The sequence below is a fragment of the Agrobacterium fabrum str. C58 genome (assembly GCF_000092025.1).
GTDB lineage: Bacteria > Pseudomonadota > Alphaproteobacteria > Rhizobiales > Rhizobiaceae > Agrobacterium > Agrobacterium fabrum.
This window is the reverse complement of sequence record NC_003063.2, coordinates 1,102,672-1,159,230: the sequence shown is the minus strand read 5'-3', so window position 1 is coordinate 1,159,230 and position 56,559 is coordinate 1,102,672. Positions and strand designations below refer to the sequence as shown.

The 56,559-nt window shown below is 60.3% G+C and carries 54 protein-coding genes, 1 tRNA gene and 3 pseudogenes (1 of these 58 only partly in view); 37 read left to right on the top strand and 21 right to left on the bottom strand.

Annotated elements, in window-relative coordinates; all coding sequences use genetic code 11:
* Positions 1-110 precede the first annotated feature (110 nt).
* A complete protein-coding gene (locus ATU_RS18895) occupies positions 111-998 on the top strand; it encodes an ABC transporter permease (RefSeq protein WP_006313746.1) in 888 nt (295 codons plus the stop codon).
* On the top strand, positions 991-2,052 hold the full coding sequence (locus tag ATU_RS18890) for a quaternary amine ABC transporter ATP-binding protein (protein ID WP_006313745.1): 1,062 nt from the start codon (positions 991-993) through the stop codon (positions 2,050-2,052). Before ATU_RS18895 ends, ATU_RS18890 begins: the two co-directional genes overlap by 8 nt.
* On the opposite strand, the gene ATU_RS18885 is transcribed toward ATU_RS18890, so the two are convergent.
* Positions 2,044-3,288 carry a TIGR03862 family flavoprotein gene (locus ATU_RS18885; RefSeq protein WP_035255720.1) on the bottom strand — a complete coding sequence of 415 codons (1,245 nt, stop codon included), beginning with the start codon at positions 3,286-3,288 and terminating at the stop codon, positions 2,044-2,046. The genes ATU_RS18890 and ATU_RS18885 overlap by 9 nt on opposite strands.
* Before the next feature lie 52 nt (positions 3,289-3,340).
* On the opposite strand from ATU_RS18885, the gene ATU_RS18880 reads away from it, so the two are divergent.
* Genes ATU_RS18880 through ATU_RS18870 form a run of 3 tightly spaced genes read left to right on the top strand, consistent with a single transcriptional unit; the run spans position 3,341 to position 5,282 of the window.
* Complete coding sequence (locus ATU_RS18880; protein ID WP_006313743.1) at positions 3,341-3,928, top strand: IMPACT family protein; 588 nt, start codon at positions 3,341-3,343, stop codon at positions 3,926-3,928.
* 50 nt (positions 3,929-3,978) lie between these two features.
* Positions 3,979-4,647, top strand: a complete 669-nt coding sequence (locus ATU_RS18875; protein ID WP_010973520.1) for a pseudouridine synthase — start codon at positions 3,979-3,981, stop codon at positions 4,645-4,647.
* An 8-nt stretch (positions 4,648-4,655) separates the two neighbouring features.
* Entirely contained in the window at positions 4,656-5,282 is a 627-nt protein-coding gene (locus ATU_RS18870; RefSeq protein WP_006313741.1) for a class I SAM-dependent methyltransferase, read from the top strand.
* Here ATU_RS18870 and ATU_RS18865 read toward each other — a convergent pair whose 3' ends face one another.
* On the bottom strand, positions 5,283-5,468 hold the full coding sequence (locus tag ATU_RS18865; RefSeq protein ID WP_006313740.1) for a hypothetical protein: 186 nt from the start codon (positions 5,466-5,468) through the stop codon (positions 5,283-5,285).
* 184 nt (positions 5,469-5,652) lie between these two features.
* Between ATU_RS18865 and ATU_RS18860 the strand changes: the two genes are divergently transcribed.
* Together ATU_RS18860 and ATU_RS18855 are read left to right on the top strand one after the other, a co-directional pair.
* Positions 5,653-6,882, top strand: a complete 1,230-nt coding sequence (locus ATU_RS18860; protein WP_010973517.1) for a PQQ-dependent sugar dehydrogenase — start codon at positions 5,653-5,655, stop codon at positions 6,880-6,882.
* Positions 6,883-6,969: 87 nt separating this feature from the next.
* A complete protein-coding gene (locus tag ATU_RS18855; RefSeq protein WP_010973516.1) occupies positions 6,970-7,986 on the top strand; it encodes a DNA topoisomerase IB in 1,017 nt (338 codons plus the stop codon).
* 107 nt (positions 7,987-8,093) lie between these two features.
* Here the strand turns inward: ATU_RS18855 and ATU_RS18850 are convergent, their stop codons facing one another.
* Both ATU_RS18850 and ATU_RS18845 read right to left on the bottom strand, forming a co-directional pair.
* Complete coding sequence (locus tag ATU_RS18850) at positions 8,094-8,816, bottom strand: response regulator transcription factor (protein WP_010973515.1); 723 nt, start codon at positions 8,814-8,816, stop codon at positions 8,094-8,096.
* 1 nt (position 8,817) lies between these two features.
* Positions 8,818-10,053, bottom strand: coding sequence for a GAF domain-containing sensor histidine kinase (locus ATU_RS18845; protein WP_010973514.1), 1,236 nt, complete (start codon positions 10,051-10,053; stop codon positions 8,818-8,820).
* Between the two features lie 308 nt (positions 10,054-10,361).
* On the opposite strand from ATU_RS18845, the gene ATU_RS18840 reads away from it, so the two are divergent.
* The 6 genes from ATU_RS18840 (at position 10,362) to recX (ending at position 16,442) form a co-directional block, all read left to right on the top strand.
* Complete coding sequence (locus tag ATU_RS18840) at positions 10,362-11,378, top strand: ABC transporter substrate-binding protein (RefSeq protein WP_006313735.1); 1,017 nt, start codon at positions 10,362-10,364, stop codon at positions 11,376-11,378.
* 102 nt (positions 11,379-11,480) lie between these two features.
* Positions 11,481-12,944 carry an ATP-binding cassette domain-containing protein gene (locus tag ATU_RS18835; RefSeq protein ID WP_010973512.1) on the top strand — a complete coding sequence of 488 codons (1,464 nt, stop codon included), beginning with the start codon at positions 11,481-11,483 and terminating at the stop codon, positions 12,942-12,944.
* The gene (locus ATU_RS18830; RefSeq protein ID WP_006313733.1) at positions 12,941-13,882 is read left to right on the top strand and encodes an ABC transporter permease; all 942 of its coding nucleotides are present in this window, start codon (positions 12,941-12,943) and stop codon (positions 13,880-13,882) included. Before ATU_RS18835 ends, ATU_RS18830 begins: the two co-directional genes overlap by 4 nt.
* Entirely contained in the window at positions 13,879-14,826 is a 948-nt protein-coding gene (locus ATU_RS18825) for an ABC transporter permease (protein ID WP_006313732.1), read from the top strand. The genes ATU_RS18830 and ATU_RS18825 overlap by 4 nt, the downstream gene beginning before the upstream one ends.
* A 34-nt stretch (positions 14,827-14,860) precedes the next feature.
* The gene (locus ATU_RS18820; protein ID WP_010973511.1) at positions 14,861-15,781 is read left to right on the top strand and encodes an SMP-30/gluconolactonase/LRE family protein; all 921 of its coding nucleotides are present in this window, start codon (positions 14,861-14,863) and stop codon (positions 15,779-15,781) included.
* A 70-nt stretch (positions 15,782-15,851) separates the two neighbouring features.
* Positions 15,852-16,442: a recombination regulator RecX gene (gene recX / locus ATU_RS18815; RefSeq protein ID WP_035255714.1), complete on the top strand. Its 591-nt coding sequence runs from the start codon at positions 15,852-15,854 to the stop codon at positions 16,440-16,442.
* A gap of 2 nt (positions 16,443-16,444) precedes the next feature.
* On the opposite strand, the gene ATU_RS18810 is transcribed toward recX, so the two are convergent.
* The 6 genes from ATU_RS18810 to ATU_RS18785 all read right to left on the bottom strand — a co-directional run bounded on the left by ATU_RS18810 (position 16,445) and on the right by ATU_RS18785 (position 23,585).
* On the bottom strand, positions 16,445-16,843 hold the full coding sequence (locus ATU_RS18810) for a c-type cytochrome (protein ID WP_006313729.1): 399 nt from the start codon (positions 16,841-16,843) through the stop codon (positions 16,445-16,447).
* A 98-nt stretch (positions 16,844-16,941) separates the two neighbouring features.
* Entirely contained in the window at positions 16,942-17,469 is a 528-nt protein-coding gene (locus ATU_RS18805) for a DUF992 domain-containing protein (RefSeq protein ID WP_010973508.1), read from the bottom strand.
* A gap of 247 nt (positions 17,470-17,716) precedes the next feature.
* Positions 17,717-18,460, bottom strand: coding sequence for an ATP-binding cassette domain-containing protein (locus ATU_RS18800; RefSeq protein WP_425354032.1), 744 nt, complete (start codon positions 18,458-18,460; stop codon positions 17,717-17,719).
* A 100-nt stretch (positions 18,461-18,560) separates the two neighbouring features.
* Positions 18,561-20,525 (bottom strand): Fe(3+)-hydroxamate ABC transporter permease FhuB, encoded by a 1,965-nt coding sequence (fhuB, locus tag ATU_RS18795; RefSeq protein ID WP_006313727.1) that lies wholly within the window; start codon positions 20,523-20,525, stop codon positions 18,561-18,563.
* On the bottom strand, positions 20,522-21,424 hold the full coding sequence (locus ATU_RS18790) for an iron-siderophore ABC transporter substrate-binding protein (RefSeq protein ID WP_035215754.1): 903 nt from the start codon (positions 21,422-21,424) through the stop codon (positions 20,522-20,524). Before ATU_RS18790 ends, fhuB begins: the two co-directional genes overlap by 4 nt.
* Before the next feature lie 28 nt (positions 21,425-21,452).
* A complete protein-coding gene (locus tag ATU_RS18785; protein ID WP_010973505.1) occupies positions 21,453-23,585 on the bottom strand; it encodes a TonB-dependent siderophore receptor in 2,133 nt (710 codons plus the stop codon).
* Between the two features lie 187 nt (positions 23,586-23,772).
* Here ATU_RS18785 and ATU_RS18780 point away from each other — a divergent pair, with 187 nt between their 5' ends.
* From ATU_RS18780 to ATU_RS18760, 5 genes and pseudogenes are all read left to right on the top strand, one after another.
* Entirely contained in the window at positions 23,773-24,684 is a 912-nt protein-coding gene (locus tag ATU_RS18780; protein ID WP_006313724.1) for a LysR family transcriptional regulator, read from the top strand.
* Between the two features lie 111 nt (positions 24,685-24,795).
* Positions 24,796-25,068: pseudogene (locus tag ATU_RS27000) on the top strand (spike base protein, RCAP_Rcc01079 family); the annotation flags it as partial.
* 304 nt (positions 25,069-25,372) lie between these two features.
* Positions 25,373-27,040, top strand: a complete 1,668-nt coding sequence (locus ATU_RS18770) for a phosphoethanolamine transferase (protein WP_035255709.1) — start codon at positions 25,373-25,375, stop codon at positions 27,038-27,040.
* 66 nt (positions 27,041-27,106) lie between these two features.
* A complete protein-coding gene (locus ATU_RS18765; protein WP_006313721.1) occupies positions 27,107-27,760 on the top strand; it encodes a response regulator transcription factor in 654 nt (217 codons plus the stop codon).
* A 21-nt stretch (positions 27,761-27,781) separates the two neighbouring features.
* Positions 27,782-29,119 carry a sensor histidine kinase gene (locus ATU_RS18760; protein ID WP_010973503.1) on the top strand — a complete coding sequence of 446 codons (1,338 nt, stop codon included), beginning with the start codon at positions 27,782-27,784 and terminating at the stop codon, positions 29,117-29,119.
* A gap of 54 nt (positions 29,120-29,173) precedes the next feature.
* Here ATU_RS18760 and ATU_RS18755 read toward each other — a convergent pair whose 3' ends face one another.
* On the bottom strand, positions 29,174-30,478 hold the full coding sequence (locus tag ATU_RS18755) for an MFS transporter (RefSeq protein WP_035255704.1): 1,305 nt from the start codon (positions 30,476-30,478) through the stop codon (positions 29,174-29,176).
* Between the two features lie 294 nt (positions 30,479-30,772).
* On the opposite strand from ATU_RS18755, the gene ATU_RS18750 reads away from it, so the two are divergent.
* From ATU_RS18750 to ATU_RS18725, 5 genes are all read left to right on the top strand, one after another.
* Entirely contained in the window at positions 30,773-31,888 is a 1,116-nt protein-coding gene (locus tag ATU_RS18750) for an RHE_PE00001 family protein (protein WP_010973501.1), read from the top strand.
* A 245-nt stretch (positions 31,889-32,133) separates the two neighbouring features.
* On the top strand, positions 32,134-32,364 hold the full coding sequence (locus ATU_RS18745; protein ID WP_010973500.1) for a helix-turn-helix domain-containing protein: 231 nt from the start codon (positions 32,134-32,136) through the stop codon (positions 32,362-32,364).
* A 226-nt stretch (positions 32,365-32,590) separates the two neighbouring features.
* Positions 32,591-33,835, top strand: a complete 1,245-nt coding sequence (locus ATU_RS18740) for an adenylate/guanylate cyclase domain-containing protein (protein ID WP_010973499.1) — start codon at positions 32,591-32,593, stop codon at positions 33,833-33,835.
* A gap of 226 nt (positions 33,836-34,061) precedes the next feature.
* A complete protein-coding gene (gene iolG, locus ATU_RS18730; RefSeq protein WP_010973498.1) occupies positions 34,062-35,054 on the top strand; it encodes an inositol 2-dehydrogenase in 993 nt (330 codons plus the stop codon).
* 358 nt (positions 35,055-35,412) lie between these two features.
* The gene (locus tag ATU_RS18725) at positions 35,413-36,297 is read left to right on the top strand and encodes a DMT family transporter (RefSeq protein ID WP_010973497.1); all 885 of its coding nucleotides are present in this window, start codon (positions 35,413-35,415) and stop codon (positions 36,295-36,297) included.
* On the opposite strand, the pseudogene ATU_RS18720 reads toward ATU_RS18725, so the two are convergent.
* Positions 36,294-36,821 (bottom strand): annotated as a pseudogene (locus ATU_RS18720) (Rossmann-fold NAD(P)-binding domain-containing protein); the annotation flags it as partial. The gene ATU_RS18725 and the pseudogene ATU_RS18720 overlap by 4 nt on opposite strands.
* A 36-nt stretch (positions 36,822-36,857) precedes the next feature.
* Here ATU_RS18720 and ATU_RS18715 point away from each other — a divergent pair.
* On the top strand, positions 36,858-38,396 hold the full coding sequence (locus ATU_RS18715; protein ID WP_010972061.1) for an IS3-like element ISAtu3 family transposase: 1,539 nt from the start codon (positions 36,858-36,860) through the stop codon (positions 38,394-38,396).
* Between the two features lie 26 nt (positions 38,397-38,422).
* Here the strand turns inward: ATU_RS18715 and ATU_RS18710 are convergent.
* Positions 38,423-38,983 (bottom strand): annotated as a pseudogene (locus ATU_RS18710) (ornithine cyclodeaminase); the annotation flags it as partial.
* A gap of 13 nt (positions 38,984-38,996) precedes the next feature.
* On the bottom strand, positions 38,997-39,917 hold the full coding sequence (gene rocF / locus ATU_RS18705) for an arginase (RefSeq protein ID WP_006313710.1): 921 nt from the start codon (positions 39,915-39,917) through the stop codon (positions 38,997-38,999).
* A gap of 129 nt (positions 39,918-40,046) precedes the next feature.
* On the opposite strand from rocF, the gene ATU_RS18700 reads away from it, so the two are divergent.
* Both ATU_RS18700 and ATU_RS18695 read left to right on the top strand, forming a co-directional pair.
* Entirely contained in the window at positions 40,047-40,484 is a 438-nt protein-coding gene (locus ATU_RS18700; protein ID WP_006313709.1) for an Lrp/AsnC family transcriptional regulator, read from the top strand.
* Positions 40,485-40,606: 122 nt separating this feature from the next.
* Positions 40,607-40,680 (top strand) — tRNA-Gln (locus ATU_RS18695).
* Positions 40,681-40,740: 60 nt separating this feature from the next.
* Here ATU_RS18695 and ATU_RS18690 read toward each other — a convergent pair.
* Positions 40,741-41,583 (bottom strand): LysR family transcriptional regulator, encoded by an 843-nt coding sequence (locus ATU_RS18690; protein WP_006313708.1) that lies wholly within the window; start codon positions 41,581-41,583, stop codon positions 40,741-40,743.
* A 91-nt stretch (positions 41,584-41,674) separates the two neighbouring features.
* Here ATU_RS18690 and ATU_RS18685 point away from each other — a divergent pair, with 91 nt between their 5' ends.
* Both ATU_RS18685 and ATU_RS18680 read left to right on the top strand, forming a co-directional pair.
* Positions 41,675-42,076 carry a tautomerase family protein gene (locus ATU_RS18685; RefSeq protein WP_010973496.1) on the top strand — a complete coding sequence of 134 codons (402 nt, stop codon included), beginning with the start codon at positions 41,675-41,677 and terminating at the stop codon, positions 42,074-42,076.
* A 43-nt stretch (positions 42,077-42,119) separates the two neighbouring features.
* The gene (locus ATU_RS18680; protein WP_006313706.1) at positions 42,120-43,013 is read left to right on the top strand and encodes a DMT family transporter; all 894 of its coding nucleotides are present in this window, start codon (positions 42,120-42,122) and stop codon (positions 43,011-43,013) included.
* A 36-nt stretch (positions 43,014-43,049) separates the two neighbouring features.
* On the opposite strand, the gene ATU_RS18675 is transcribed toward ATU_RS18680, so the two are convergent.
* The 5 genes from ATU_RS18675 to bioB are packed head-to-tail and all read right to left on the bottom strand — an operon-like array spanning position 43,050 to position 48,159.
* Positions 43,050-44,036, bottom strand: coding sequence for a beta-ketoacyl-ACP synthase III (locus ATU_RS18675; protein WP_010973495.1), 987 nt, complete (start codon positions 44,034-44,036; stop codon positions 43,050-43,052).
* A 37-nt stretch (positions 44,037-44,073) separates the two neighbouring features.
* Positions 44,074-45,366: an adenosylmethionine--8-amino-7-oxononanoate transaminase gene (locus ATU_RS18670; RefSeq protein ID WP_010973494.1), complete on the bottom strand. Its 1,293-nt coding sequence runs from the start codon at positions 45,364-45,366 to the stop codon at positions 44,074-44,076.
* Positions 45,363-46,001 carry a dethiobiotin synthase gene (bioD, locus tag ATU_RS18665; protein WP_010973493.1) on the bottom strand — a complete coding sequence of 213 codons (639 nt, stop codon included), beginning with the start codon at positions 45,999-46,001 and terminating at the stop codon, positions 45,363-45,365. Before bioD ends, ATU_RS18670 begins: the two co-directional genes overlap by 4 nt.
* On the bottom strand, positions 45,998-47,143 hold the full coding sequence (locus ATU_RS18660) for an 8-amino-7-oxononanoate synthase (protein ID WP_010973492.1): 1,146 nt from the start codon (positions 47,141-47,143) through the stop codon (positions 45,998-46,000). The genes bioD and ATU_RS18660 overlap by 4 nt, the downstream gene beginning before the upstream one ends.
* Positions 47,140-48,159, bottom strand: a complete 1,020-nt coding sequence (gene bioB / locus ATU_RS18655) for a biotin synthase BioB (RefSeq protein WP_010973491.1) — start codon at positions 48,157-48,159, stop codon at positions 47,140-47,142. Before bioB ends, ATU_RS18660 begins: the two co-directional genes overlap by 4 nt.
* 232 nt (positions 48,160-48,391) lie before the next feature.
* Here bioB and ATU_RS18650 point away from each other — a divergent pair, with 232 nt between their 5' ends.
* The 9 genes from ATU_RS18650 (at position 48,392) to ATU_RS18610 (ending at position 55,332) form a co-directional block, all read left to right on the top strand.
* Positions 48,392-48,838, top strand: a complete 447-nt coding sequence (locus ATU_RS18650) for an acetyltransferase (RefSeq protein WP_010973490.1) — start codon at positions 48,392-48,394, stop codon at positions 48,836-48,838.
* A gap of 99 nt (positions 48,839-48,937) precedes the next feature.
* Positions 48,938-49,837: an AraC family transcriptional regulator gene (locus ATU_RS18645; RefSeq protein WP_035258670.1), complete on the top strand. Its 900-nt coding sequence runs from the start codon at positions 48,938-48,940 to the stop codon at positions 49,835-49,837.
* 82 nt (positions 49,838-49,919) lie between these two features.
* Entirely contained in the window at positions 49,920-50,840 is a 921-nt protein-coding gene (locus ATU_RS18640) for a hypothetical protein (RefSeq protein WP_006313698.1), read from the top strand.
* A gap of 96 nt (positions 50,841-50,936) precedes the next feature.
* A complete protein-coding gene (locus tag ATU_RS18635; RefSeq protein WP_010973488.1) occupies positions 50,937-51,347 on the top strand; it encodes a hypothetical protein in 411 nt (136 codons plus the stop codon).
* A gap of 87 nt (positions 51,348-51,434) precedes the next feature.
* On the top strand, positions 51,435-51,665 hold the full coding sequence (locus tag ATU_RS18630; RefSeq protein ID WP_035258667.1) for a hypothetical protein: 231 nt from the start codon (positions 51,435-51,437) through the stop codon (positions 51,663-51,665).
* Positions 51,662-53,140 carry a TolC family protein gene (locus ATU_RS18625; RefSeq protein WP_010973487.1) on the top strand — a complete coding sequence of 493 codons (1,479 nt, stop codon included), beginning with the start codon at positions 51,662-51,664 and terminating at the stop codon, positions 53,138-53,140. The genes ATU_RS18630 and ATU_RS18625 overlap by 4 nt, the downstream gene beginning before the upstream one ends.
* Positions 53,141-53,154: 14 nt before the next feature.
* Complete coding sequence (locus ATU_RS18620) at positions 53,155-54,504, top strand: multicopper oxidase family protein (protein WP_010973486.1); 1,350 nt, start codon at positions 53,155-53,157, stop codon at positions 54,502-54,504.
* A 43-nt stretch (positions 54,505-54,547) separates the two neighbouring features.
* Positions 54,548-55,024 (top strand): cupredoxin domain-containing protein, encoded by a 477-nt coding sequence (locus ATU_RS18615; RefSeq protein WP_006313693.1) that lies wholly within the window; start codon positions 54,548-54,550, stop codon positions 55,022-55,024.
* Between the two features lie 23 nt (positions 55,025-55,047).
* Positions 55,048-55,332, top strand: coding sequence for a copper-binding protein (locus ATU_RS18610; protein ID WP_035258665.1), 285 nt, complete (start codon positions 55,048-55,050; stop codon positions 55,330-55,332).
* A 39-nt stretch (positions 55,333-55,371) separates the two neighbouring features.
* Here the strand turns inward: ATU_RS18610 and ATU_RS18605 are convergent, their stop codons facing one another.
* Positions 55,372-56,559: the 3' portion of an MFS transporter gene (locus tag ATU_RS18605; protein WP_010973485.1), read on the bottom strand. It continues 333 nt past the right edge of the window; the window shows 1,188 of its 1,521 coding nt (coding positions 334-1,521); the start codon falls outside the window, past its right edge — the gene reads right to left on this strand; its stop codon occupies positions 55,372-55,374.

Genomic DNA, 56,559 nt, shown 5'->3' with positions numbered 1-56,559 from the left:
ACAGAGTGTTCCGCCCTGTATCCTCAAGGACGCGCGGCGCTCTGGCGATTTTACTCCCGGAGTGCGGAGGATATAGATCCCCGCCTCCGGTTCTTCATGGAGAACAGGATATGGAATGGCTTTTCAAATTTCCGACCATGAATGACGATGCTCTGCGTGCGCTGAAAAAAGTCATCGACGAGGGATTCCGGGGCTTCACCCGAACCTATGGCGGCGCGATTGAGGGGCTGTTCACCCCCCTGCAGAGCTTTCTCATCTGGGCGGAAAGGCTTTTGATCGGCGCACCCTGGCCGGTCGTTATTCTTATTGTCGGCGCGCTCGCCTGGTTTGCCAGCCGCAGCGCTACCATCGTTTCACTGTGTTGCGGCATTCTCTTCGCCATCGGCTGGTTCGGCATGTGGGAAGACACGATGAAGACGGTCTCGATGATCTTCGTCTGCGCGGTCATGTCCATCGTCATCGGATTGCCGATCGGCATCGCCATGGCGCGATCGAACCGCCTGCAGAACGTGGTTAATCCCGTCCTCGACGTGATGCAGACGATGCCGAGCTTCGTTTATCTCATTCCCGTCGTCATGCTTTTGGGCATCGGCCGCGTGCCTGGCGTCATCGCCGTCATCATCTACGCCATTCCGCCCATGATCCGGCTGACCAATCTCGGTATCCGCATGGTCGACCACGACGTGCTGGAGGCGGCCGACGCTTTCGGATCCTCGAAGCGCCAGAAACTGTTCAAGGTGCAGCTGCCGCTCGCACTCCCCACCATCATGGCCGGTATCAACCAGACCATCATGATGGCGCTCGCCATGGTCGTCATCGCCTCCATGATCGGCGTGCAGGGTCTTGGCCAGCCGGTGCTGAAGGCCATCGCCAACCAGTATTTCACGCTGGGCGTGTTCAACGGGCTTGCCATCGTCGGCATCGCCATCATCTTCGACCGCATCAGCCAGGCCTATGGCCTTCGTCTGCAAAAACACCGGGAAGTGGCGCATGGCTAGTCAATCGATCGAAATTCGCAGCCTCTACAAGATTTTCGGCTCCAAGGCGGCAAATCATGTCGAAGCCGTGAAGGCCGGCATGTCCAAGGCTGAGCTCAACACCACGCATGGCCATGTGCTTGGCCTGCGTGACATCAACATCACCATGCCGGGCGGGCAGATCACCGTGATCATGGGCCTTTCCGGCTCGGGCAAATCGACGCTGATCCGCCACGTCAATCGGCTGATCGACCCGACCGCCGGCGAAATCCTCTATGGCGGCACCGATGTCTGTCGCCTCAACGAAGCGGATCTTCTGGAATTCCGCCGCCACAAGACGGCGATGGTATTCCAGAAATTCGGCCTGCTGCCGCATCGAAACGTGCTGCAGAATGTCGTCTACGGCCTTGAAGTGCAGGGTATCGACAAACGCGAACGCGAGGAGCGGGCCGAAGTCTGGATCAGGCGCGTGGGGCTCGAGGGTTTTTCCAACCATTATCCCAACCAGCTTTCCGGCGGCATGCAGCAGCGTGTCGGCCTCGCCCGCGCGCTCACCAACAATGCCGAAATCCTGTTGATGGACGAGGCCTATTCCGCACTCGATCCACTGATCCGTGTCGACATGCAGACGGTGCTGCTGGAATTGCAGAAGGAGTTGAAGAAGACCGTGGTCTTCATCACCCACGATCTCGACGAGGCGCTGCGGCTTGGCGACAAGATCGCCATCCTGCGTGACGGCGAGATCATCCAGCAGGGCACGGCCGCCGAGATCGTGATGTCACCAGCCGACAGCTATATCGAGGCCTTCGTGGAAGAGGTCAATCGCGGCAGGGTCATTCGCCTCGGCGCCATCGTGCAGCCGGAATTTTCCGGCCAGTCCCGCCTTCAGCTCGACGCGGATATGACGGTCGAGGAAGGCCTGCGGGCGCTCGTGCGGGAAAATGTCAGCAGCGCCACGGTCGCAGGAGAAAATGGCAAGGTGCTCGGCACTGTCACCACCGACGCCATCATGCACTGCCTCGTCAGGACCGCGCGTGGCGAGGAAGGCGGCATGGCGGAACGGCTGTCAGGCTGAACTTTCAAGCCACCCGGCCAAACCCTTCGCCGCCGCCTTGCCGGTGGCGAAACAGGCGGTCAGGAGATAACCGCCGGTTGGTGCCTCCCAGTCCAGCATTTCCCCGGCAACGAATATGCCGGGGATGCTTTCCAGCATGTAGTTCTCGTCAACACCGCTCCACGCGACGCCGCCCGCTGCCGAAATCGCCTCGGCAATCGGCCGCGGCCGCAGGAGCGGTATCTCCAGGTGTTTCAGTCTCGCTGCGACGAAACCATCCGGCATGGCCGCAATATCAGGGAAGATTTCCCGCAGCAGCCCGACCTTGACGGCGGAGAGACCGGCGGCCTTACGCATGCGGTTTGCGAAACTCTCCTTCCGGCCGAGCTTTTCCAGATCGCGGCAGAGCCGTTCCACCGTGCGTCCGGGCGCAAGATCAACCGCGAGCGCCGCGCCGCCTGCCTGTTCCAGCCGGTCGCGCAGTGCGGCGGAATGGGCATAGATGACGCTGCCCTCGATGCCATGTTTCGTAATCACGAACTCGCCCTGAAATGCACCGGCCGGAGAAATCGTCACCGTGGATTTGACGGCCTCGCCAGCAAAACGCTCGCGGAAAATATCGCTCCAATCGACGTCGAAACCGCAATTGGCGGGGCGGAACGGGGAAACTTCCACACCCTTCTGCGCCAGCACCGGCACCCAGGCGGCATCGGAGCCGAGCCGTGGCCAGCTCGCGCCACCGAGCGCCAGCAACGCGGCATCAGCCTTGATGGTGACCTCGCCGCCAGGCGTTGCAAACACCAGCCGGTCGCCGGAAAAACCCGTCCAGCGATGTCGCGTCTGGATGGTGACGCCCTGCGCTTCCAGTCGCGCAAGCCAGGCGCGCAACAGCGGCGACGCCTTCATCACCCTCGGAAACACCCGGCCGGAGGTGCCGACGAAGGTTTCCTGCCCCAGCCGCTCAGCCCAGTCGCGCAGCATCTCAGGCGTGAAATTATCAAGGGCGGCGCGCAGTCTCGGTTCCGCCTCGCCAAAACGGTGGCGGAAACTGTCGTAATCTTCGGCATGAGTGATGTTGAGACCGGATTTTCCGGCCATCAGTAATTTGCGCGCCACGGTCGGCATAGCCTCGAACACCGTCACGGCATGGCCCGCGGCCGAGAGCATCTCGGCTGCCATCAGCCCCGCCGGCCCGCCGCCGATAATCGCGACCTGCCTCGCCTCGCTCAAAACCCTCTCCTTAGCCATCTTTGCCATTGAGAGCCTTATACCGATTTCCGGGTGCGAATATATGCGATATTGAACGCGGATGTTCACGCTCGACCGCCCCGTTACCTTTTCGCAGGATATCAAAAAAAGCCGCTTCATCGCCTTTGCCGCACCGGTAACCGGCGAGGAGGATGCGAAGAACTTTCTGGCAGTGCATTCGGACCCCGATGCCAACCATAATTGCTGGGCCTGGCGAACGGGTCAGACATATCGTTTCAGCGACGATGGCGAGCCTTCCGGCACGGCGGGAAAACCGATCCTTCAGGCGATAGACGGTCAGGCGCTGGATAATGTCGCGGTTCTCGTCATCCGCTGGTTCGGCGGCATCCTGCTCGGCAGCGGCGGGCTGATGCGCGCCTATGGCGGCACGGCGGCGGCCTGCCTCCGGCTCGGCGAGACTTCACCCGTCATCGCCTATGTCAGCGCGACCTTGAGCTGCCCCTTTTCCGATCTGGCGCTGGTGAAATCGCGGCTCTCTGCCACGCCGAACCTGCGGCTGGAGAGGGAGGAATTCACCGGCACCGGCGCGGATATGCTGCTCTCCGTTCCGGCCGAAGAAGCCGAACGGCTGACCCGGCTTCTGAGCGACCTGACCAGCGGGCGCGTCAATCTGCATATTCCGGACTAGCGCATTTTCCAGCGACTGTCCGAATGCGCAATTCGTGCTAAGGAAGCGATATGTCACTTAAGCTTTCCAACCCCATCTACAATCCGCCGCTCGACCCCTGGCTCACCATCGTGCACCGCGATGACGACCTGCTGGTTCTGGACAAGCCGAGCGGGCTTCTGTCCGTGCCGGGGCGCGATCCGGCGCTTTCCGACAGCCTGATGACGCGGGTGCAGAAGCAGTTTCCGAAAGCGCTGATGATCAACCGGCTGGACAAGGACACGTCAGGCATCGTGCTGATGTCGCTCAACCGCAAGGCGCATGCGGCAATCGCAGCCCAGTTCGAGAAGCGTGAAACGCGCAAATCCTATGTGGCCATCGTCTGGGGCACGGTGGCGGGCGAAGAAGGCGAAGTGGACCTGCCGCTGGCGATCGACCCCGACAACAAGCCCCGCCACCGGGTGGACCATGAAAATGGCAAGCCGGCGCAAAGCCTTTGGCGCGTCCTGGAGCGATTGCCGCTTCCCGCGACGAGGCTGGCGCTTACGCCCCTTACCGGCCGCACCCACCAATTGCGTGTGCATATGAAGGCGCTAGGCCACCCCATTCTCGGCGATGAATTTTATGCCGAAGGTGAAGCACTTACCGCCGCGCCGCGCCTGATGCTGCATGCGCAAGAGGTTGGCTTCCGCCATCCGGATGGCCGTGACGTCACCTATACCGTGCCCTGCCCGTTCTGAGGTCGCAGATGAAGGAACAAAACGAAAGTTTCGTGGTGGATTTTGTTGGCGGTGCGGTTGGCCACCGTTTCCGCTCCGGCGAAGGGCGCGGACAGGCCCTGCCGAAAGCCGCCGGTTTCACTAAAGGCCGCACGCCGAAAATCGTCGATGCAACGGCCGGGCTGGGGCGGGATGCCTTCCTGCTCGCATCGTTGGGAGCCGAGGTCACCCTTATCGAACGTTCGCCTGGCATGCATGCTCATCTCGCTGATGGTATCAGCCGCGCCCTGGAAGCGGGCGGCGCCTATGCCGAGGCGGCGTCGCGCATGACGCTGCTGCAGGGTGATTCCCGTCAATTGCTGAAAGAGCTTTCACCCGAGGTGGTGGTCATCGACCCCATGCATCCGCCCCGCCACAATACGGCGCTGGTGAAAAAAGAAATGCGGGTGCTGAGGGAACTAGTGGGCTCCGATCCGGATCAGGTGGAGCTGATGGAGGTGGCGCTTGCCCATGCAACAAAGCGGGTGGTGCTGAAATGGCCGCTGCGCGCCGATCCGATGCCGGGCATTCGCAAGCCCTCACACCAGATCATCGGCAAGAATACGCGCTATGATGTCTTCATGATCTTCGGGAACTCTCTCGACCAGCAGGAATGATCAGCGAAAGTTTGGCCTGCGCTGTGCATTCATCAAAAGCTCGTGCCGCGAAGCGAACTCGCCGAACAGCTTTCTGAGCCTGACTTCCTCGGCCTTGTCCAGCCGGTAACGGCGGCAGAATTCCGCGACGTTGAGGATCGGCTTCGGTCTGTTTCCGTCTATCGTCTTGTTGTCGATGATCTGCATGGCACCCTCCGTATAACAGAGGCCAAACGTCGCCCACGCCTCGCGGTTCCCTATGAATTCGCATGGATGAGAAAAGAGCGTGGCGTCTACACACGCAATGATCAAGTTTTCTTGAAACTCTCGAAGGAAACGAAATTCTACCCAAATGGTTTCCTGCGTGACCTTAACGATGGAAGGGAGACCCATGTTCCACAACAACCGATTTCTGAGTTCGACGATCCTGTGCGCGCTGCTCGCCGTGCCGCTTGCCGGCGCCGCCCACGCCCAGACCGCTCCGGCTGCCGAAACCAAACGGCCGAATGCGCCGGATCAGAAACCGGCTTTTGAGGGCCAGACCCGGGCGCCGCAGGCTGCCACCCAGCCAAACGTTGAAAAAACCGTTGTCGCCGAAGGCCTGCCGCATCTGTGGTCCATGGAATTCCTGCCCGATGGCCGGATGATCGTCGCTGCCAAAGAGGGCGCCATGCATATCGTCGCCGACGGCAAAGCCGGCCCTGCGATTGACGGCGTGCCCGATGTCGCCTCCGATGGGCAGGGCGGTCTTCTCGACATCGCGCTGGCGCCGGATTTCGAGACATCGCGCAAGATATTCTTCTCTTTCTCCGAACCGCGTGATGGCGGCAACGGCACCTCCGTGGCCTCCGCCAAGCTGACCGAAGAGGGCGGCGCGGCGAAACTTGAAGATGTTGCAGTGATTTTCCGCCAGATGCCGACCTATGACGGCGACAAACATTTCGGCTCCCGCCTCGTTTTCGGCCCGAACAACGAGCTTTACGTCACCGTCGGTGAACGTTCGGACGCAAAGCCGCGTGTGCAGGCGCAGGATCTATCGAGCGGTCTCGGCAAGGTTTTCCGCATCGATACCGAAGGCAAGGCGCTTGAGGGCAACCCCTTTGCCGGTCAGCAGAATGCGCTTCCCGAAATCTGGAGTTACGGTCACCGCAACATGCAGGCGGCGGCGCTGGACGATCAGGGCAGGCTCTGGACCGTGGAACATGGCCCCAAGGGCGGCGATGAGCTGAACCTGCCGAAAGCGGGACTGAATTATGGTTGGCCGGTCATCACCTATGGCGTCGAATATAGCGGCCGATCCGTCGGTGACGGTGTCACGGCCAAGGAGGGCATGGAGCAACCGGTCTATTATTGGGACCCGGTCATCGGCCCCTCCGGCATGGCCTATTATGACGGCGACCAGATTCCCGAATGGAAGGGTTCCTTCATTGTCGGTGGCCTGGTGAGTCAGGGTCTCGTTATCCTGCACATCGACGGCGACAAGGTCGCGACCGAAAGCCGCCTGCCGCTTGAAGCGCGTATCCGCGACGTCAAGATCGGGCCGGATGGCGCGGTCTACGCCGTGACGGAAGAGCGTGGTGGTGGAAACTCGCAGATTCTGCGGATCGCCAAGGCCGGTTGAGAAAACTCGTGATCGGAACGACAGGCTGCCGGAACGAAGGCGGCCTGTTTTTCGTTTGCCGCAGCGCGAAACCTGCCGGGAAAAACAATGCCACAACCGCCGACCCGCCTTCTTGCCAAAATCGGGCTTGCCTATGTCAATGACCAGGAGCCGGGGATTGCCCGTGAAAAGCGCGGGCGCGGTTTCTGTTACCGGCTACCGGGCGGCGATCTGCTCTCCGATAGCGTCGAACTGAAGCGTATCAAATCGCTCGGCGTGCCGCCCGCCTATAGAGACGTATGGATTTGCATCGACCCGGCGGGCCATCTACAGGCCACCGGCTTTGATGCGCGCGGGCGAAAACAATATCGCTATCATCCCGACTGGCATGCGCTCAGAGGTGAGACGAAATTCTTCCAGCTCAAGAGCTTCGGTAAGGCGCTGCCGGCCATACGTCGCCGCGCGATGGCGGATATTGGGAAGCAGGACCATGGGCAGGAGATGACGCTTGCGGCACTCACTCTCCTTCTTGACGCCGCCTATCTGCGCGTCGGCAATCGCTCCTATCTCGAAACCAACGGCACCTATGGCGCGACGACCCTGCTCAAACGCCATGTGTCCTTCGGTGAAACCATCGAACTGCGTTTTGCCGCCAAGGGCGGGCAGAAAGTGAAACGGCAGTTGCGCCACCCGCGCCTTCAGAAAATCCTCGAGGAAATCGCCGACCTGCCCGGCAAGGAACTCTTTGTCTGGCAGGACAGCGAGAACCGGGTGCATTCCGTCGATTCCAGCGATCTCAACGCCTACCTCTCAGGCATTGGCGGTCAGGGCATTTCGGCCAAGACCTTCCGCACCTGGGGCGGAACGCTGGCGGCCTTCTGCAACGCGATGGAACACGTCGCGGCGGGTGAAAAACCGAGCATAAAGGGCATGTGCCAAGCCGCGGCAGCCGAGCTTTCCAACACGCCCGCCATCTGCCGCAAGAGCTATGTGCACCCGGCCGTTCTCGACATTGCGACAGAAGAAAAAGCCCGGAAAAAACTCGGTCGCATCCTGAAGGTCGGTGCAAAACCCGTCTCCGGCCTCAGGGCCGATGAAAGACGGCTGCTGGCCTTCCTGCCTTAGAGCATTTCCAGTAAAAGTGCGTCGCGGTTTTACGCCCGGATAATGCGATAAAACAAAAAGATAGAGCACATCCGCCGCTTCCGTTTAGAGCGGATGTGCTCTAGCGGTCAGCGGCTCCCCGCCCATTCCGCCAGCTCTCGCTCGGCCCTTTCCAGCGCGCTGTAATTCAGCAGCTTGCGCAGGAAAGCCACTGTCACGGCGCGGGTTCGGAGATTATACCGGCCTTCCGCATCGTCATCACCCGGCGCCTGATGCACGTTCAGCTTTTCATAGAGGCTTTGCAGCCGGTTCTGCACGCTGCGCAGCGACAGGTTGCGGCGGCGGGCAATCGCCTTGTCGGTGAGGCCCAGCGCGACATCGACGAGAATTTCATATTCGGAATCGGTAAAACCATGCGCCTTGCCGAGGCTTTTTTCCTGAAGGCCGCGCACTTCCCGGTCGATCACGCATTGCGCCTCGATGAAGATGCTGCGCAGCGCCAGCCGCAGGCGGTCATCAGAGGCCGATTTCAGCACATAGCCATAGGCCGCACCTTCCGGCACGATACGGGACACACCGCGCACATAGGCCTCATCCGAATAGTTCGACCAGAACAGGATGCGGGTATCCGGCCGCTCCTTCCAGATCGTGCGCGCCGCCTCGATGCCGTTGCGCTCGTTCATCTGCAAATCCATGACGATATGGGCTGCCCGGTTTTCCCGCGCGAGCTTTTCCCCCGTCCTACCGTTGGCCGCCTCCAGTACCTTGTCGCATTCCGGCAGGGCAGCTCTGACGGCCTCATTCAGATAGGCGCGGTGCAGCGCATCGTCCTCGACGATCAGCACGTCCATGTCACACATCCTCCCGATGATCGAAAGCGTCTTCCGGCAGGATCACGGTGATGCATGTACCCGCCCCGTTGCGATTGCCGCCGATATCGAATCTCGCCGAGATCAGCCGCGCCCGTGTCTTCATGTTGCCGATGCCGAGACCGCCGGAAGCAGCGCCATCACCGCCGCCATTGCCGTCATCGCTGACTGTCACCCTGAGCCCGCCATCGACGGCGGTGAGGTTCACGGCAATGGTTTCCGGCTGGGCATGACGAATGGCGTTATTGACCGCCTCCTGTACGATGCGGAACAGCGAGATGGCCACCGTCTTGTCGAGCCTTTCCACCAGCCCGCCCGTCTCATCCGTTACAGACCACTCTATATACGAGCCGCTGTCGCGCACGGAGCGGTCCACATAGGTCTCGATGGCCTCAACGACGCCGAACAATTGCAGGATCGAGGGTTTTGCCTCCTCGATGATTTCGCGCAGGTCCTGCATGCAATGCTGCAGGCTGCGCACCACCGGTTCCAGCATCTCGCCGGAAACATCGGCGGAATGGCTCATGCGCTCGATACGCCGCGCAAGCCGTGCCAGATCGGCCAGCGTCTGATCATGCAGGTCCATGCCGATGCGCTGCCGCTCGGCCTCCAGCGCCTCCGTCAATTGCAGCGCGCCGAGGCGCAGACCTTCTTCGCGGGCATTGGCGCGCGCCTCCTCGATGGCTGAGCGCTTGGCCTGTTCGGCGGCGCGGATGGCATAGAAATAGGGCGCCAGCATATCGGCGACCGCGCGGGCATTCGCCACATCCTCCATCGTATAGGCATTCGACTGGTGCGAGGAGCAACTGAGCGCGCCGATAATGTCGCCATGCACCTTCATCGGCACATGCAGGCGGCTATGCAGATTAAGCTCGATGATGGGGCTCGAAAAAGCGCCTTCGAAATGAAAGCGCGGATCGGAACAGGCATCACCGCTCAGCAGGTGTTCCACGGCGCCTGACAGCAACGAGCGGATCGGGCTTCCGGTCAGAAGGGCCGGCGGCTGCCGGCTCCAGGCGCTGACGAGCCCGCTCTCATAGGCAATGTGATATTTGTCATCCAACTGCTTGATGCAGACATCCATATGATCATGCGGGATGATATGGCTGATCTCGGTGGCGACAGCCTGAATGATGGCATTAAATTCCAGCTGCCCGGCGAGCAGCCGCGCAATACCCATATAGTGGTGGAAAAGAGCGCTTTTCGGCGTATCCAGCATGTGCGGACGCCCTCCCAAGCGCCTGCCTAATAGACATCAGGCGGCGCAGTTTTAAACACATCAGAACGCCGCATCATTCATTCTGCGCCCGGCAATGCCGTTTCGTCCTGCGGGTTCCCGCATGCTTTCTGCGGAAACCCGCAGGAAGATTGCCGTGATCCGCCTATACAAGCCAAACCTTCTTGGTCATTCTCGTTTGTACTGGGGAACGGAGCTCCAGTGCAACGGGATTTCGTCTGCCGCCGAGGAGATTTGCGGCAGGTGAGGGTTCCGGACCCCGAAAGGGCAAGCCACCAGGGAGGAAATCAATGGCTTTCAGAAAGATGCTTCTGGCATCGGCCGCTGTCGCATGCGCAGCTCTGCCGATCACCGCTCACGCCGATACGTCGGCCAAAAAAATCGCGCTCTCAAACAATTACGCAGGCAATTCCTGGCGTCAGGCGATGCTGACCAGCTGGGACAAGATCACCAAGCAGGCCGTGGCCGACAAACAGGTGGCCGCCGCCGACGCCTTCACGACCGCCGAAAACCAGGCGACCGAACAGGCAGCCCAGATCCAGAACCTCATCCTGCAGGGTTATGACGCCATCGTCATCAACGCCGCTTCGCCGACCGCGCTTAACGGCGCGGTGAAGGAAGCCTGTGATGCCGGCATCACCGTCGTGTCTTTCGATGGTATTGTCACCGAGCCTTGCGCCTGGCGCATCGCCGTCGATTTCAAGGCGATGGGCGAAAGCCAGATCGATTATCTTGCCAAGGCCATGCCGAAGGGCGGCAACCTGCTCGAAATCCGCGGTCTCGCCGGCGTTTCCGTGGATGACGAAATCCATGCCGGCATCGCCGCCGGTGTCGCCAAGAACCCGCAGTTCAAGATTGTCGGTTCGGTCAATGGCGACTGGGCGCAGGATGTTGCCCAGCGCGCCGTTGCCGGCATTCTGCCGAGCCTTCCGGAAGTCGCGGCTGTCGTGACACAGGGCGGTGACGGTTACGGTGCGGCACAAGCCTTCGCCGCCGCCAAGCGCCCGACCCCCACCATCGTCATGGGCAATCGCGAAGACGAGCTGCAATGGTGGAAACAGCAGAAGGACGCGAGCGGCTACGAGACCATGTCGGTCTCCATCGCCCCCGGTGTCTCGACGCTCGCTTTCTGGGTGGCGCAGCAGATCCTCGACGGCAAGGACGTGAAAAAGGACCTGACCGTTCCTTTCCTGCGCATCGACCAGGGCAATCTTGAGGATAACCTCAAGAACACCCAGAAGGGCGGCGTCGCGAATGTGGAATATTCGCAGGAAGACGCCCAGAAGGCCATCGCCTCGGCCAAATAAGGCCGGGCACCGTCCCGATGTGACCGATTGCGGCGCTCCTAAAAACGGGCGCCGCAACAGCCACCGATATTATCCTTTTTCAGATCACTGGCGTAATTGCTCATGAATGACATCATCGAGGCGGAAGAAGTCGTCGCCGCGCGCGGCGTGAAGGTCGTGTTCGGCGCGGTCAAGGCGCTGGATGGGGCCGATCTCGTTATCCGTGCCGGGGAATGCCTCGGGCTCGTCGGCCATAATGGCGCGGGCAAATCCACCATCGTCAACGTCATCAATGGCGGGCTGACGCCGCATGAAGGCTCCATTTCCTACGGCAGTGACCGGAACCGCCAAGGCATCGCGGCCGCGCGTGCCAGCGGCGTGCGCTGCGTGTTTCAGGAACTGTCGCTCTGCCCGAACCTGACGATCAGCGAAAATGTCCGCATCATGCATGCCGCTATCAGCGGGCGGAACTGGCGCGGGCGGGCACTCGTCATGATCCGCCAGACGCTCGATGAGATTTTTCCCGGCCATGGCATCGATTGTGAATTGACGATTGCCGAACTTTCCATCGCCGAACGGCAGATGGTGGAAATCGCCATCAATTTCTGCAGCACGCCTGACGCCCCGAGGCTGGTGATCCTCGATGAGCCCACCTCGTCGCTCGATGCTGGCCTTGCCGAACAATTGATGGATTATGTCCGCCGTTTTGTCCGCACGGGCGGTTCGGTGCTGCTGATCTCGCATATTCTTGGCGAAATTCTTTCGACCGCCACCCGCATCGTGGTCATGAAGGATGGCCGCGTGGTGGCCAACCGGCCAGCGGGCGAATTCACCACGCGCACGCTGGTGGAGGCCATGGGCAGCGTCGTCAAGCAACAGGACAGGCAGAAAAGCGAAAACCGCAAGGCGGGCGAAAAGGTGCTGTCCATGCCGGCGCGCCGGGGCGAAGGCCTTGCCTTCGAGGCCTTTCGCGGTGAGATCATCGGCCTTGCCGGTCTTGGCGGCCATGGCCAGACCGAAGCGCTTCTCGAGCTTTACCTTGCCCGCAACAGCAGCTGGCTGCCGGCGCGCAAGACCGATATCGCCTTTGTCGCGGGTGACCGCAGCCTGAACGGCACCTTCCCGCTGTGGAGCATCCTCAAGAACCTCTCCATCACCTCGCTCAGGGATATTTCATCCGCAGGCATGGTGGACAGGACGAAGGAAACCGAACGCGGCGATCAGTGGAAAAAGCGCATCGAAATCCGCACGCCTGATATGGGCAATAAGATCCTGTCCCTTTCCGGCGGCAACCAGCAGAAGGTGCTTTTCGCCCGCGCGCTCGCCACCACCGCCAGCACCGTTTTGATGGATGACCCGATGCGCGGCGTTGATATCGGCACCAAACAGGAGGTCTATGACATCTTGAGAACCGAAGCCTCCCATGGCCGCACCTTCATCTGGTATTCCACCGAAATGGATGAAATCCGTCTCTGCGACCGCGTTTATGTCTTCCGCGATGGCGCCATTCAGGCGGAACTCGTCGGCGATGAGATTACCGAGCAGAATGTGCTGGCTGCCTCCTTTGCCGGAGAGGACCACGCATGAAACTCTCGGCAAACGCCCTCCGCCTGATCATTCCCGCCGCCTCGCTCGCTTTCCTGCTCGCCGCCGTTTTCTATATGCAGCCGCGTGCCATGAGCTATACCGGCATGAACCTGCTGTTCAATCTGGCGGTGCCGATCGCACTCGCCACCATTGCGCAGATGCTGATCATGTCTGTCAACGATCTCGACCTGTCGATGGGCACCTTCGTCAGCTTCTGCGCCTGCGTCACCGCCACCTTTCTGCAGACCTCGCCGCTGACAGGCATTGCGATTTTCGCCGGGGCGATTGCGGTTTACGCGGTACTGGGCGCAGTGATCCACATCCGCAACCTGCCTTCCATCGTCGTCACCCTTGGCATGAGTTTCGTCTGGGGCGGCCTTGCCGTGCTGATCCTGCCCTCGCCCGGCGGTCAGGCACCCGCCTTCATCCGCACGCTGATGACGGCGAAACCGCCCTTCGTGCCGATCGCCATCGTCGCCAGCATCCTGATTGCTGTCGTCGCCCATTACATCGTCATGCGCTCCTCCTTCGGTGTGCTGATGCGCGGGGTTGGCGGCAATTTCCGCTCGGTCGAGCGCTCCGGCTGGTCGGTCGTCGGCATTCGCGCCGCAACCTTTGCGCTCGCCGGTTTCTTCGCGGTGCTTTCGGGCATCGCCCTTGTCGGGCTGACCACTGCGGCCGATGCCAATATCGCCCTGCGTTACACGCTGCTGTCGATTGCCGGCGTCATCCTCGGCGGTGGTGAATTCGTTGGCGGCAGGGTGTCGCCCATCGGTGCCGTCATCGGCGCACTGACGCTGACGCTCGCCGGCTCGTTCCTCTCCTTCATGCGCATTTCGCCGGACTGGCAGATCGGCGCTCAGGGGGCGATCCTCATCATCGTGCTGGCGCTGCGCATCCTGCTCAACCGTCTCGAAAAGCGGGAGAAAAATCAATGAACGGGCTTTCGTCTTTCACCAGAAAACCATGGATCTGGTCCTTTGCCGCAACGGCTGCGGTGTGGATCATCACCGTGCTCTTCACCGGCGGCGCAAGCTCCTTCGGGCTGTCGCATGCGGCGCTCACCTTTGCGGCCTTCTCAGTCATCGTCGGCATCGGCCAGATGTTCGTGATCACGCTCGGGCCGGGTAATATCGATCTCTGCGTTCCCGCAACGATGACTTTGTCGGGCACGCTCGCCCTGAAATTTATGGATGTGTCCGACAGCCTCATCCTGCCCGGACTGCTGATCGCCATCCTGATCGGCATTGCCATCGGCATCGGCAACTATGCGCTGATCAAGCTCCTGCGCATTCCCCCGATCATAGCGACGCTGTCGATGAGCTTCATCGTACAATCCATCGCCATCTGGTCGAACCGCGGCCTGCGCATCAAGCCGCCGGAAACATTGGCGACATTCGCGATATCAAGCTCATTCGGCATTCCGAATGTGGCGCTTGTTGCGCTGCTGCTGTCGGTCATCGCCTGGCTGCTGCTCGACCGCACATTTTACGGACGCTGGATTGCCGCCATCGGCCAGAGTACCTTCGCTGCCCGCATGACCGGCATTCCCGTGGATGGCACCCGTTTCGTCACCTATGTGCTCTGCGCCGTGCTGGCGGCGATTGCCGGTTATCTCCTCGCCAGCTTCTCGGGAGGTGCGGCGCTCAACATGGGATCGGAATATCTGCTGATGTCCATCGCCGTCGTGGTTATCGGCGGCACCGCGGTGTCAGGCGGGGATTCCAACGTTCCTGGTATCTGGGGCGCCTCGCTTTTCATGTTCCTGGTGGTATCGATGCTGAACACCTATGGTTTCGGCGCCGGCATCCGCCTCATCCTCACCGGCCTCATCATCATTTCAGTCATTCTTCTGGCAAGCGGCCGCAAGGCCACGCGCTGAACCCAAACGACAAGCTCTCAAGCGGATCACGCTCATGACCACAGACAAGACCTCCCCTTACGAAATCCACGATGACCGCTTCCGCCATCTGATCGTCGGCAATGCGGAACTGGAAGAGCTTTATTCCGGCTGCCGCTGGGCCGAAGGCCCGGTGTGGTTTGCCGATCTAAACTGCCTGCTGTTCAGCGATATTCCCAATGAACGCATGTTGCGCTGGGTGCCGGATGGCGGGATTTCGGTATTCCGTCAGCCCTCTAACTTCACCAACGGCAATACCCGCGACCGGCAGGGGCGGCTTGTCTCCTGCGAACATGGCGGCCGGCGCGTCACCCGCACCGAGGTTGACGGCTCGATCACCGTTCTTGCCGACAGCTATGGCGGCAAAAGATTGAACTCACCCAATGATGTCGTCGTCAAATCCGACGGCAGCGTCTGGTTCACCGACCCGACCTACGGCATTCTCTCCGATTACGAGGGCTACAAGGCCGAACCGGAGCAGAAGACGCGCAATGTCTACAGGCTCGACCCCGCAACCGGAAAGATCGACATCGCCATCGACGATTTCGTGCAGCCGAACGGCCTTGCATTCTCGCCCGATGAGACGAAGCTTTATGTCGCCGACAGCTCCTATAGCCACGATATATCCCGCCCGCGCCATATCCGCGTCTTCGACGTGGTGGACGGTGTGAGGCTCGCCAACGGCCGGGAATTCTGCAATCTCGACAATGGCCTGCCGGATGGCTTCCGCCTGGATACCGCCGGTAATCTCTGGACCAGCGCCGGCGATGGCGTTCATTGCTTTGCGCCTGACGGTAGGCTGATCGGCAAGATCAAGGTGCCGCAGACGGTGGCGAACCTCACCTTCGGCGGCCCGAAGAAGAACCGCCTGTTCATCACCGCAACGAAATCGCTCTATTCGGTTTATGTCGCCGCAACAGGCGCGCAGACGCCCTGAGACGCCGAAACCGAAGAATTCAGGCCGGGAGGGAACTGGCAAGACGGCTCAAGCGCGTTATAAATGCGCCATGAGTGACGATTCCAGCCCTTTCCTGACTGACGATATGGAATTCGACGGCGAAGCGCAGGCCGTTGAGCCCACCAGCCGTATGCTTTCCTGGGCGCGCAATTCCGCTCTCTACCGGCTGCAACAGCGCATGATGACGGAAAAGCAGCTGCGCGACGCCATCATGCGCAAGGCCCGGGAAAAATTCGAGGATATCGGCCCGGCGCAGGTGAAGGCACTTGGCGAATTTGCCGTGACTTTCGCTTATGGCATCAAGGCGCTTGACGATACGGCCTATGCGGAGATTACCGTCAGAAGCGGCCAGCGCAGCGGCAAGTCAAAACGTGGGCTGGCGCAGAAACTCCAGATCAAGGGCGTCGCCCGGGAAACGGCAACGGCCGCGTTGCAGGAGACCAATGATCTGGTTGCCGCCGTCATCTTCGCGCGCAAACGCGCTTTCGGGCCTTATCGCCGTGTCGAACCGGACGAAAAACGCAAGGCCAAGGAATTTTCCGCTTTCGCCCGCAACGGCTTCAGTTTCGAGATCGGCGCGAAGGTGATGGCGATGACGACGGAAGAGGCGGAAGACATCCTCTCCGACGCTCCCCTCTGACATTATTGCGGCAGAGGATGTGTTTTTAGATAGGCGATCAGATCAACAATATCGGTTTCGCTCCACAGCCCGAAAAAACGCATCGCGTTTCCGGGGATCGCCTTCTTCGGGCTGGCAATGAATTTCTGCAGCTCGTCTTCCGTCCAGACCCGTCCAGCCGCACCGGCATCCTTCAGCGCCTGCGAATAATGGCCGTAATCGGCCACTGCCGCCATCGGCCTGCCGACCACGCCCATCAGATGTGGTCCCATGCGGGTACGCGGCGCATCGACGCTATGGCAGGTGGAACAGCGGCTGAAAACCTTCTCGCCATGCGCCGCATCGCCCTCGGCAAAGGCGCTTGCCGCAAGCAGGAGGAAAAACGCGGTCGCAGCCGCAGTTTGTTTGGATACGGAAATCATGGCCCGGATAATACAACGCCCTCTCCGTCTGACAACGAAGAGGGCGTGTTTTGACATGCGACAGAATGCCCGGTGAACAACACCGGGCAATTCGCCAATCAATTCATGGCGGTCAGCGTCACGGACGTGCCGGTGGCAGCAAGGTTGAGGCCAACCTGACCGGTTACGCTGACGGTCTGCAGCTGGATGGAACCCGACGTGCCGCCAACGAGAACGTTGGTGCCGACGCCGAGACCAACGGTGACTTCGGCCGTTGCGCCCTGATAGAGGCCGCCCAGCGAACCGCGGTGGTAACCGGCGGTCGGGGCGAAAACGGCCCAGACCAGACGGCCCTGTGTGGTGAAACCGAGGTCAACGCCCATCTTGCGGATGGCGCCGGTGTAATGGTCGGTGCGACGTGCGCCCATGGTGGACTGGAAGGTGCAATCCAGTTCCTTGGCCGAGCCGATCACGTAACCGACGCCACCGCCGATATCGCAGGTGAGGTAACCGATCTTGACACCGTTGCGATCGTCCTGCTCCTGCGGAGCCGGCTCATATCTTGCAAGGTCGGCGGCGAGTGCGGAAACGGTTCCGCCAAAGCCCATCGTCAATGCGGCAAAAGTTACGGCAACAGCCTTTTTCATCTGATTTTCTCCTGTTTTATTCCTACCCGCAGCAGCCCTTCTTGCCCTCTCCGGATATTGAATTCCGCACTGTTAACGTTTGTTCCGAAAAATCGATCCAAAACAACTTAATTGGAGGCGATGAAAGCGAAACGGTTAACAATGTCTAATGGCGGTAGGCTGGCATTAAGACATTGTTAGGGCGGCAAATACGCGCGGAATCACCATCAACAACAAGCGTTTGCGGCCGTTGTTTTGCTGCAACATCTCAAAGCGGCAAGGCGACGGGAAAGCCGGTGGCGGTGTGTGTCATGACATCCATGCGCACGCCATAGATGCGCTCCAGCGTCTTCGGGTTCATGATCTCCCGCGGCGTTCCGCGGGCGATCAGTTGGCCGGAATGCAGCGCGACGATCTCGTCGCAAAAGCGAGCCGCCATATTGACATCGTGCAGCACCACGATGACGCCGAGACCCTTTTCGCGCGACAGTCTCTGCACCAGTGACAGCACCTCGAGTTGATGCGCCATGTCGAGCGCGGAGATGGGTTCGTCGAGAAGCAGGCTTTCGGCATTCTGGGCCACCAGCATGGCAAGCCACACGCGCTGACGCTCGCCGCCGGAAAGCGTGTCCACCAGCCGGTCGCGGAAGGCGACGGTATCGGTGAGTTCGATCGCCTCGTCCACCTTCTCCTGGTCCGCCTTGCTGAATTGCCCGAGCGCGCCATGCCAGGGATAACGGCCGAGTGCCACCAGTTCGCTCGCCAACATGCCGGAGGCGGCCGGCGTATATTGCGGCAGATAGGCGAGCTTGCGCGCGAATTCGCGGTTGCCCCAGACATTTAACGGCTTACCCTCGAACGAAACCCGGCCCGCCGTCGGCTCCTGCATGCGCGCCAGGATTTTGAGCAGCGTCGATTTTCCCGAACCATTATGGCCGATCAGGCCGATGGTCTTGCCGGTCGCAAAACGTGCCGTCAGCGGCTGCAGCAACGTCCGGCCCGGCACTTCCATGGTGACGCCATCAAGAGAAAAAAGCGACGTATCGTCGTAAGTGACCACAGGCGCTGCCTGACCCATGATTTTCATCTCCGTAAATCGACTGAAAAAATCATCATCGCCTGCCTGACAGCCAGATCAGGTAAGGCGCGCCGGCCAGAGCCGCAAAAAGCCCGAGCGGCAGCTCATAGGGAAAGGTGACCGTTCGCGCACCGAGATCGGAAAGCGCCATCAGCACCGCACCGAACAGGAAAGAGGCGAGCAGGTGGTCACGCGGCGTAGTGAAACCGGCCCGCAGCGCAATATGCGGCGCCATCAAGCCGACGAAACTCAAGGGGCCAACGAGCAGCGAAGCGGCGCCGGTGGCAATGCCCGCCACCGCAATGACGGCGATACGTGCGGCGCTGAGCGGCAGACCGAGGGAAAGCGGCACGTCCCGCCCGAGCGGCAGGATCGTCAACCAGCGGGTCACCGAGAGGGCAGCGACCAGTAGCACGACGGAAAGGATGGAGAGAAAGATCGCCGAAGCCGGTGTCGCCGTCGAACCCGAGCCGCTGAGCCAGGCGAGAATCTGCCATGCCCGCTGATCGCCGATGGCAAGCAGCGCCGAGAGCACCGCCGAGCAAAGCGAACTGACGGCAATACCCGCCAACAGGATTTTTTCCGGAGCCAGATGCCGGCGCACGGCGAAGAACAGCACCAGGATCATGACGGCCGCCGAGCCGATGCCGGCGCCGCAAAACAGTTCGAACAGACCCGCCGCCGGAAAAATCGTGATGGCGGCGGCAAAACCAAGGCCGGCACCACCGCTGACGCCGATCACTTCCGGGCTTGCCATCGGGTTGCCGGTCAGCCGCTGCAAAAGCGCACCCGCCATGGCGAGAAGACCGCCGGCGGCTATGGCGGCCACCAGCCGCGGCCAACGGAACGGCAGAAGAGTTTGCAGGTCACTGGCCTTGAGCATTGTCCAGCCATCAGGCCCCTTGCCGATGACGAGTGCGGCAAATACCAGCACCGCCATGATGACGAGCACCGGCAGCAGGGCCGAAGGGCCGCGTCTTGGGGCGAGATCGACGCCTTCGCCACGATGAACGTCGGTCGGCCGGATTTTCGGCAGCAGCCACAAAAGCAGCGGCCCGCCGATCAGTGCCGTCACGGCACCCGTCGGGAAAACTTCCGCCGTCGTACTCGCCAGAAGCTGCACGAGGCCATCGCAGAACCAGAGGAGCAGACCGCCCAGCAAGGGCGAAACCAGCAATACGGAGGATGACCGCCGCACACCGAGCGCCCGGGTAAGTGCCGGTGCGGCAAGACCGATGAAGCTGACAAGGCCGACCGCGGATGCAACAAAAGCAGCCAGCATGACCGCGACGGCGGCGACCGCCAGCCTGATCGAAAACAGCGACACGCCAAGCGAACGTGCGCCGGAATCGCCAAGGCCGAGAACCGTGAGCGGTCTTATCAGTAGGCCGGTCAGGGCAAGCCCCGCGAGAAGCTGGAAAGCGAGCATAACGGCATTCGACCAGTCCTGCTGGCTGAGCGAACCGCCATTCCAGACGACGAGGGACATCAGATATTCGCCCTGCGCCAGCGTCAGCGCCGCGGAAACGGAGGCTGCGGTGATGCCGACCAGCAGCCCTGACACCACCATGGTCACCGGCTCGAAGGAGCGTCGCCAGCCGAGAAGGAAGACGACGCCGGCCGCAGCAGCTGCGCCAGCGAGCGCCACCAATGCGCGGTTGCCATCCAGCACCGAAGGAAAAAACAGGGTGGCGATGACGATGGCGAGCTGCGCGCCCGCCGAGATGCCGAGCGTCGACGGGTCGGCAATCGGATTGCGCAGCAATTGCTGGAAAAGCGCACCTGACAGGCCGAGCATCGCCCCCGCAAGAATGGCGACCGCCACACGCGGCAGCAGGCTGAAGGCGAAGATGATCTGGTCCATCGACATGGATGCGGCATCGAATGGCAGGCCCGGCCATGCGCCGAGGGGCAACCGTTGCAGGCCGGCATGCAGGGAAAGGCCGCAGGCAAAAAGGAACAGAAGCCCGAAGAAAAACTGGAGAGGCCGTGCCGTCACAGGGCTTCTCCCTGTGCCGTCAAGGCCTCGGTCAGAAGCCGCGCAAACCGCATGCCGGCGGTGATACCGCCATAAGGGCCGACATTGCCGAGCGTCACCACCCGGCCTTGCCGCACCGCCGGAAGCGCGCGCCAGATGGCGCTGTTGCGTAGGCCTTCCCGGGCTTCCACCGGAATATCGGAAACGATGACGATACGTGCCTCGGGCGAGGCGGCGAGATTTTCGAGCGGCACCGGCGCCGCGAAGGTGAATTGCGACCGGTCCACCCAGGCATTGGCAAGCCCCAGCCTGCTAAGGATATCGCCGAACATACTGTCCGCACCAAAGGCACGAAAATGCCGGGCATCGCCGATATTGATGACATACGTCGGGCGTGCGGAAAAACCGGCAAGGCGGGTCCGCATGGCTTGCATGGCAGCGTCCGTTTCGATGAGAACCTTACGCGCCTCGTCAGTGCGCCCGAGCTTTTCACCAAGTGCGGTGACCGCCGCCAGCGCCTTCTCGAACGGTGGCTCGCCCTTCACGTAAAAGGGCAGCGAAAACACCGGAGCGATCGCTTCCAGCCTGCCGGTGTAGCGCGTGTAAAAAGGCGAAATCAGGATGAGATCGGGCCGGGTGAGTTGCAGAAGCTCGAAATTCGGCGCGCCGCGCAGACCGAGATCGGCGACACTTTCCGGGATATCAGGCTCCACTGCACCGGCGCGGAACTGGATGAGTTCGGTCGCCGCCACCGGCATGACGCCGAGTGCCACTGATGTTTCGAGCATCGCCCAGTCAATGGCGGCTATGCGCGGGGTCTGTTTTGCCCGTGCCGTACCGGCAAAGGCCGAAGCAGCAAGCATGCCCAAAAACTCCCGCCGCCCCCAGAGGGGGGACATCCATCGATCCTTGCGCGTCATGCCCCTGCTGCTTCACTCTGATATGGCTTTACCAACGATAGGTCAGCTTGCCCATAACCGTTCTTCCGTCACCGTAATAGCATCCGAAAGTGGAGCAACTAGAAATATATTCTTTATCAGTCAAGTTTTGCACCTGAAGAGAGGCGCGGTAGCCGTTTTTCTCGTAATGCACACCGAGATCGAGCAAAGCGAGGCCCTTCATTTCGAAGGTATTGGCGGCGTCGCCGTAACGCTTTCCGACATAACGGACACCACCTCCGATGCCGAAACCCTCAAGCGCGGTATCTTCGGCAAAGGTGTAATCCAGCCAGAGGCTTGCGGCGTGCCGGGGCGTGCTATCAAGCTCCTTGCCATCATTCACACGGCCGGAAACCTCGCTGTCCATATAAGTGTAGGCCGCGCGCAGGTCGAGCCCGTCGGTGAGGCTTGCTACCCCTTCCAGTTCGAGGCCTTTCACGCGCGCCTCGTCCATCTGCTGTGTTACGCCGCCCACCGTCGTGGTGACATTCTTCTGCTTCAGATCGTAGATCGCGGCGGAGAAGAAACCGTCGAAACCCTCAGGCTGGTATTTGATGCCCGCCTCCCACTGTTCCCCGGTGGTGGGCTTCGGTGCATCGCCGACAGCCGGCTGCGGCACCGGCTCGAAGGAGGTGGCGTAGCTGACATAGGGCGCGAAGCCGCCATCGAAGAGATAGCTGACGCCGACACGGCCCGTCAGCTTGTGGTCATCCTTGTCGAGCGTGCGGTAGGTCGTGCCGTTGAAGGTGGTGCCGCTGGTGCTTGCCCAATCCTGCCGCAGGCCGGCGGTGATGCGCCAGTTCTCGATCGCCATCTCGTCCTGTGCATAAAAACCGATCTGGGAAATATCCGTCTTCACATCGGCATAAAGTGTGCGCGAGGTCAGGCTGATCGGCCCGCCATAGACAGGGTTGACGGGGTTGAGCGGCGTCGCCGCCCAGAACTCTGTTTTAACGTTATTGTCGAAATAACGGTAATCCAGCCCGACAAGCAGGGTGTGGTCGATTGGCCCCGTGGAAAAATCCGCCTGCAGGCTGTTGTCGATGTTGAAGGTGTTCAGTAACTCGTCCTGGAACGTCGCGTTGCGACGGATGAGATTGCCGATCATGCCGCCGCTGGTCGAAGACATGCCGAGCGCCCGGTAGGACCAGTCGAAATTGGAATAACGTGCATTCTGCCGGAAGGTGAAGGTCTCGTCGAAACGGTGCTCGAATTCATAACCGATATTGGTGAATTTGCGGTTTGACGTGTCGAAGGAGGGATCGCCGACATAAAAGCTGCGATCCAGCATGTTGCCCGGCCGCGAATAAGTCAACGCCGGCGGCAGGCCGGAGGGCGAACTGGGATTATCGTGCTGATAGGAGGCAAGAACCGTCAGCTTCGTGTCCTCATCCGGCTGCCATGTCAGCGCTGGGGCGATGAAATAGCGGTCGTTCTGCAGATTGTCTGTCTGGGTGTGAGCCTTGCGGGCAAGGCCGGTCAGACGATAGGCGAAACTGTCGGTGCCCGCCACCGGTCCGCCGATATCGAACATCGACTGGTAATAATCGAAGCTGCCAATCTGTGCGCCCACTTCGCCGAAACGCTCGAAGGTCGGTCGCTTGCTGACGAGATTGATGAGACCGCCGGGATTGCCCTGACCATAAAGCACCGAAGCCGGCCCGCGAATGACTTCCACCCGTTCCAGACCGTAGACCTCGTAAGGAGGCGCACCGGCCGTGCGCATCAGCCGCAGGCCGTTGAGAAATTGCAGCTGGTTCCCCTGAAAGCCGCGGATGCGGGGCGCATCGAAACGCGGATCTGCGCCCGAAGGCTGCGCGACGACGCCGGGCACATAGTTCAGCGCCTCGCTAAGATTACGGACAGTCTGCGCATCCATCTGGTCTTTGGTGATGACGGAGACCGATTGCGGCGTCTCGACCAGCGAGCGACCTGTTTTGGTGGCGCTGGCGCTGGTTTTCGCGACATAACCTTTCACCGGTGCCTTGGGATCCTGGTTTTTGGCGCCCTCGACGGTGATAGTTTGCAATAACGTCGTTCCGGCTTCCTGAGCAAGCGCAGCAGCGGGGGCGAGGAAAGCCACATAGGCAATGGCGGCACAACCACCAGCCAGAATGGAAATGTGTTTGGATTTTCCCTGCACGCCAATACCCTTCGTCACCCGCACCGCCTTGAAGCGGTTTTTTCTGGAGAATTTAAGTCATCTTATTACGCAAGGTGCAAATCGTGATCCAATAAGTGACACCTGTTTTTTTCATAACTATTGATTATGAAAAATCACGTCGATAATAGCTTGGAATTATTCAAATCTAGTGCGGAAGGCCGCGAAGATGGGCAGGAAACCGGCAGGTCGTGCGGATACATTCGAGCTACGGCACCTGCGCTATTTCACCACGCTGGTGGACGAGCGCAATTTCGAGCGTGCCGCAGCTCGCCTTGGCATTGCCCAACCCGGCTTGAGCCAGCAGATCATGGCGCTCGAAGATATCGTCGGTATGCCTCTGCTCGACCGGACGCGCCGGTCGGTGAAGCTAACGACATCGGGCCAGCTGCTCTATGAAGACGCCCGTAAAATCCTTGCCAATGCCGAGGCGGCACTTGCCTCACTCAGACGTGTTGGCCGTGGCGAGACTGGGCGTATCTCCATCGGTTATGTCGCCTCTGCGGCCTATTCCGGCCTGCTGATCCAGTCCATCGCCAGTTTCCGCGCCTCCCATCCGGATGTGGAGCTGCAGCTCATCGAGATGGAAATGCGGCTGCAACTCGCAAAGATAGCTGATGGCAATCTGGATTTCGCCTTCATCCGCCCGCCCGCGCCGATCCCGGAAGGCGTTGCGACCCATGTGGTTCTGCGCGAACCCTTGATGGCCGCCCTGCCGGAAAACCATCCCTTGGCCTATGCGCTGCAACTCGATCTCAAGAACCTTGCCGCGGAAACCTTCATCACGCCGCGACAACCGCCGGATGTCGGCTTTCACTACAATACGATAGAGGCCTGCAACGAGGCCGGTTTTCAGCCGGTGATCAGCCCGGAAGGCCGGGACTACACCACCATTACCAGCATGGTGGCGATCGGCCTCGGCGTCGCGCTGGTGCCACGCTCTCTCGACTGTCTGCGATTGCCCGGCGTGCGCTACGTGCCGCTTGCGGCAAGCGCCACCACCTCGGACCTCGCCATAGCGCACCGGAAAACGGAAGCCTCGCCCGCCGTCAGGGCCTTCATTCTCCACGCGCGCAGCTAACGCGGTCCTTGTCAGGAATATCCAAGCCCGCCCGCCTATCCTGTGGACGAAAAATCCGCCCATCTTTTTTTGCAACGTAGCGATGACAACAGGCCGATACGGCGCAACCGCATGAGATTGCGGGAAAAATGCCGCACTCATCGGCAAGCCGGAAACGAGACTGAAATTCGGCCGGACTGTTTCTCGTCACCGCTTGTCCCCGCTGCCCCGACGCGGCGCATAATAACGGCAGATTTCGACGTACGGGAGACAAAAATGGCTGAGACTTACGAACACCACGCGGCGGGCCTCGAATCCCCGGCACTCCACGCTTTCGATGTCCTTCCCGACGATGTGATCCCGCTGCCTTCCCCCACGCGTGCCGTCGGCAATGCCGGCCATCTTTGCCTCACCCTGCTTTCAGGGCCGACGGTGACCTTCCAGAACCTGCAGGAGGGCCACGCGCGTATTGTCGACGCGCACCACCGCCACGGGAATCGCCGGACTCAACTGAGCGCCGTCTGTCGCCAACCGCCGCCTAGCGGAAACACAACCTTATCGGGAAATTCGATGTTATATGACACTTTCGTGACAGGCGTTCAGGTTGATGTCAGCAAAGACGCGCATCGGCCACTAATCGGGCCGTGCGGCAGTTTGGACCGGGGCGCTTGCGCCCTCTGGTCGCTGCCATCGGCCAATCGGAAATCTGGTGGATCTGATAGTGGCTCTTTTGACCTCGAAAGCGACGGGAACAACAACATTTCGTCCGGAAATCGGCAGCGTGGCGCTCAGCCTGCTGACGGCGGCTTATCTGCTGCTGTTTACGAACCGCACCTTCTGGTCGAAGGTCCATACCTATCTCTCCGCCTATCCGGTTGCCATCGCAGCCCTTTATTTTGCCATGGCCGCCTTTTTCGGCGCTCTCATCATCATTTTTTCCGCCAAATATCTCATCAAGCCGTTCTTGATCCTTCTGGTCTTTGCGGCGGCGGCGGCCTCCTGGTTCATGGATCGCTACGGCATCGTCATAGACAGCGACATGATCCGCAACGCCATGGAAACGACCCAGGCGGAAGCAGGCAATCTGATTACGCCTGGTTTTCTCTGGCATATGGCGATTTACGGGCTGGTGCCGTCCATCCTCATCGTTGCGGTGCGCATCCGGCATCGGCCGATCCTCGACAAGCTGCTGTGGAACACCATCAGCATCCTGGTCTGCCTCGCCATTGCGGGCATCATCAGCTTTGCGAATTCCAAGACCCTCACGACCGCCATTCGCCAGCACAAGGATATCGTCAAGAGCGTCAACCCGTTGTCGCCGATGATCTCCACCATCCATTATTTCACGCAGGCGGGCCAGGAAGCGGAGATACAGGTGAGCCCGGTCGGCACGGATGCAAAGCTGATGCCCGCGCTCGGCGGCGTTCGCAAACCGCGCATCACTGTCATCGTTGCGGGCGAGACCGCGCGCGCCGCGAATTTTTCCCTCAACGGTTATGGGCGCGACACCAATCCGGAACTCGCCAAACGCGACGTGATCTATTTTCCCAACACCACCAGCTGCGGCACGGCGACGGCGATTTCCATTCCCTGCATGTTCTCGAAATTCACGCGCTCGCAATATAGCCACAGCAAGGCGCTCGCCAATGAAAACCTCATGGATGTCCTCGTCCATGCCGGCGTCGGCGCCACATGGCTGGACAACAATACCGGCAGCAAGAACGTCGCGGACCGCATCCCCTATTTCGACCTGCCCTCCACCAATGACAGCCGCTTCTGCACCGGCGGCGAATGCCGCGATGATATCTTCTTCGACAAGCTCGATGCCTGGCTGGACAACGTCAAGAAGGACAGCGTGATCGTGCTGCACCAGATGGGCAGCCACGGACCGACCTATTATCTGCGCTACACCGATGAATTCCGTAAATTCACCCCCGATTGCCGCACGGCCGAACTTGGCAATTGCAGCGACGCGGAGATCGTCAATTCCTACGATAATACGCTTCTTTACACCGACCATTTCCTCTCGACCGTGATCGACAAGCTCAAGGCACGCTCCGACAAGCTGGCGACGGGCATGATCTATGCCTCCGACCACGGTGAATCGCTGGGTGAGAACGGCGTTTACCTGCATGGCGCGCCCTATCTACTCGCGCCGGACCAGCAGACGCATGTGCCGTTTCTCGTCTGGTTCGACGACGATTTCGCAACGTCCATGGGGCTGGACAAAGCCTGCCTGGCAAAGAGCGCTGCGGAGGGCGGGCGCTCGCACGACAATTATTTCCACAGCATCCTCGGCATGATGAGCGTCTCGACTTCGGTCTACGATCCCTCGCTTGATGTCTTCAGTGGCTGCACCAGACGGCAGACCAGCTGAGCAGACAATGCTTGACGCTTATCCGGACAAAGAGATACGCAAGACGACGCGTTAGAGGGAGCTGTCTTGCGGGTTCTGCTTGTTGAAGACGATTATGTGCTTGGAGAGGCGTTGCGAGACCATGTCGCGGCGGCTGGCCATGCTGTTGACTGGTTCAAGACGCTGGGCGATGCCATGGCGGCGACGCTGACCATGGGTTATGGCCTGATCCTGCTCGACATGCGGCTGCCTGACGGCGAGGGCATCACCCTTCTGCAATCCCTGCGCAAGCGCGACGACGCGACACCGGTAATCATCCTGACGGCGCATGACCAGGTCTCCGACCGGATTGCCGGGCTGAATGCCGGGGCCGACGACTATGTGGTCAAGCCCTTCGATCTCAACGAGCTTTCGGCGCGTATGCTGGCGGTTTCGCGCCGTTACGAGGGCCGCTCTGCACCCGTCATCCGCCTGCCCGGCATCGAGATCAACCAGGTGGCGCGCAACATTACCGTCGATGGAACGGCACAGACACTGAGCGCCCGCGAATGGGCGGTGCTGGAAAAGCTGGTCGAACATCCCGGCGCGGTCGTTTCGAAAGCGCAATTGCACGACACGCTCTATGAATTCGGCGCGGAAATAGAGAGCAACACGGTCGAGGTCTATATCAGCCGGCTGCGCAAGAAAATCGGCCATGACCGCGTCGAAACTGTGCGCGGCGTCGGCTACACCATCAAGTAGACGAACCGCAGGCAGGCGAAGATGGCCAGACCGACCAGCATGACCCGCAAACTCGTGACGGCGCTGACGAGCGTTGTCGCCATATCCTGGCTTCTCGCCTGCGGGCTGGGCGTCATGGCGATGCAGGACGAATTTGCGGAGATTTTCGATGCCGGCCTTGAGGAAACTTCGGAAAGGCTGCTACCGCTTCTTCTGGACGACCTGCGTGAAAACAATACCGCGCCGGCCGCACAAAAACTCAACCAGTCGGCGGAAGGGGCGGAATATCTGACCTATCAGGTTCGCGACCGTGAGGGCCAGGTCGTGCTGCACTCGCATGATAGTTCGACGGAGCCTTTCGAAGTCGGGCTTGATCCCGGTTTTTCCGAGACGTCGTCGCAGCGCATCTTCACGGTCGCTTCGCCCGACGGCAATTATTTCCTGCAGGTGGCCGATGCCTTCGCCAATCGTCGCGAGGCGATCATAGAGGCGGGCAGCGCCTTGATGTTGCCCGTTCTCATTCTCATTCCGGCCAGCATCATCGCCGTCATCGTCGTCGTGCGCAGAGCCCTCCAACCCGTGCAGACATTGCGTGACGAAATCGGGAAAAAAGACGGCGGCAATCTTGCGCCGCTTGCGACACAGCCGTTCCCCGCCGAACTGCACCCCATCGCCCGTTCGGTCAACCTGCTGCTCGGACGGCTGCGATCGACGATCGAGGCCGAACGGGAGTTTACCGCCAACAGCGCCCATGAATTGCGCACGCCGATTGCCGGCGCACTAGCGCAGGCGCAGAGGCTGCGCGTGGATATTCCGCCGGAGCTGGCGCCACGCGTCGAGAATATTGAAAAATCCCTGCAGCATCTCGCTCATCTCGCCGAAAAACTGCTTCAGATGTCGCGGGCGGAAGCGAAGATCGGGGTCACCGACAAAACAAGCGATCTCATCCCCGTGCTTGAACTCGTCGTTGACGACATGAGCAGAACTGCGATCGGCACGTCCCGCATCCGCTTTACCAATCGCTGTGAAGGCGGCCTGCCCTGCCAGATCGGCGCGGATGCCTTCGGCATCATCATCCGCAATCTTCTTGAAAACGCGCTGATCCACAGCCCCGCGGAAAGCCCGGTGCAGGCCATCGCTGAAACGGACGGCACGATCCGCATCGTCAATTCCGGGCCGGCTGTCGACCCGGCATTGTTGCCCAAGCTGACCACACGTTTCACCCGAGGGCCGACCACGGCTGATGGAACCGGGCTTGGCCTCGCCATCGTCAAAAGCCTGGTGGAACAGGCAGGCGGGGAGCTGGTGCTTTCCTCTCCGGTTTCCGGCCTGCAGGATGGCTTCGAGGCCCGCGTGATCCTTCCGGTCCAAACGGCCTGAAAACAAAAGCCCCGCCGGGAGACGGGGCTTTCCTGGAGCCGATATGGCTGAGGCTCAATCCTCGTGGATATGGCTATGATCGCGCGTATCGCGCATCTTCACATAGACCACCAGCGACAGCGCGATCATGATCGTCACATACCAGAAGAACCAGTTTTCATGGCCGATCTGCTTGAACTTCAGGGCCACGAATTCCGCCGTTCCGCCAAAGATCGTGTTCGCCAGCGCATAGGGCAGAGCCACGCCGAGCGCGCGGATATGGGCGGGGAACATTTCCGCTTTCACCACCGCATTGATGGAGGTGTAACCCGTGACGATCAAAAGCCCGACCAGCACCAGAACGAACGCCATGATCGGATCCGTCGTCGTCGCCAGCGTGCTGAAGATGAGATAGGTGAATAGCGTTCCGAGAATGCCGAAGCCCACCATCAGCGGTTTGCGGCCCACCCTGTCCGACAGCGCGCCGGCAAGCGGCTGGCACAGCATGAAGACGAACAGCGCAGCCGTGGTGATTTCCGTGGCACTTTCCTTGCTGAAGCCCGAGGTGTTGACGAGGAATTTCTGCAGATAGGTCGTATAGGCGTAAAAGGCGAGCGTGCCGCCTGAGGTCAGCGCCATGACCATCAGCGCTTCTCGCGGATAATGTTTGAACAGTGCCCAGCCGCTGGATTTCGGCTTGTCAGCCTCGCCGGCCTTGGCGTTTTCGAAGGATTGCGTTTCGGCAAGGCCGCGACGGATATAAAATACCGCAATTGCCAGCATGCCGCCGATGAAGAAGGGAATGCGCCAGCCCCAGGAGCCGAGCTGTTCCGGCGTCAGAACCCGCTGCAGCACCAGAAGCACTGCCAACGCCAGAAGCTGGCCGGAAATCAGCGTCACATACTGGAAACTGGAGAAGAAGCCACGGCGGCTCTTGCCGGCCATTTCGCTGAGATAGGTGGCGCTGGCACCATATTCACCGCCGACGCTGATGCCCTGCAGGAGGCGCGCGAAAACCAGGATCGCAGGTGCTGCAATGCCGATCGTTTCATGGCCGGGCGTGACTGCGATCAGAAGCGAACCGAGACACATCAGGGTAACCGAGAGTGTGAGGCCCGCCTTGCGGCCCTTGCGGTCGGCATAGGTGCCCATGAACCAGGCCCCGATGGGCCGCATCAGAAATCCGACGGCGAAGACGGCGGCCGCACTCAGCAATTCGGCGGTCTGGTTGCCGGAGGGAAAGAAGACCGGAGCAAAATAAAGGGTGAAGGCCGAATAGACATACCAGTCGTACCATTCGACGAGGTTGCCCGCCGAGCCGCCGATAATCGATTTCAAACGGGTTTTCTGATCCGGCGCCGTGGCGGGACCATTTGCCATAATATTCACAGGTAAACTCCAATTCATCTTCGTCTGGAGATGGAAGGGCGAACGGAAGGTGTGATGATTTGTCGCTCTTGGACGGGGATATATACCCGCCATGCTGCGATGCGCAAGTTTATGCGGCATTGCAGCAAGAGGGCAGGAAAAGCGATGTTGGCGCCTGTCTTTCTGATCCCCGGTCCTCCACACGGGATCCGCACAACAAGACGAAGACCATGATAGCGGGAAAAATAAAGCCACGCCATTCCGATCCGTCTTGTAAGCCGCCCACGCTCAAACTAAAAAATATCAATGATTTACGACATATCTGACGTCCAGATCGAAAAGCTCCTCATCGCCGCCGCCCGTGCGGGCGAAGCGCTTGCGCGGCTGGATGAGCGGATCAGCCGCTCGCCGATGAAGCAGGGCTTCATCGAAAGACAGGATTTCACCGATGCCATTTCCTCGATGTGGGTGGATGGTGAACTCGTTCATATGGAAGATCTGGTCTTGCATGATGCCCATATGGATGTGCGGGCACCCAGCCATGAAATGACGGCGGCACACCGGATTCTGCGATCGAGACGGCTGATCTTTTCCAATGCGGCCGGCTGGGCCTTCACCGCGCCCGGCCTCGCGAGGTTAAGGGGCAAGATCGCACCTGCCGGTGCGGAGACCGTCGCACCACCACGGGAAACCTTGGATCGATCACCTGAGGAGGATAACGACGCCGTGAAAGACACAGCGCTGGATGGCGCCTTTTCCGAGCTGGATGCGCTGTTGGCGCGAAGCTCCGCGACCCTTGACGCAATCACCACCGGCAACGCGCTTCCGACGATACGCAGGGAGGAAAGCCATGACATCATCAACGAACCGGATTGGGACGAGGATGAACGGCTGAAAGAATGGTGGGATGTGCATGCGCGCACGCAGGAATTGCCGGCAATCCTCCGCACCGCCGTCCTGCTCGATGCCTGGAACATCATTGAGGTGCTGCAGCGCAGCCCCTGGCTCGGGCGGCTTCTGGCCGCCGCCTTCCTGCGTGAAGGCACAGTCACGCCAGATCATCTGCCGGCACTGAGCATCGGTCTTCGCGCCGTGCCGCGCGAACGCCGGCACGCAAGAAACCAGACACAGCGCCTTTCTGCCCTGCTCGACTGTTTTTACGAGGCGGCACAGGCCAGCCTGAAGGAACATGACCGGCTGAGCCACGCAAGGGAGCGCATGATGCGTAAACTGACTGGCCGGCGCTCCTCCTCGCGGCTGCCCGAACTGGTGGAGCTTGTCGTCTCGCGGCCGGTCGTGTCGGCGGCGATGATCGTCAAGGAACTCGGTACCACACCGCAGGGGGCAATCGGCCTCGCCAAGCAGCTGGAGTTGCGGGAAGTCACAGGTCGCGGTCGTTTTCGCGCCTGGGGCATGCTTTAACCGTCACCGCACTCTGCAAAGGCCCGGAAAACGGCAGTATCTTAGGCCTTTTTTCTTGAAAACCGCCGCAGCAATGCCGCGATCACGAATCTTAACAAAATTTAACTATTGCGTAGGTGGGCGAAGCGTCTATGTTCCCCGCTGCGTTGCAGCACGATTTCTTCTCCGGCAACGCGGTCGCATTCGGCCCGGCAACTTTTCTGTGCCGCCCGCATTTAAGTGTCCACCATGAGGGAGATGCAATAATGACAATTTCAATTACACAACCTGATTCCGATCACGAAACCGATGCTCCTTTTGCAAAAAAAGTCCTGATGGCGCGCACGCTTGCCGGCTATACGGTAGAACAGCTTGCCGTCACCTGCGGCCTGACCACCAGCGAAATCCGTGCGCTGGAAGACGGCACGGACAGCGATCCGCTGCGCATCCGCCGCGTTGCCGCAGCCCTGCATATTCCTGTCGAAACCGTTATCTGATCGTCCACCGCGAACGGTCACTGAAACTTTGAAGCGCCGCCGGGGACGATGTTCACGGGAACATCGGGGCGGCGCGCTTGGCCTTGGGCCACAAATCTCTTCCGGAACATTTTCCGCAGCGCTCTCTTAACATTTTCGTTATCCGGCACCACATGGGGTTCACGAGCGACCATGGTCGGCATGACTGCGCCCGTTCGAGAGCGGCAACAACCTCCGGAATCCTGCCATGACACTAAGCTTTGACACCGAAGAACGGGTTTCTTCCGCAGTGAATGAATTGTGGCCTGTGGAGAGGACCGAAATCCTGGACTGGCTCGTCACTGGCACCAAGGACGAACGCTTTATCGACGAGATATTCGTGGAGCTTTGCGACAGGCTGCGGGCGAGCGGAGTTTCCGTCGCAAGGGGCGTGCTTGCTTTCCGCATTCGCCATCCGCAATGGCTCGGCGCGCGCATTCTGTGGAAAGCCGGCCTGCCCGCCGCCGAAATCGCCACCTACGGCTATGGATCGGAAAATACGCCCGAATATCTCAATAGCCCGATCAGCGACATTCACCAGGGCGCCACCGAAGTCCGCCACCGGCTGACCGGCGAGGAAATCGACGAGCCGGGCTATTCCATCTATGAAGAGTTGCGGGCCGAAGGGCTGACGGATTATTGCGCCTGGCCGATCGAACACACCTTCGGCAAGCGCCATGTCGCCACCTTTTCCAGCGACAGGCCGGGCGGCTTTACGGAAGCGGAAGTCCTCGCCCTGAAAAACCTTTTGCCCGCCCTGGCGCTGGTGAGTGAGATTCGCCTGAAAAACCGCATGACGCGCACCCTTCTCGAGACCTATGTGGGTCCGCATGCGGGTGAAAAAATCCTCAATGGCGCAACGACGCGCGGCAGCGGCATCACGGTGGGCGCGGCGATCCTGATCTGCGACCTGCGCAATTTCACCCATATTTCCGACCTCTGGCCGCGCGACGATGTCATCGAGCTTCTGAATGGCTATTTCGACGCCATGTGCGATCCCATCGAGGAAGCCGGTGGTGAAATCCTGAAATTCATGGGCGATGGGTTGCTGGCGATTTTCCCGCTCAGCGATCCCAAGGCCTGCGAAAACCTGCTGAAGGCCATCGCCAGCGCGCAGAAGGGTCTCGTTGCGCTCAATGAAATCAACTGCCGGAAGGGCCATGATCCCCTGGGTTACGGTATCGGCGTGCATGTCGGTGATGTCATGTATGGCAATATCGGCTCGAAAACCCGCCTCGATTTCACCGTCATCGGCCCCGCCGTGAATATCGCCTCACGGCTGGAAACGCTGACCAAGGAGACCGGACGCAACGTGCTTTTCTCCGAAGAATTCGTCCGCATGGCCGGGAACCGCGACGCGCTCGAAAATCTCGGCCCCTGGCTTCTGCGCGGCCTCGAAACCCCCGTTGAAGTCTATGCGCTTCCGCCAGAGACAGACACGATCGCCCTCTGAACCGGTCGCCAGACCCCTTCGTCACGCAATCCCCCGCAGGGCCTGTTGGCAAGGCGGGGGATTTCGCGTTCTCGACCTGCTCCCCCCTCGCCCCCTGTCAAAACGCTTGACACATCTGCGATGTCGATCTAGCAAAATAGAACATATATTCCATATCGAAACATTGCTTGCATTCATATTCTGTCTCTCCAGGAGTGAGGGACGGGTGTGAGAAACCGGAGGAAAGATGGTTACGAAATTGGCACTGCTCGGCGCTGGACGGATCGGCAAGGTCCACGCAAAGGCGATCACCACCGACAGCCGTGCGAAGCTGGTGGCCGTTGTCGACGCCATGGCCGGTGCTGCGGAAGCCATCGCCCGCGAGGCGCAGTGCAAGGTGAGCACGATCGACGAGGTGTTGGCCGACAAGACGATCGATGCCGTCATCATCTGCACGCCGACCAATACCCATGCCGACCTGATCGAGCGTTTCGCCCGCGCCGGCAAGGCGATTTTCTGCGAAAAGCCCGTCGATCTCGATGTCGCCCGCGCGGAAGCCTGCGCCAAGGTGGTGGAAGAGACCGGCGCGAAGGTGATGCTCGGTTTCAATCGCCGTTTCGATCCGCATTTCCAGGCCGTTCACAAGGCAATCGAAGACGGCCGCATCGGCAAGGTGGAGATGGTCACCATCACCAGCCGCGATCCCGGCCCGCCGCCGGCCGAATATATCAAGGTTTCCGGCGGTATTTTCCGCGACATGACCATTCATGATTTCGACATGGCCCGTTTCCTGCTCGGCGAGGAAGTGGAAAGCGTGTTCGCAACCGGTTCGGTTCTCGTCAATCCGGAGATCGGCGCGCTTGGCGATTTCGACAGCGCCAGCATCATCCTGACGACAAAAAGTGGCAGGCAGGCCATCATCTCCAATTCGCGCCGCGCGACCTATGGTTACGATCAGCGCATCGAGGTGCATGGTTCGGAAGGCTCGGCAGCGGCCGAAAACCAGCGTCCGGTTTCCATCGAGATCGCCAATGCGGACGGTTATACCCGCCCGCCGCTGCATGATTTCTTCATGACGCGTTACACGACGGCCTATGCGGCGGAAATCGCTGCCTTCATCGACAGCATCGAAAACAATGTCTCACCTTCACCTTCCATCAAGGACGGCCTGATCGCGCTGAAACTTGCCGATGCGGCGCTAAAATCCGCAACCTCGAAGACGGTAGTGACGATCGGCTGAGAGGCTGTAAGCATGGTACCGAATCGGCGGCGAAGGCTGCCGTTCTCTCATCCTCGGCCCTGTGCCGAGGATCTGATCACATTGAATAAAATCAATTACTTGCAGATCCTCGGGACAAGCCCGAGGATGACGTAGGCGTGATTGCCACGATTTTTCATTGCCATTATTGGCCCCAAGAATTCCGTAGCACAGCCCGAGCCGGCAATTTGCCCTTCTAAAAAGCCGGCGTCCGGACTTGCATGGCAGCTATTCAGAAAATAAGGTTGTCTGACAAGGTTCGGCCGTAACATATGGTCGACACCCACCTCATTCACCCCCAATACTCTTTTGCCGGCGGCAGTCGGATAGCGGTTTTCTTATGCCATCAGCCAAGACCGGTTTTCTTTATGCGCTTGTCGCCTTCACAATCTTTGCGGCGCAGGATGGCATATCGAAACATCTGGGCAGCGCCTATCCGCCCGTCTTCGTCGCCATGCTGCGATACTGGGCTTTCGCCGTCTTCGTTTTGTTGATGGCTGCAAGGTCGGCGGGTGGCATCCGGGGCGCCGTCATGGCAAACCGTCCCTGGCTACAGATCAGCCGTGGCGTGCTGCTTGCCGTGCAGATCGTTTTTTCCATCTTCTCCTTCGCCGTCGTCGGGCTGGCGCATAGCCATTCCATCCTCGCCTCCGCACCATTGATCGTTGCGGCACTGTCCATGCCTTTGCTGGGAGAACATGTGGGCTGGCGGCGCTGGTGCGCCATTTTCGTCGGCTTCATCGGCGTTCTCGTCATCCTCAAGCCGGATGGCGACGGTTTTGACAACAAGCTGATCATCACCTTCGTGGCCGCCTTCATGCTTGCGCTCTACAGCGTCCTGACGCGCCTCGGCAGCAAGAGCGATTCAGCCATGACCAGCTTCTTCTATACTGGCGTGGCCGGGGCAGCAGCACTGACGCTGGTCGGCCCGTTTTATTGGGTGCCCCTTGCGCCGCAGGATTGGGGATGGATGCTGGCGCTGTGCATTACCGGCATGAGCGGCCATTATTGCCTGATAAAGGCGTTCGAACTGGCGGACGCAGCCTCCGTGCAGCCCTTTTCCTATTACCAGCTGGTGCTGGTCTCCATTATCGGCGTCACCATCTATGGCGAGGTGGTGACGTCCAATATGGTCACTGGTGCAGCCATCGTTATTGCCGCCGGCCTCTTCACCATCTGGCGCGAGCATGTGGTTGCGCGAAGGAACCGCCGGGAAGCGAATTAGGCCTGCTGGCGATCACCGGTTTGAACAAGAGCTGCCTCACAGCGCAGCAACATGCCGAACAGATCGCGCGGCTCGTCCGGATCGGCCAGCAGGTCAAGCTCGGTATAAAGCCCGGTGGCAGCAAGTTTCGAGCGCACGTAACGCAGCGCCGAAAAATCTTCCGTCGCAAAACCGACGCTGTCGAACAGCGTGATCTGCCTGTCGCCTGCCCGCCCTTGCTTTTCACCTGATATGACCTGCCAGAGCTCGGTGACCGGATAATCCGCCGGCAATTGCTGGATTTCGCCTTCAATGCGCGTCTGCGGCGGATATTCGACGAAGATATCCGATCGCAGCAGAATGTCCCGGTGCAGTTCCGTCTTACCGGGGCAGTCGCCGCCGACGGCATTGATGTGGATGCCGGGCCCGACCATGTTGTCGGTCAGGATCGTCGCATATTGCTTGTCGGCCGTGACCGTGGTGATGATGTCAGCCCCTTCGACCGCCTCTTCGGCAGAGCCGCAAATCTCGATGGCAAAACGGGGGTGCGGACGAAAACTTGGACCACCAGGAGGTAGTTCATGTATTCCTACGCAGACAGACTTCGAGCGGTTGAGCTTTATATCCGGCTGGGCAAGCGGCTTAACACGACCATTCGCCAGCTGGGATATCCCACCAAGAATGCGCTGAGGGGTTGGTATCGCGAGTATGTGCAGCATCTCGACCTGCGTACTCAGCCGGTAGCGCGAGCGCCAAAATATTCAGAGGCTCAGAGGCAGGCGGCACTTGAGCACTTTCGCACCCATGATCGTTGCATCTCTGGGACGATGAGGGCGCTCGGCTATCCCGGTCGAGGAACTCTAACCGCATGGGTTCGTGAGGCTTTTCCGGAGGCGCGGACATCAATGGTCGGTCGATCGTGGCACCCTGGCTATTCCGAGGAGGTCCGGCAAGCGGGGGTAATCGGACTATGCAGTGGAGATGAAAGTGCTCAGCAGGTAGCTGACCGTCTGGGCGTCTCGAGACCGACATTGTATAGCTGGAAAGACCAGTTACTCGGTCATGAGGCTTCTTCATCCATGAAACGCCGCAAAGCCAACCCCAAGGTGCCTGAACGTGAAGAACTCGAGCGAAAGCTTGAAGCCCTCCAACGCGATGTCCGCCAGTTGCAACTCGAACATGATCTCCTGAAAAAGGCCAACGAACTATTAAAAAAAGGTCTGGGCGTCGATCTGCTGATCCTGAGTAATCGGGAGAAGACACAGCTGATTGACGCCCTCAAGGAAGTTTATCGCTTGCCAGAGCTGCTTGCCCAACTGCGAATTGCCCGAAGCTCGTACTTCTACCATCGCGCCCGTATGTGCCTGGCAGACAAGTATGCCGCCGTCCGCCTCAGCCTTGCGGAAATTTTTGAAGCGAACCGTCGTTGTTACGGCTACCGCAGACTACAGGCGTCACTGGCCAGGAAGAGCGTGATCGTCTCGGAAAAGGTTGTCCAGCGCTTGATGAAGCAGGAGCACTTGGCCGTAGCCAGACCGCGCCGACGGCGTTTCGGATCATACTTGGGAGAAATAAGTCCGGCACCCGAAAACCTGATCAATCGCGACTTTCATGCAGACGCGCCGAACGTGAAATGGCTGACAGACATCACCGAGTTCCAGATCCCAGCTGGCAAGGTCTACCTTTCGCCCATCATCGACTGCTTTGACGGAATGGTCATCAGTTGGTCCATCGGAACCCAACCAGATGCGGGTCTCGTCAACACCATGCTGGATGCAGCCATCGGGACCGTCGCCAACGGCGAGGAACGGCCTATCATCCATTCTGATCGAGGAGCCCATTATCGATGGCCCGGCTGGTTAACCCGTATCAGCGAAGCAAGACTGGTTCGTTCGATGTCCCGAAAGGGATGCTCGCAAGACAACGCCGCGTGCGAAGGGTTCTTCGGTCGGTTGAAAACTGAGCTCTTCTATCCACGCGACTGGAAGGCAATCACGATCGAACAGTTCGTCGCCGAGGTGGACGCCTACATCCGATGGTACAATGAGAAGCGTATCAAGATATCGCTGGGATCACTCAGCCCCGTCGAGTATCGTCAGAGCCTCGGCCTGAAATTATAAAGCAGTCCAACTTTTTATCCGCACCCCCAACCCTGCCCGGCCAGATTGCGAGCGCATTTTTCACTGGCGGAAGGGTCGATATCGAAAAGCCGCAGCGTATCGATGCCGAGAATGGCCTTGAAGGCGCGCGCCTGGAACTCGCTCTGCGCTCCATTGCCGATGATGGCCATGGAGCGGGCATTCGGGCGGGCGAGATATTTCGCCGCAACGGCGGAGGTGGCCGCGGTGCGCAACGCCGTCAGGATCGTCATTTCGGTCAATAGCAGCGGATAACCGTTGCCGACGTCGGAAAGCACGCCGAAGGCCGTCACGGTCTGGCGGCCCTCCTTCATGTTCTTCGGGTGGCCGTTGACATATTTGAAGCCGTAAAGCGTGCCGTCGCTGGTGGGCATCAGCTCGATGACCCCCTCCTTCGAATGCGAGGCGATGCGCGGCGTCTTGTCGAAGCTTTGCCACCGGCGGAAATCCTCTTCCACCACTTCGGCAAGTTCGCGCAGGAACGTATCGATCCCCACTTTGAGCACCAGCTTCATCATGTGATCGACGCTGACAAAGGGCACGATATTGAGATTTGGTATCACGGTCATCGCATCACTCCTATCAACCGGCCCGCGTCGGGCGGTCCATGACGCGTTTGCCCATCAGGCTGGTGGCAAGATCCACCATCAGGGTCGCCGTCCTGCCACGCTCATCGAGAAACGGGTTGAGTTCCACCAAGTCGAGACTGCAGACCAGCCCGCTATCATGCAGCATTTCCATGACCAGATGCGCCTCGCGGAAGGTCGCGCCACCCGGAACCGTGGTGCCGACAGCGGGCGCGATGGACGGTTCGAGAAAATCCACATCGAGACTGACATGCAGAAGCCCGTTTGCCGCCTGAACCCGCGCCAGGAATTCGCGCAGTATAACGGCAACCCCATGTTCGTCTATCGAACGCATGTCATGAACGGTGATGCCGCTCTTTTCCAGCGCAGCCCTCTCGGCGGGATCGACGCTGCGAATACCGATCATGCCAATATTTTCTTCCGCAACGGCATGGGAAAGCGGCGGAAAATAGCCGGAAAAACCGTCACGCCCGCTGAAATAAGCGACCGGTGTGCCGTGCAGATTGCCACTGCGGGTGGTCTCCAGCGTGTGATAATCGGTATGGGCATCCAGCCAGAGCACAAAAAACGGCCGGCCCGTTTCCGCCACCCGGCGTGCCATGCCGGCCACGGTTCCGGCCGAAATCGCATGGTCGCCGCCGAGGAAGATCGGCACGGCATCCGCGCTTTCGCGATAGGCAGCCTCCGTCAGCGCCTCGGTCCAGGCCACGGTTTCGGCGAGATGATGCACGGCCGGGTTGGGGTGGCAGAATTCCCTGAGCGGCGCCGGCATCACATTGCCGGTATCGACCACCCTATGCCCCAGTTCTTCAAGAGCATGGGCAAGCCCCGCAACACGATAGGCGCTCGGCCCCATCTCGCAGCCCAATTGCCCGGCCCCGATCTGCAACGGCGCACCAACAAGCCTGATATCCATTCCCGTCCTCGCTTTCCCAACCGATCGTTGCACTAGACCATGGAGACATGGCAGAATGAACATTAAATATTGGCAATATTATCGAAATGATCTACCATTCTGGTAAAATTCTTTTATCGAAATGGCATAATGGACACTCTCGACGAACGCCTCATCACGCTTTTGCGCCATAATGGCCGACGCAGCATTTCCGATCTGGCGGTGGAGACGGAAACCTCGCGCGCGACGGTTCGCGCGCGCATCGAAAAAATGGAAAATGACGGTTCCATCATCGGTTATACCGTCATCCTGCGTGCGGATGCCGTGGAGGCCGCGATCCGCGGCATCATGATGATCGAGATTGAAGGCCATGTGACGGACCGCGTCATCCGCACCCTCGGCGGCTTTCCGGAAATCTCCGAAATCCATACCACCAACGGCCGCTGGGACCTGATCGTGGAACTGAATGCCGCCACCCTCAGCGATTTCGACGCCGTGCTGCGCCGCATCCGCCTCGTGCCAGGCATCACCGGCAGCGAGACCAGCCTGTTGCTCTCCACCCCCCGCTCCACCCGCGCAAGACTCTGACCCGGCGAGGGAACGCAAAAGCGGGATAAAACGCATTTTTCGATTTTTTCGACTTGCGCGCCGCAATAAATCATCTATATGACGACCCACCAAAGCGAACGCGGCAGCGCGCTTCAGGCTTTTGGGGAATAGTTCAATGGTAGAACGACGGACTCTGACTCCGTTAATCTTGGTTCGAGTCCAGGTTCCCCAGCCAATCCTCCCTAAATTCCCTTAAATCCTCGATTTTCCCCTCGTGCCTGATATCATTTTGGCACTAATCGCCCGCGCCTGATACCGCAGCGACAAGCGCCCTGATGGCCGATGCGTGAGACGGTGTCCGCGCACGGGACAGAAGAACGATGTCCGAGGGTGGCAACGGTGGCAGGCCGAGTTCGGCGCCGCGGTCAGGCAGGCCTCGGGCGCTGATGTCGCCGAGGGCGGCGATGCCTGCACCGGCATGCACCCCTTCGAGAAGCGCCGAGCAGCTTCCGGCAGTGAATGCGTCCCGCCAGACCACGCCGGCCTTTCCAAGCTCGGATATTGCAATATCCCGGACTCCACATCCCGGCCCAAGAGACACCAGCGGAACGGCGCTGTTGGCGCGCGGTCGCCAGTCCGGAGCCACACGCCATCCGAGCCTGTCGGTGCGCAGCACTTCGCCGTCGGACCCGCCGCCATTGCGACGGATGATGGCGGCATCGGCCAGGCCGGACGCGAAGCTTTCCTTCACCTGGCGGGAAAATCCCAGGGTTACGTCGATAACGGCATTGGCCGGCAGCGATGCGCGCATCGCTCTTATCGCTGCCGAAAGGCGGCTCCCGATCGCGTGATCACTGGCCGCCAGCGCGAAATGCAGCGGCGGCTCGTCACTAAAGTTCAGCGCGTCCTCATGTTTTGCCAGCAGCTCGCGCGCCTTGGGCAGAAATACCTGCCCATCCTCCGTCAGCCGAAGGTGGCGCGGCGAGCGGTCTATCAACCGTCTGCCGAGACGCTGCTCCAGCATCTTCAGCTTCTGGCTGACGACGGGCTGCACGGTCCCCGCAGCTTCGGCCGCCCTCGTCAGGCTGCCCAGTTCGACGGAGAGAATGAAGAGGCGCACACTTTCAAGGTCAATCATATGAAATCGCTATGAATGGAATAATAATCATTATCTTCTCATTATGATGAAATCTGCGCAAGTTGGTTTTCGGCAACAAGGAGATGACACCATGCCCATGATCAAAGCGCGTTACACCAGACCGCAGAATACAGCCGATCCAAAACTGGAAGTCGCAGCGCTGTTGTCCCGGCTGACCGCTGAAACCCTACACAAGGACCCGGCGGTTACCGCCGTTCTCGTCGAAAGTGCCGATCCCGCTGACTGGATTATTGCCGGATCGAGCGTCGCCGAACAGAAGGTCGCAACATTTTATGTCGAGGTCTCGATTACCGATCACACCAACATAAAGGACGAGACGACCGAATGGGTGCGCCGCGTTTATGAAGAGATGAACAGGCTGCTTGGCCCGGTGCACGAAGCAAGCTATGTGCTGGTCCACGCCGTGGATGGCGACGCCTATGGTTATGGCGGGCAAACGCAGAACCAGCGATGGGCGCGCAAGCACGTATGATAGGGCGAGACGATCAGGCAGGCCCGCGGAGCAGTGGAACGAGATGGTAATCTATGAATTGGCTGCCGTGGGCGCCGCAACCTGCTGGGCGATGACAGGACTTATTTCCGCCCGCCCGGCGGGACATCTTGGCGCGCTCGCCTTCAACCGGACAAGGCAGCTTTTCGTCGCCTCGGTGCTCGGTCTTTACGTCCTCGCATCGGGAACCTGGCGGGATTTGCAGCCGGACGCGTTGTGGGCGCTGCTGCTGTCCGGCTTCATCGGCATCTTCGTTGGCGATACGCTGCTTTTCACCTGCCTGAACCGGCTGGGGCCGCGGCGCTCGGGAATCCTGTTTGCGCTCAATGCTCCGATCGCCGCCGTGCTTGGCTGGGCCATCCTTGGCGAGCAGCTTTCCGCCACAGCCGTCGCCGGTATTGGCCTCACCCTTGCGGGCGTTCTGCTCGCCATCCTCTTCGGCAAGCGCAAGTCGCAGCTGCACGCATGGGAAAGCGTGAAGGGGCCGCTCTGGCTAGGCGTGCTCTTCGGCCTTCTCGCAGCGCTCAGCCAGGCGGTCGGTTCCCTCATTGCAAGACCGGTCATGGCATCGGGGGTCGATCCCATTGCCGCCTCCATGCTGCGGGTCGGCGTCGCCGCCATCTGCCTTACCGCCTTGACGATGCTCCCCATCAAAGCCGTCAAACCCAATGGGTCGTTAACCGTCAGCATTTTCCTGCGGACGGTGCTGACCGGCAGCATCGGGCTTGGTTTCGGCATGACGCTGCTGCTTTTTGCGCTGTCCGGCGGCAAGGTCGGCATTGTCTCGACGCTCTCCGCAACAACACCCGTCATCATCCTGCCATTGCTCTGGCTGCGAACGGGCGAGCGGCCGGCATCCGGCGCATGGGTGGGAGCCGCGCTCGTCGTTATCGGCATGGCGCTGGTGTTCTGGCGCTGAAACGCGCCGCGTCACCTCATTGCGATAGCCGCAAGATTAGACGCGATAAACCACCGCCCCGCCCGTCATGCCTGCACCCGCCGCCGTCAGAAGCAGGGTTTCGCCGCCCGCAAGGGGCCGCTCGGCATTGGTGATGGACAACGAAAGCGGGATGGTAGCAGCGGAAGAATTGCCGAAGCTTCCTATGGTGCGGACCGTCTTTTCCCGCTCGATTCCGAGATTACCGCAAACGGCGTCGGACATGCGGGCATTGGCCTGATGTGGCACGAAACGGCTGATATCGGCTGCGGTCAGTTCCGCCTCATGCAGCACGCGCTGAGAGGTGTTTGTCATCAGCGCCACGGCGCGAGAGAAAACCTCCCGGCCATCGCGCATCGTCATCAGGGCATCTTCTGCAATCATACCGGCAGAAAAGGGCTGGCTGCTGCCGCCTGCCGCGATCTGGATGAGATCGTAACCGCTGCCATCGGCAACGAGATCGGCCGATAACACCCCCCGTTTCACCTCCGGACACGGGGTCAGCACCACGGCACCGGCGGCATCGGCAAACAGGACGGCGCTCGCCCTTTCCGCCGGATTGATGCGGCGGCTGAGAATATTGGCGGCGACGACGAGGACGGCGCGGCCGTAGGTGCGGACAAAACCATCCGCGAGGGTAAGCGCATAAAGAAACCCGGAACAGGCCCCGGCAAGATCGATCGCACCCGAGCGCGTCAAACCCAGCCTATGCGCAAGCAGTGGCGCGGAAGGCGGCAGAAGATGATCCGGCGTGGAGGTGGCAAGCAGCGTCAGCGCGATGTCATCGGCATTGATCTTCGCATCCTCCAGCGCCATCCGGCCAGCCCTTTCGGCAAGACCGCTCAGCGTGTCGCCCGCCTCCGCCCAATAACGGGAGCGAATGCCGGTCCGTCGCTCGATCCACCCGGCTTCCAGCCCCAGACTGGCCTCTATTTCGGCATTGTCGACGCAACGGGCCGGAACGGCATGACCAAAACCGGCCATGCGGGAAGAACGTGTCTGCATTGTCAGGACTTTCGCAATGGTCTGGACATCACCATTTTCATTTGCCGACGCCGTAAGATTTTGCCGATGCGACATCGGTAACGATCCCGGCAACCTCATCGATAACGTCGAAGGCGCGCGTCAGATCGTCAGCCGTCGAACAATAGGGCGGCATCAGGTAAAGCACGTTGCCGAGCGGGCGGATGAGAAAGCCGCGCCTGCGGAACAGCTGGCGCATGCGTGGACCGGCCTCGGAAAGATAGCCACCCGCCGGCACCACGAGATCAAGCGCGGCAATGGTGCCTGCCTGCCGGATGTTGGCGAAACGGCCATCATCGGCAAAGCGCCTGATATGATCGCCGAGCGTCTGTTGCACCTGCCCGATGCGCTGGAGAATCGGTTCATCCCGCCAGACCTGAAGATTGGCGACGGCGGCGGCGCAGGCGATCGGATTGGCCGTATAGGAACTCGAATGGAAAAAGGTCTTGCGGCGGTCGGTCGAAAAATGAGCATCGAAAATCTGCGCGCTGCACAGCGTCGCCGCCAGCGGCAGCGAACCACCGGTCAGCCCCTTGGAAGTGCAGAGAATATCCGGTGAGATTGCCGCCTGCTCGCAGGCGAAGACGGTCCCGGTCCTGCCCCAGCCCGTCATCACCTCATCGGCAATGACGAGACAGCCATGGCTTTCTGCAATCTGTTTCAGTCCGGCTAGAACATTGGCGGCGTAGACCTTCATGCCACCGGCACCGAGCACCAATGGTTCGACCAGCAGCGCGGCGACACGGCCCGAACGGCAGTAAGCCTCAAACATATCCAATGTGCACTGCTCGCTGCCCACTTCCGGAAAGGCCAACCGGTCAACGCCGAAAAGCAGCGGTTCATAGGCGGCGTTGAACACGCCGCGCTCGCCTGTCGACATGGTGCCGATGGTATCGCCGTGATAGCCATGCTCCATCACCACGATGCGATCGCGCTTTTCACCGCAATTGTGGAAATAACCGAGCGCCATTTTCAGCGCCACTTCCACCGCCGTTGAACCGCTATCGGAATAAAACACATGGCTTAGTCCAGCAGGAGCAAGCTCGATCAGCCCCCGGGCGAGCGTCTCAGCCGGTTCATGGGAAAATTCGGCAAAGATGACCTGATCCAGGGTCTCGGTCGCGGCGCGGATGGCCGCCATGATCGCCGGATGCCGGTGCCCATGGGTAATGACCCACCAGGATGAAATCGCGTCGAACAGCCGATTGCCATCCTCATCCACCAGAAACGCCCCGTCCGCTGAGACCACACGTTTCATCGGCGGTTCCAGCCCATGCTGGGTGAAGGGATGCCAGACCGGGGAAGGGCTCATGCCGGCACCTCCAGAAAATCAGCGAGATTGAAGTGTTGGGCGAAGGCCTGATGTAATGCCTCGGGCGTCAATTCCGGCAGGCGCGGCAAACGGCCGAGCCGGCGCACCGCGCCGATATCGGTTATGACGCGCTCGTTTTCCCTGTCTTCATCGCCGATGAAAACCACGCCCTGCACCGGAATGGCGCGATGCCGCAGCGCCTCGAGCGACAGCAGCGTGTGGTTGATGGTGCCAAGTGCGGTTCTGGCGCACAGGATGAGCGGAATTTGCCAGAGGGCAAAGATATCGGCGAAGAGCAGCCTGTCCGTCAACGGCACCAGAAGCCCGCCAGCCCCTTCGATGACAAGCGGCCCGTCCGGTCGCGGCGGAAGCAGACGCGCGGGATCGATTGAGACATTGTCGAGACGCGCCGAAAGATGCGGCGAGGCGGGCGTCTTCAACCGATAGGCTTCCGGCAGGATGCGCGCGTGCGACGCGCCGGCGAGCCTTGCCACCGTCTGGCTGTCGGTTTCTTCCTCCAGCCCTGACTGCACCGGCTTCCAGTAATGGGCCTCAAGAGCATGGGTAAGCGCTGCCGCAAAAACCGTCTTGCCGATGCCGGTATCCGTGCCAGAAATCACGAAACGCAGGCTCATGCCGCTTCCTCCCGCATCGAAACGGCAAGCAAGCCGACCATGGCGGCAATCTGGCTTTCATCCACGTTGAGCGTGATGGCGATGCGTAGCCGCCCCGTGCCTTCCGGTACCGTCGGCGGGCGGATCGCCCGCACATCGAAACCGCCTTGGCTCAGCCGTGCAGCAATCTTCAGTGAGCGGGCATTGTCGCCGATCATCACCGGCAGGATCTGCGAACCGCTGGGTGTCACACCCAGCTGGCTTTGCAATTCTTCGCCGGCAAAACCTACCAACTCGGCCAGTCGCGACCGCCTTGAGGGTTCGTCCGCGACGATGCGCAAGGCCTCCCGCACCGCCGCCGCCATCAGCGGCGAAGGCGCGGTGGAATAGATGAAACCGCGGGCGCGGTTCACGAGATAATCGGCAAGAACCGCAGGCAGGCTCAAAAGCGCACCGGAGGCACCGAGCGCCTTGCCGCAGGTATGAAGGGCCAGCACATTGCTCCGGCCTTCCAGTTGCGCGGCAAGACCACGCCCACCGGGGCCGAAGACGCCGGTGGCATGTGCTTCATCGACAACCAGAAAACCGCCATGCCGTTCGGCAAGATCGGCCAGGGCTGCAAGCGGCGCGCAATCGCCATCCATGGAATAAAGGCTCTCGACCGCGATCCACGGCCGGCCGCTACCACCCGCCTGCCGCCAGCGGATTATCTCCCGCTGGAAAGCCTCCACCTCATTATGCGGCACGGCCACCGCCTTCGCCTTGCCCGCCGCAATGCCATCATGCACGCTGGCATGGATCAGGGCATCATGGAGAACAATATCGTCCCGCAAAGGCAGGGTGGAAAAAAGCGCGACATTGGCGGCAAAACCGCTGCCGAAATAGATGGCTTTTTCGGCCCCGAAAAACGCCGCCGCTTCCGATTCCAGCGCCTCATGTTCGGGGTGATTGCCGCGCAGCAGCCGTGAACCGCCGGCGCCCACCGGCACGCCTTTGCCAATGGCGTGAGCAATCGCCGCCTTCAGGCGCGGCGCTTCGGCAAGCCCGAGATAGTCGTTGGAGGTGAAATCGATCCCCTCCCGGGGCGCAAGCGCACGCAGGCGCGATTTGCGGCTAAGGCCGGCAAGCTTCGCCTCATAAGGAGAGAGCGCCGCGATATTCACCGGCAGCCTCCCGCCTCGGAAGATTGCAGCTCCATCGGCTTCAGGCCGAGCCGCCGGAAGAGCGCCGTATCGTGATCCTCCCCCGGATTATCTGCCGTCAGCAGCGTTTCGCCGATGAAGATGGAATTGGCGCCGGCGAGGAAACACAGCGCCTGCGTCTCATCACTCATTTCCGTGCGCCCGGCCGAAAGCCGCACATGCGAACGCGGCATCAGGATGCGCGCGAGCGCAATGGTGCGCACAAAATCGATCGGGTCGACGGGATCGGCATTGGCCAGTTTCGAGCCCGGGATCGGGATCAGCATGTTGATCGGCACGCTTTCCGGCGGAACCGGCAGGTTGGCAAGCGTTACCAGCATCGAAATCCGGTCTTCGACCGTTTCCCCCATGCCGAGAATACCACCGGCACAGACCTTGATGCCGGCATCGCGGACATTGGCGAGCGTCTCCAGCCGGTCCTCGAAGGTGCGGGTGGTGATGATCTCGGAATAAAACCGCTCTGACGTATCGACGTTGTGATTGTAATAGTCCAGGCCGGCATCGGCCAGCCGTTCGGATTGTTCCGGCGTCAGCATGCCGAGCGTCATGCAGGTTTCCATGTCGAGCGCCTTCACGCCCTCGACCATGGCGACCACGGCCTCCATGTCGCGCTCCTTAGGATTACGCCAGGCCGCCCCCATGCAATAACGCGTCGCCCCGCCCTCCTTCGCCTTGCGCGCCTCGGCCAGCACCCGTTCCACTTCCATGAGCTTGGAAGCCTTGAGACCAGTCGGATTGCGGGCGGACTGGCTGCAATAGCTGCAATCTTCAGGGCAGCCGCCAGTCTTGATCGACAAGAGCCGGCTCATCTGGATCGCGTTCGCGTCGAAATGACAGCGGTGCACCTGCTGCGCACGGAATAGCAGGTCGTTAAATGGCAAATTATAGATAATTTTTGCCTCCTCAAGAGAGGAGCTGGTTTCAACCGCCGGAATCGAGGCTGGTTTTCCGTCAATTTGCGTCGCAAGCTGGTCCATATGTCGACCTCTTTCCAAAAATAAATAGATAGAACTTCTTTTTATCTATTTTTTTCGGACGGCATTTTGCAAGCACTTTTTTCGAAAGCGTTTTCCGGCACCGAATACAGATGGGATCAAGCGGGGGTTAGACACGCGCGTTTTGGCGTAGAAATTCATTGAGTACGCATATGCTCACGAAAAGATCGGACCCGCCCATGGCGCGAAAAGATCGCAATTGCTAAGGGTGGGCATGATAACATTTCGTGCCTCCAACAGCCGCGACACGGCCCGCATCCTCGACATATGGAGCAGGGCCGTCGATGCCACCCATGGCTTCCTCCTTCCGGCGGATCGCGCCGCGATCGGTGAGGAAGTCAGAGCTTTCCTGCCGCAGGTACCGCTGATGCTCGCCGTCGATGCTGCAGATCATGCCCTCGGCTTCATGTTTCTGCATGAAGGGCATATGGAGGCGCTTTTCATCGATCCGGACCACCACGGCAAAGGCATCGGCAAGGCACTGGTGGAAAGCGCGCTTGCGCTTCATCCCGCGCTGACCACCGATGTCAACGAGCAGAATGGCGAAGCGCGGGGCTTTTATCGCCGACTGGGCTTCGAGCCGACGGGGCGCTCCGACCTCGACGGACAGGGGCGCCCCTATCCGCTCGTCCATCTTCGATTTCGCGCAACGCAAAAATAGACCGCCGGCATCGTCGGGGAGGACAAGGCCACGAACACCATCATCCGTTTCGCAACCGATGATTTTCTGCCCGAGCACCGCTTCGACCAATGGCGGGAGGTGCGCGGCAAAAGCCTGTTCGGCGTGACCATCGAGCTGGCACGGGATCTCCGCCACAGCTTCAAGGGTTCGTTTCAGGCGCGGGCGCTCACCGGTGCTGTCGCAACAGAAATGCGCGCCTCCTCCTATCGGGTCAACCGCACCGAAGCCGATATTGCCCGCATCGCCGGCGACAGCCTCTGCATCGGCTTGCAGGTGAAGGGCTCTGGATTTCTGCATGCCGGCCGGGACCGGGTTCACAACGTCAGCGGCGGCGATATCACCATCAACTATTCGGACCTGCCCTATGACGCGATACCGGGCGGCGAGGCTGCTTTTCACTACAGGATGCTGAAAATCCCGGTGGACTACGAGGTCATGCTCGGCCAGCCGACCGACGACCTGTTTGCCACACGGTATGCAGAGAATACCGCCGTTTCCCGCCCCTTCCGGGCGCTTTTCGATGCGCTCAACGCCGATCACGCCAGGCTTATCGACCCTGCCCGTGACGTGGCCCACATTGCCCGGCTGGCCATGGCGGTCCGGGGCCGGCTTTCGCCCGCCATGCCGGAGGTCCGCGCAGCACTCAGGACCGGGCTCTGTTATACGGCTCAGGAAATCATGATGCGGAAAAAAGCCCGTCAGGAGCTTTCGCCTGCTACGGTGGCAAGAGAACTCGGCATTTCGCTGCGGCAATTGCATGTCGTCTTCGAAGGCGCGGAACTATCGTTTTCCCGCACGCTTTCCGCCATGCGGATCGAGGAAGCAAAACGATTGCTGCTGGCGTTTCCCGCCTTGCCGGTCACGCAGATCGCCTATGGCTGCGGCTTCGACAGCCTCGCCACTTTCTACCGGGTATTCACCGCCACCTATGGCATGACACCCGGCGAAGCCCGCATCACGGATATGCCGTCGGCTTAAAATTTCAGCTCTGCGCGCAATGAGAAGACGCGCCATTTCACCTCCTGTAAGGCCCGTAGATCACCTCATCCCGGAGGGGGCCATGACCAGTTTTTTCGACTTTGCGATTTCCCAATTGCCGGCCGCCACCGCCGATCGCCGGGGACCGGCACCGGACGACATCGACGCGATGCTCCGGAGAGATTCCTTCGCTGCGGCGCTGCGCCTGCTGGCGGGAAGTTTCATCGCGCTTTACGAGGGCTCACCCGAGATGACGACGCTTTTCGCGACACGCCAGAGCCGGCTTCTTTGCCACGCGCTCCTCGCGCTCTATTTTCAGAAATCCACCGCCGAAGAGGGTGAAATCGCCCTGACGCGCGAAGATTTTGGCCATCTGGCACTCCGGCACGGCCTTGCCAGCGATCGTGTCGCTTATGTCTTCTTCAAGGAAGCCCTGAAACGCGGGTTGACACGGCCGGTAGATGCCACCGAAGATCAAGCCACAGGCGTCGTTCCTTCACCGCCGGCTCTCGCCATGCTGGCGCAATGGTACGATGTGCATTTTCAGGCGCTGGACCTGCTCGACGAAGGTTTTCGGGCATCCCGCTTCATTCAGCGCTCGGAAACCACGCTTCCCCACATTCACCCCCATGTGTCGCGGGCATTTCTCTCCCATCCGGAAGTGCGTTGTCCGGGCCCGCTTTCCATTATCTTCAACTGGTTCGATGCGGGCGGGCTGCTGATGGACCGCCTGATCGCGGGGATCGACCGGGAGCTCCCGGCCGAACAGGGCAGGCGTTTCACCGATGTGCAGACCGTAACACAGCTGGCGACCTCGCTCTCCCTGTCACGTAGCCATGTCGGCCGCAAACTTGCGGCAGCCGAACTGATCGGCGGCATCGGTTGGAGCGGACGGCGCGGCCGTTCCGCGCTGTGGATTTCGCAGGGTTTTTACGAGGAATATGCCCGCACGCAGGCCCGCAAGCTGCTCATTCTCGATGAAGCCCTGATCGGTTTTGTATGAAGCTGCAGAGGCGATCAGCCTCAAAACAAGGTTTTCATCGATGGTTATGAAGTATATCCATTGACAAATCACGGGACAACGGCTTTTCTAAAGCACATGCGTGAAACGTTGCGAGCCTCGAAATTGCTGGCCCTTCTGTTTAGACTGGTGATGATCCTATCACTGGCAGGCTACAGCGTTTCCACCGTCAACGCCGCAATGCATGGTCCCGACACCGTGGGAATGCAGCACGATCAGTCCGCCATGATGGATCACGGCAAGATGATGGATCATGGCGGTTCGGCCATGACATCAGACAATCATGATAACCACGACATGGCCGACAATGACAGCGGCGTCAAAAAGCCCGCAAAGCCGCAATGCTGCGGCGATTTCTGTCTCGGCATGGCGGTTCTGATCGACCACGACAGCATTGGCACGCCCGTCATCAGCAGCATCCGTTCCTTCCCCGACGACAGCAAGGCACCGGGCCAGAGCCCGCTGCTGCACCGTCCGCCCAATATCTGAACAGGCAAAGCCCGCCTTTGGGCAATGACCGTGCGTGAGCGGCTTTAGCGCCGTCGCGCCGCTGCATCTCCTGTTCGGAAAACACTCATGAACCCGATCCATATTGTGGTCGCGGCGCCCCTGCTTCTGGGCGGCTGCACAGCCACATCCGTGATGAATAATGCCGCCTCCTATGACGACGCGGCAAACCCAACGCTTGGCGTCGTCCCTTCCCGCTACCAGACCCCGGTCTCGGGTTACACGGCCCGCATGCCGGTCGATCCGAAACCCTGGCGCGATCAGAACAATGCGCAGGCTCCGAAAGGAGACCCGTCATGATGACACGACCATTCACACTCGGATCAAAACTCGCGGCAATCCTGTCGTTGCCGCTTTTTCTCAGCGGCTGCGTATCCGCCGCACAATATGCTTCCCGGGACGCCGGTTTTACGACTGTCTCGGCGAAGACATCCGAGGCGACCGGAAAGCAGACCGCCTGGGTGCAGAACCGAGCCGAGGCACGGGCAACAGAGGCCCGCGTCAAAACGCTGATGGCAGCCAGCAAGACCCTCGACGTCGAAACGGCGGTGCAGGTCGCGCTGCTGAACAATAAGGGCCTGCAGGCGGCTTACGCCGATCTGGGCGAATCGGCTGCCACCGCATGGCAATCGACCCTGCTGGTCAACCCAAGCATCGGCCTGGGGCTGACCGGTATCGGCACGCCGGGCCTCAGGGCCTACAAGACGATCGAAGGTGTCCTCACCAGCAATATTCTGGCACTCGCCACGCTCAAAAAAAATGTCGAAATTGCCGATACGGGCTTTCGCAAGGCGCAGCTGGGCGCGGCACTGAAAACGTTGCAACTGGCTGCGGATACCCGTCGGGCATGGATTTCCGCCGTGGCGGCTTCGGAAAACGTCGGCCAGCTGGCGCAGGCGCAGACCGCTGCGGCCGCCGCTTCGGAGCTCGCCACGAAACTCGGTGAGTCAGGCGCGATGAACAAGGAAGGCCAAGCCCGTGAGCAGGTGTTTTACGCCGAACTCACCGGCCAGATCGCCAAGGCGCGGCTGGAGGCCCGTCTTGCCAGGGAGGAACTCACACGGCTGATGGGGCTGTGGGGATCAGATATCCAATACAGCATCCCCAACCGCCTGCCGTCACTTCCCAGGGTGCTGGCCCAGCGTGACACGATCGAGGCCGAGGCCTTGCAACGTCGGGTGGATCTGCAGATGGCCAAGCTCGATCTTGAAGCAACTGCCCGGTCGTTCAAGCTTACCGAGGCGACCCGCTATGTCACCGATCTCACACTGCGCTCCGGTTTCGAGACCGAGCGCGAACGGGATGAAGACCGCATAAAGAAAAGGACGACCGGGCGCGCCGAACTGGAGTTCGTCATTCCAATCTTCGATTCCGGTCAGGCCCGCATGCGGGAATCCGAACTCGCTTATATGCGCGCCGCAAATCTCCTGGCGGAAAAGGCGGTCAATGTCCGTTCGCAAGCCCGCTCGGCCTATCAGGCATACCGCTCGACCTACGATATCGCCCTGCACTACCGCAACAGCGTCGTGCCGTTGCGCAACCGGATCGAGGAGGAATCGATGCGGACCTATAACGGCATGCTCACCAACACTTTCGAGCTGCTGGCCGACAGCCGCGAAAAAGTCAATTCGAACCTGCTCGCCATTGATGCCAAACGCGACTTCTGGCTTGCCGAAGCCGGACTCGCTCCCGCCATTTACGGCGGCGGTGCGGGTGCGGCTGGCGGAGAGACCGAGGTTGCCGCCGCATCCGGCGGCGGCGGTGGCGGACATTGAGAAAGGAAAAGACCATGTTCAATAGAAGACAACTTCTGGGCGTCAGCGCCGCAATGGTCTCCTCGGCGGCCTGGGCGAAAACCTCAAACAGCAGCCTGCCGGAAGCGGCTCTCATGGAAACGGCAGCGACGCAGGCACCGGTGAAGCCCACCACCGGTCCCGACTACAATCCGGTCGTCACCATCAATGGCTGGACGCTTCCCTTCCGGATGAACAATGGCGTCAAGGAATTCCACCTTGTCGCCGAGCCGGTGGAGCGCGAAATGGCCGAGGGCATGACCGCCCGCCTGTGGGGCTATAACGGCCAGTCACCCGGCCCGACCATCGAGGCCGTCGAGGGCGACCGGGTGCGCATCTTTGTGACCAACAAGCTGCCGGAACATACGACGATCCACTGGCACGGCATGATTCTGCCGTCGGGCATGGATGGTGTGGGCGGTCTGTCGCAGCCGCATATCCCCGTTGGCAAGACTTTCGTCTACGAGTTCGACCTCGTGAAATCAGGCACCTTCATGTACCACCCGCATTCTGACGAGATGGTGCAGATGGCGATGGGCATGATGGGCTTCTTCGTGATCCACCCGAAAGACCCGGCTTTCATGCCTGTGGACCGCGATTTCGTGTTCCTGCTCAACGCCTTCGATATAAATCCCGGCGCCTCCGTCCCCAAAATCATGACGATGACGGATTTCAATCTGTGGGCTTGGAACAGCCGGGTGTTCCCGGGCATCGATCCGCTGGTGGTTTCCAAGAATGATCGCGTGCGTGTCCGGGTCGGCAACCTGACGATGACCAACCATCCGATCCATATGCATGGTTACGATTTCGAGGTGACCTGCACGGATGGCGGCTGGGTGCGGCCGGAGGCGCGCTGGCCTGAGGTCAGCATCGATATCCCCGTAGGCGCCATGCGGGCCTATGAATTCGACGCCAAATATGTCGGCGACTGGGCGATCCATTGCCACAAGTCGCACCACACGATGAATGCCATGGGACATGACGTCCCGACCTTCATCGGCGTCGACAAAAAAACCGTCACCGAAAAGATCCGCAAGATCCGGCCGGACTATATGCCGATGGGCACCGCCGGCATGGCCGACATGGGCGCGATGGAAATGGAAATCCCTGAGAACACTGTCCCCATGATGACTGGATGGGGACCGCATGGCCCGATTGAGATGGGCGGCATGTTCTCCGTGGTGAAGGTTCGCGAAGGCATCTCCGCGGGCGATTACACCGATCCTGGCTGGTACGAAAACCCGCCCGGAACCCAGGCCTGGGAATGGACCGGCGAATTGCCGGATACGCAAAAAAACTCCGACCCCAAAACGCAGATCACGCCGAAACCGATGAAACACGGCTGATCGTGCAGATCACACCCCCCACCAGAACCAAGGAAACCATAAAATGACCAGACTGAAACTTGCACTGCTTCTCACCGCTCTCGCCACGCCCGCTTTTGCAGGCGGCACCCACTCCGGCGGCGACAACGTAATGGCGATCGGCGAACCGGGCGACAAATCCAAGGTGACCCAGACCATTCAGGTAACGATGAAGGAAACGCCTGACGGCAAGATGATGTTCACCCCCGCCAAGTTCGAATTCAAGAAGGGCAAGACCGTGCGTTTTGCCGTGAAGAATGTCGGCGAACTGGACCATGAATTCATCCTCGACGAACAGAAGGCCAATCTGGAGCACAAGGCCGTCATGGCAAAGGCTCCCGAGATGGAACACGACAATCCGAACGCCATCAGCCTCGCGCCGGGCGAAAGCGGCGAAATCGTCTGGAAATTCACCAATGACGGCATGTTCGAATTCGCCTGCCTGAAACCCGGGCATTACGAAGCCGGCATGCGCGGCGATCTCAAAGTTTCAGCAAAGTAACCCACTCAACAAGGATCACGACCATGAAAACCATCGTTAACTTCACCCTCGCCGCAGCACTTCTGCTCGCCGCTCCCTTCAGCGCCTTCGCCCAGGAATTTACGAAGGGTACGGTGAAAAAAGTGGATGTTGCCGCCAAGAAGGTCACCATTACCCATGAAGACCTGAAAAACCTCGATATGCCTGGTATGACCATGGTGTTCCGCGTGAAGGACGACGCCATCCTCGCCAAGCTCAAGGAAGGCGCTGATATCGAATTCATCGCCGAACGTGCCGATGGCAAGCTTGTCGTCGCCCAGGTGAAATAAGACCGCAAAAAGCCGTTCGGAAAAAAGGAAGGGCAGCGGTTACTCGTTGCCCTCCCACCGTTGGCGGCCAAAAACCAGGTAGCTGAGCGCGGCAAGCAGCCAGACGCCAATGCCCGCATAAACCATCACCAGCCCAAAACCATCTGCCAGCGCCCGATGAACAAGCCTCTCTGAAACCTCTTGAGGCAGGGTGCTTACCGTTCCGGCCGCAATCTTTTCCGCAAGCGATTGCAGGGCCTTCATTTCCGTGCCCACAGGCAGATTTGCCCGCAACGAAGCCCGGACGCCCTCCACCAGAATGAAGCCCATGATGGGGATGTTGATGGCAAGCGAGATCATGCGGGCGCTCATGTCGATGCCGGACGCCATGCCGGAGCGGGCGGGGGAAACCGCGCCCGTGGTGGTGTTGGTGACCGGCGTATTGGTCAAGCCGAGCCCGATGCCGGCAAGAATGCAGCCGGGCAGCATGGTGAGCCAGCTGGCATTTTCGATGCCGCTGCCGAATTTCATCAGCATGAAACCCAGGCCGATGGTGAACAACCCGGCCGGAATGACGAGGTGCGGCTGATAACGCAACGACAGGCGCTCTGCAAGCGGCGGCATAACCAGCGCCGGCAGCGTATAGGCAAGCAGGCCGAGGCCGGCGGTGACGCTGTCATAACCGAGACCGGCCTGAAACCAGATCGGCAGATAGATCATGAACGGCCAGAAGCTGATATTCATCGCCGCCGAACCGATGATCGCGCCGGAAAAAGGCCGGATGCGGAACACGGAGAAATCAAACATCGGCCTCTGCGTGCGCTTTTCAGCAATTACAAAGGCAATGAAGCTCGCGACCGAGATACCGAGGATAAGAAGCGCCATCGGGTTCGCAAAACCGAGCTCGGGCCCCTGCGTGATGAAAAAGGCAAGGCAAAAGACGGCGACCGAAAGTGTGGCCATGCCGGCAAGATCAAGGCGGGCCGCCTCCGGATCGCGCGATTCTCCTACGCCACCAGCGGCAAGCAGCCACGTCACGATGCCGAGCACCACATGAACGAGAAACACCCATTCCCAGCTCCACAGCGCGACAATGGCGCCGCCGATGATCGGGCCAAAACCCAGCCCCACGCCAGAGACGATGCCCCACCAGCCGAACGCCATGCCACGCTCCCGGGCCGTGCGGAACTGGTGCGACAGGATGGCGATCTGGCACACCAGCATCGCCCCGCCGCTCAATCCCTGAAG

What these genes read in the sequence shown, in the direction of transcription:
- ATU_RS18895 (WP_006313746.1), top strand. Translation starts at nt 111, where the DNA reads ATGGAATGGCTTTTCAAATTTCCGACCATGAATGACGATGCTCTGCGT.
- ATU_RS18890 (WP_006313745.1), top strand. Translation starts at nt 991, where the DNA reads ATGGCTAGTCAATCGATCGAAATTCGCAGCCTCTACAAGATTTTCGGC.
- ATU_RS18885 (WP_035255720.1), bottom strand. Translation starts at nt 3,288, where the DNA reads ATGGCAAAGATGGCTAAGGAGAGGGTTTTGAGCGAGGCGAGGCAGGTC.
- ATU_RS18880 (WP_006313743.1), top strand. Translation starts at nt 3,341, where the DNA reads ATGTTCACGCTCGACCGCCCCGTTACCTTTTCGCAGGATATCAAAAAA.
- ATU_RS18875 (WP_010973520.1), top strand. Translation starts at nt 3,979, where the DNA reads ATGTCACTTAAGCTTTCCAACCCCATCTACAATCCGCCGCTCGACCCC.
- ATU_RS18870 (WP_006313741.1), top strand. Translation starts at nt 4,656, where the DNA reads ATGAAGGAACAAAACGAAAGTTTCGTGGTGGATTTTGTTGGCGGTGCG.
- ATU_RS18865 (WP_006313740.1), bottom strand. Translation starts at nt 5,468, where the DNA reads ATGCAGATCATCGACAACAAGACGATAGACGGAAACAGACCGAAGCCG.
- ATU_RS18860 (WP_010973517.1), top strand. Translation starts at nt 5,653, where the DNA reads ATGTTCCACAACAACCGATTTCTGAGTTCGACGATCCTGTGCGCGCTG.
- ATU_RS18855 (WP_010973516.1), top strand. Translation starts at nt 6,970, where the DNA reads ATGCCACAACCGCCGACCCGCCTTCTTGCCAAAATCGGGCTTGCCTAT.
- ATU_RS18850 (WP_010973515.1), bottom strand. Translation starts at nt 8,816, where the DNA reads ATGGACGTGCTGATCGTCGAGGACGATGCGCTGCACCGCGCCTATCTG.
- ATU_RS18845 (WP_010973514.1), bottom strand. Translation starts at nt 10,053, where the DNA reads ATGCTGGATACGCCGAAAAGCGCTCTTTTCCACCACTATATGGGTATT.
- ATU_RS18840 (WP_006313735.1), top strand. Translation starts at nt 10,362, where the DNA reads ATGGCTTTCAGAAAGATGCTTCTGGCATCGGCCGCTGTCGCATGCGCA.
- ATU_RS18835 (WP_010973512.1), top strand. Translation starts at nt 11,481, where the DNA reads ATGAATGACATCATCGAGGCGGAAGAAGTCGTCGCCGCGCGCGGCGTG.
- ATU_RS18830 (WP_006313733.1), top strand. Translation starts at nt 12,941, where the DNA reads ATGAAACTCTCGGCAAACGCCCTCCGCCTGATCATTCCCGCCGCCTCG.
- ATU_RS18825 (WP_006313732.1), top strand. Translation starts at nt 13,879, where the DNA reads ATGAACGGGCTTTCGTCTTTCACCAGAAAACCATGGATCTGGTCCTTT.
- ATU_RS18820 (WP_010973511.1), top strand. Translation starts at nt 14,861, where the DNA reads ATGACCACAGACAAGACCTCCCCTTACGAAATCCACGATGACCGCTTC.
- recX (WP_035255714.1), top strand. Translation starts at nt 15,852, where the DNA reads ATGAGTGACGATTCCAGCCCTTTCCTGACTGACGATATGGAATTCGAC.
- ATU_RS18810 (WP_006313729.1), bottom strand. Translation starts at nt 16,843, where the DNA reads ATGATTTCCGTATCCAAACAAACTGCGGCTGCGACCGCGTTTTTCCTC.
- ATU_RS18805 (WP_010973508.1), bottom strand. Translation starts at nt 17,469, where the DNA reads ATGAAAAAGGCTGTTGCCGTAACTTTTGCCGCATTGACGATGGGCTTT.
- ATU_RS18800 (WP_425354032.1), bottom strand. Translation starts at nt 18,460, where the DNA reads ATGGAAGTGCCGGGCCGGACGTTGCTGCAGCCGCTGACGGCACGTTTT.
- ATU_RS18790 (WP_035215754.1), bottom strand. Translation starts at nt 21,424, where the DNA reads ATGACGCGCAAGGATCGATGGATGTCCCCCCTCTGGGGGCGGCGGGAG.
- ATU_RS18780 (WP_006313724.1), top strand. Translation starts at nt 23,773, where the DNA reads ATGGGCAGGAAACCGGCAGGTCGTGCGGATACATTCGAGCTACGGCAC.
- ATU_RS18760 (WP_010973503.1), top strand. Translation starts at nt 27,782, where the DNA reads ATGGCCAGACCGACCAGCATGACCCGCAAACTCGTGACGGCGCTGACG.
- ATU_RS18755 (WP_035255704.1), bottom strand. Translation starts at nt 30,478, where the DNA reads ATGGCAAATGGTCCCGCCACGGCGCCGGATCAGAAAACCCGTTTGAAA.
- ATU_RS18750 (WP_010973501.1), top strand. Translation starts at nt 30,773, where the DNA reads ATGATTTACGACATATCTGACGTCCAGATCGAAAAGCTCCTCATCGCC.
- ATU_RS18745 (WP_010973500.1), top strand. Translation starts at nt 32,134, where the DNA reads ATGACAATTTCAATTACACAACCTGATTCCGATCACGAAACCGATGCT.
- ATU_RS18740 (WP_010973499.1), top strand. Translation starts at nt 32,591, where the DNA reads ATGACACTAAGCTTTGACACCGAAGAACGGGTTTCTTCCGCAGTGAAT.
- iolG (WP_010973498.1), top strand. Translation starts at nt 34,062, where the DNA reads ATGGTTACGAAATTGGCACTGCTCGGCGCTGGACGGATCGGCAAGGTC.
- ATU_RS18725 (WP_010973497.1), top strand. Translation starts at nt 35,413, where the DNA reads ATGCCATCAGCCAAGACCGGTTTTCTTTATGCGCTTGTCGCCTTCACA.
- ATU_RS18715 (WP_010972061.1), top strand. Translation starts at nt 36,858, where the DNA reads ATGTATTCCTACGCAGACAGACTTCGAGCGGTTGAGCTTTATATCCGG.
- rocF (WP_006313710.1), bottom strand. Translation starts at nt 39,917, where the DNA reads ATGGATATCAGGCTTGTTGGTGCGCCGTTGCAGATCGGGGCCGGGCAA.
- ATU_RS18700 (WP_006313709.1), top strand. Translation starts at nt 40,047, where the DNA reads ATGGACACTCTCGACGAACGCCTCATCACGCTTTTGCGCCATAATGGC.
- ATU_RS18690 (WP_006313708.1), bottom strand. Translation starts at nt 41,583, where the DNA reads ATGATTGACCTTGAAAGTGTGCGCCTCTTCATTCTCTCCGTCGAACTG.
- ATU_RS18685 (WP_010973496.1), top strand. Translation starts at nt 41,675, where the DNA reads ATGCCCATGATCAAAGCGCGTTACACCAGACCGCAGAATACAGCCGAT.
- ATU_RS18680 (WP_006313706.1), top strand. Translation starts at nt 42,120, where the DNA reads ATGGTAATCTATGAATTGGCTGCCGTGGGCGCCGCAACCTGCTGGGCG.
- ATU_RS18675 (WP_010973495.1), bottom strand. Translation starts at nt 44,036, where the DNA reads ATGCAGACACGTTCTTCCCGCATGGCCGGTTTTGGTCATGCCGTTCCG.
- ATU_RS18670 (WP_010973494.1), bottom strand. Translation starts at nt 45,366, where the DNA reads ATGAGCCCTTCCCCGGTCTGGCATCCCTTCACCCAGCATGGGCTGGAA.
- bioD (WP_010973493.1), bottom strand. Translation starts at nt 46,001, where the DNA reads ATGAGCCTGCGTTTCGTGATTTCTGGCACGGATACCGGCATCGGCAAG.
- bioB (WP_010973491.1), bottom strand. Translation starts at nt 48,159, where the DNA reads ATGGACCAGCTTGCGACGCAAATTGACGGAAAACCAGCCTCGATTCCG.
- ATU_RS18650 (WP_010973490.1), top strand. Translation starts at nt 48,392, where the DNA reads ATGATAACATTTCGTGCCTCCAACAGCCGCGACACGGCCCGCATCCTC.
- ATU_RS18640 (WP_006313698.1), top strand. Translation starts at nt 49,920, where the DNA reads ATGACCAGTTTTTTCGACTTTGCGATTTCCCAATTGCCGGCCGCCACC.
- ATU_RS18635 (WP_010973488.1), top strand. Translation starts at nt 50,937, where the DNA reads ATGCGTGAAACGTTGCGAGCCTCGAAATTGCTGGCCCTTCTGTTTAGA.
- ATU_RS18630 (WP_035258667.1), top strand. Translation starts at nt 51,435, where the DNA reads ATGAACCCGATCCATATTGTGGTCGCGGCGCCCCTGCTTCTGGGCGGC.
- ATU_RS18625 (WP_010973487.1), top strand. Translation starts at nt 51,662, where the DNA reads ATGATGACACGACCATTCACACTCGGATCAAAACTCGCGGCAATCCTG.
- ATU_RS18620 (WP_010973486.1), top strand. Translation starts at nt 53,155, where the DNA reads ATGTTCAATAGAAGACAACTTCTGGGCGTCAGCGCCGCAATGGTCTCC.
- ATU_RS18615 (WP_006313693.1), top strand. Translation starts at nt 54,548, where the DNA reads ATGACCAGACTGAAACTTGCACTGCTTCTCACCGCTCTCGCCACGCCC.
- ATU_RS18610 (WP_035258665.1), top strand. Translation starts at nt 55,048, where the DNA reads ATGAAAACCATCGTTAACTTCACCCTCGCCGCAGCACTTCTGCTCGCC.